A 56,261-nucleotide genomic window follows, 5' to 3' on the forward strand; every position below is an offset into this window, starting at 1 on the left:
ACCTCGACCTCACGGTCGCGGTGTTCCGCCGCCTCCTCGAGCAGCCGGGGATGCAGCAGCTCGAGGCGGGCATCGTCCTGCAGGCGTACCTGCCCGACGCCCTCGGCGTGCTGATGTCGCTGACGGAGTGGGCGACCGAGCGGCGGCGGCTCGGCGGCGCTCCGATCAAGGTCCGCGTCGTGAAGGGCGCGAACCTCGCGATGGAGCGGGTGGACGCGGCGCTCCACGACTGGCCGCTCGCGACGGTCGGCAGCAAGGCCGAGGCCGACACCAACTACAAGCGGCTGCTGGACTACGCGCTGCGCCCCGAGCGCGCGGACGCGGTGCGGATCGGCGTGGCCGGCCACAACCTCTTCGACATCGCCTGGGCGTGGATCACCGCGAACGAGCGCGGCGTCGCCGACGCGGTGGACTTCGAGATGCTGCTCGGCATGGCGACCGGGCAGGCGCGCGCCGTCCGCGAGGACGTGGGCCGGCTCCTGCTCTACACGCCGGTCGTGCACCCGCACGAGTTCGACGTCGCGATCTCGTACCTGATCCGCCGGCTGGAGGAGAACTCGAGCCCCGAGAACTTCCTCTCGGCCGTCTTCGAGCTCGAGGACGAGAGCGTGCTCCAGCGCGAGCTCGGCCGGTTCCGCGCGTCGCTCGAGGCGCTCGACGACGCGGTGCCGACCCCGAACCGCACGCAGGACCGCCTGCGCGAGTGGGCGTCGGGCTCGGGCCTGCGTCTCGTGCGGGAGCACGCCGGCGCGGGCGCCCGGGTGCAGGACCCGGCCGCCGAGGGCCTCACCGAGGCGGTGCTGGGCCTGCGCCGCGGCTCCGGAGCGACGGCGGCGACGAGCGCGTTCCGCAACGAGCCCGACACCGACCCCGCACTGCCGGGCAACCGCCGCTGGGCGCGGCTGATCACCGACCGCATCGCGCGGTCGACCATCGGCGCCCTCGCGGCCGACCGCGCCCGGATCACCGACGCGGCCGAGCTGCAGGAGCTGCTGCGCAGAGTCGCCCTCCGGGCGGAGCGCTGGGGCGAGCGCCTCGGCTACGACCGCGCCGCGATCCTCGACCGGGCGGGGCTCGCGCTCGCCGCCAACCGCGACCGGCTGATCGAGGTGATGGCGTCGGAGACCGGCAAGACGGTCGCCGAGGCCGACCCCGAGGTGTCCGAGGCGATCGACTTCGCCCACTACTACGCCACCCGCGCCCGCGAGCTGGACGCCGTCGGCGGCGCCACCTTCGTGCCCGAGCGCGTCACCGTGGTCGCGCCGCCGTGGAACTTCCCGGTCGCCATCCCGGCCGGCTCGATCCTCGCGGCGCTCGCCGCGGGGTCGGGAGTCGTCGTCAAGCCGGCACCGCAGGCCCGGCGCTCGGCGGCGGTGCTCGTCGAGGCGCTCTGGGACGCCGGGATCCCGCAGGACCTCGTCGCGCTCGTCGACCTCGACGAGGAGACGCTCGGCCGCGCCCTGATCACCGACCCGCTGGTCGACAGGGTGCTGCTCACCGGCTCCTACGAGACCGCGAAGCTCTTCCGCTCCTGGCGGCCCGACCTGCCGCTGCTCGCCGAGACCAGCGGCAAGAACGCGATCGTCGTCACCCCGCACGCGGACTACGACCTCGCCGTCGCCGACATCGTGCGGAGCGCGTTCGGGCACGCCGGGCAGAAGTGCTCGGCCGCCTCGCTCGTGATCCTCGTCGGCTCGGTCGCCCGCTCGAAGCGGTTCCGCGCGCAGCTGGTCGACGCCGTCACCTCGCTCCGGGTCGGCTGGCCGAGCGACCCCGCCGCCGCGATGGGCCCGCTGATCGAGAAGCCGACCGGCAAGCTCGCGCACGCGCTGACCACCCTCGGCGCCGGGGAGTCCTGGCTCGTCGAGCCGAAGAGCCTCGACGACACCGGCCGGCTGTGGTCGCCGGGTGTGCGCGAGGGCGTGACCGAGGACAGCTACGCCCACCTGACCGAGTTCTTCGGCCCGGTGCTCGGGATCATGCACGCGGCGACCCTCGAGGACGCGATCCGCCTGCAGAACGCCACCGACTACGGGCTCACCGCCGGGCTGCACTCGCTGCACTCGGACGAGCTCGCCCTCTGGCTCGACTCGGTCGAGGCCGGCAACCTCTACGTCAACCGCGGCATCACCGGGGCGATCGTGCGCCGCCAGCCGTTCGGCGGCTGGAAGCGCTCGTCGGTCGGCGGCGGGGCGAAGGCCGGCGGCCCGAACCACCTGATCGGGCTCGGCTCGTGGAAGCCCTCGCCGGCCCGACCGTCGACGACGCTGCACCTGCGCGGGCTGGACGACCGCGCCCGGCAGTTCATCGAGGCCGCGCAGTCCTCGCTGCAGTTCGAGCAGTTCGACCTGCTGCGCCGCTCGGCGCTCTCGGACCAGCTCGCCTGGGCGACCGAGTTCGGCGTCGTCACCGACATCTCGAAGGTCGGCGTCGAGCGCAACCTGTTCCGCTACCTGCGCGTGCCGGTCGCCGTGCGGCTCGCCGACGGCGGCGACCTCGGCGAGCTCCTGCGCGTCATCGCCGCGGGGCTGCTCGTGCGGGCGCGGCTCGACGTCTCGACGTCGATCCCGCTGCCGCCCAAGGTGGCCGGGATGCTCGCCGGAGACGAGCTGCTCGAGATGGCGGGCCTGGCGCCGAAGGTGGTCGTGGAGTCGGATGCGCAGTGGCTCGCCCGCGCCGCGGCCGGCCGGATCACCGCGTCGCGCATCCGGATCGTCGGCGACATCGTCTCGGACCGGGTGGACGCCTTCGGCGGACCGCAGGGCGGCACCGCGCCCTCCCTCGGCCCGGACGCCTCGGCCGAGGTGCTGCAGGTCGCCCGCGACTCCACCCGCTCGTTCACCGACGTGGTCAGCGGGATGACCCGCGGCAGCACCGGCAAGCCCGTCCCGCTGGTGCGGGCGGACGGCTCGCGGGTGCCGCTCGCGACGGCGCTCGCCGAGGCGCTCGGCGGCTCGCCGGACGTGGCGATCTACGCCGACCCCGTCACTCCGGCCGGCCGGGTCGAGCTGCTGCCGTTCCTCCGCGAGCAGTCCATCTCGATCACGAACCACCGCTTCGGCGCGCCGATCGACCTCTCCGACGACGTGCTGTGACGTCTTCCGAGCCGCCCCCTGTGCGGCTCGGCGCGGTCGGCTCGCGGAGTGGGCGCGTTCCGCAGAGCGGGGTGCGTGCGGCTTCGTCGATTCGCTGGCACGCGAATCCGCGGATCGCCTCGTGAGTGGGCGCCGATTCGGAGGCGGGACGTCGCAAGGTCCTGCTCGCTTGCTTACTTGTCGCGGCAACAAAGGGCTAGGCTGGGGGGATGGACGCCGGGGGAGTGGAAGCAGCGGGTGCTGACGGCACGCGCTGGCTCACGCAGGAGCAGCTCTCCGCGTGGCTGCGGTTCGTCGCGGTGGTCGAGCTGCTGCCCGGCGCGCTCGACACGCAGCTGCAGCGCGACGCGGGCCTGACCCACTTCGAGTACATGACCCTCGCGATGCTCTCCGAGGCGCCCGAGCGCGCGCTGCGGATGACGACGCTGGCCGCCCGCACGAACGCGACCCTCCCGCGGCTCTCGCACGTCGTCACCCGGCTGGCCGCCCGCGGCTACCTCGAGCGCCGGCCGTGCCCGACCGACGGGCGCGCGACCAACGCCGTCCTCACCGACGCCGGCCTGCAGAAGATCGTCGACACGGCGCCCGGCCACGTCGCCACGGTGCTCGCCGACGTGATCGACCCGCTCGACGCCGAGCAGATCCCGCAGCTCGCGGACATCATGACGCGGATGCTGACGCGCCTCGATCCGGAGGGCCGGATGACCGTCGACGCCGTCCGCTCGGCCCTCGGCGATCCCGCCCGGCCCGATCGCGACGACCCCGCCGACCGCGACTGCTGAGCCTCTGGTGGGCGGAACCGCCGCGTGCCATCCTCGACCCGTGCGCTACGCGACGACGCTCCTTCAGATCGGGAACAACACCGGCATCGAGGTGCCGCCCGAAGTGCTCGACGCCCTCGGCGGCGGCAAGCGGCCGGCGGTGAGCGTCGTCGTCAGCGGCTACGCGTTCCGGGGCACGGTCGGCGCGATGGGCGGCCGCGCGCTGATCTCCTTCTCGTCCGACAAGCGCGCCGCGACGGGCCTCGCCGGCGGCGACCCGATCGAGGTCGACCTCGAGCTCGACACCGCCCCGCGCACCGTCGCCGTCCCGGAGGACCTCGCCGCCGCCCTCGACGCGGCCGGGGCCACCGCCGCCTTCGACGCGCTCTCGCCGAGCGCGCGGAAGGCCCACGTCAGCGCCGTCGAGGGCGCCAAGGCCGCCGAGACGCGCGCCCGCCGCGTCGCCGCGGTGGTGGCGAAGCTCGGCGGCTGACACCGGCGGATCTCGATACGCCCGCTGCGCGGGCTCCTCGATCAGCAGGACGGCGGGGCGTATCGAGACTCGCCCCCGGAGTAGTCACAGCGGCTGACGCGCGGCCCGGCGACTGCTCGATAGGCTGCCGAGCGGTGCGCCACGGGGGAGTGCCGCGGGCGCACGAGCGCCGGAGTCGGGGGACAGACATGGGTGCGGTTCGACGATGGGTGTTCCCGATCCTGTGGCTGGTGGTGATCGGCGCGGTCGCGGTCGCGCTGGTGAAGATCGCCTTCTTCCCGGACGGGTCCGCCGAGGCCGATCCGACCGTTCCCACGGGTGAGCTGACGGAGCCGACCGTCGTCGTCGGCCGGGGCACCGTCACCAATGACCTCACCCTGCAGGGCACCGTCGCCGCCGACCCGGCCGTGCCCGTCAAGGCGACCGCCGTCGGCACCGTCGACGACGTGTACATCACCCAGGGCGCCACCGTCGCCTCGGGCGACCTGATCTACGACATCCGCGTCGAGACCGTGCGCGAGCCGGTCGAGACCACCGGCCCCGACGGCCTCGTCACCGTCACCCAGCCGCCGCCCTCGGTCCGCTTCGAGCGCGTCTACGCCCCGGCGGCCGGCGTGCTCAGCGCCCTCGGCGTCATCCACGACCAGGCCGTCGCGGTCGGCGAGGTCACCGGCCAGGTCGCCCCGCCGACCTACGCCGTCACCGGCTCGATCGACGCCGAGCAGCTGTACCGGATCCAGAACCGGCCGACCGAGGCGCAGATCGCCGTCACCGGCGGCCCGGCCGCCTTCACCTGCACCGGGCTCACCATCACCACGCCGCTCGCGGGCGAGGGCGAGACGCCGACGGGCGAGACCGGCGGCACGGGCGCGACCGGCGGCTCCGGCACCAGCTTCCGCTGCCAGGTCCCCGGCGAGGTGACCGTGTTCCCCGGCCTCGCCGCCACTGTCACCCTCGCGGGCGGCCTCGCCGAGAACGTGCTCGTCGTGCCGACCACGGCGGTCGAGGGCACCGCCGAGTCGGGCGTCGTCTACCGCCTCGCCGAGGACGGCTCGACCGAGGAGGTCCCCGTGACCCTCGGTCTCACCGACGGCGTCAGCATCGAGGTCACCGGAGGCGTCGACGAGGGCGCCGAGCTGCTGCAGTTCGTCCCCGGCGCGGCCGCGGGCGAGGGCGAGCAGCTCGAGGGGAACTGCGTGCAGAACGCCGACGGCTCGGTCTACTGCTCGTGACGGACGGACTCGCGACGGACGGGAAGCGCACGATCCTGCGGCTCGAGGGGATCCGCAAGGTCGTCCCGCTGCCCGACGCGCCTCCGCTGACCATCCTCGACGGCGTCGATCTCGAGGTCGGCGAGGGCGATCACGTCTCGGTCGTCGGGCGCAGCGGCTCCGGCAAGTCGACGCTCCTCAACATCCTCGGCCTGATCGACGAGCCGACCGAGGGGCGCATGCTGCTCGAGGGGAAGCCGACCGAGACGCTCTCCTCTCGGGCCCGGGCGCGGATCCGCGGCGGCAGCATCGGCTTCATCTTCCAGCAGTTCAATCTGCTCGAGGGCCGGACGGCCCGCGAGAACGTGATGACGCCGCTGCTCTACGCCACCGGCAGCGAGTTCTGGCGCCGCGCGGCGCTGGCCGCCGAGATGCTGGAGCGGGTCGGGCTCGGGCACCGGGTCGACTCGATGCCCGGCCGGATGTCCGGCGGCGAGCAGCAGCGGATCGCGATCGCGCGCGCCCTGGTGCGCCGCCCGCGGCTGATCCTCGCCGACGAGCCGACCGGCGCGCTCGACACCGACACGGGGGAGAGCGTGATGAGCCTGCTCGACGAGATCGCCCAGGAGTCCGGCTCGGCCCTGGTCACGATCACCCACGACCCGGCCATCGCGGCCAGGGCCGAGCGGCACTACCGGCTCGACCACGGCAGGCTCAGCGCCTCGACGTCCGCGACCGCCGCCCCCGCGACGAGCTCGGGGCGGCACTGATGGGCGGCCTCACCGGCGTCGTCGGCGCCATCGTCGAGGCGTGGACCGAGCTGCGCATCCACCGCGGCCGCGTGCTGCTCTCGCTGATCGGCGTGGCGGTGGCCGTCGCGGCCCTCACCGGCGTCGTCGCCGCGGGCGGGATCGCGCGCCAGGCGAACATCGAGGTGTCGGAGCGCAGCAGCGGCCGACCCGCCAGCCTCTTCCTCAGCGCGTACACCACCGGGCCCGAGGGCGTCGTCGACCCCGTCGTGATGCAGGCCGCGTGGGAGAAGGTGCTCGAGCGCTACCGCATCGACTACGCGAGCCGCACGACCTACGGCGGCACCCGCGTGCAGTTCGCGGACGGCGCCGTCGACGTCGGGATCACCGCCGTCGACCAGCCCTACGCCGAGATGCACCGGGTGGAGCTGGCGAGCGGCACCTGGTTCGCCGAGGGCGACGAGCGCCGTCTCGCTCCCGCGCTCGTGATCAACGAGGTCTTCTGGGAGCGCCTCGGGCGCCCGGATCTGCGCACCCACCCGACGGCGACGCTCCTCGGCGGGGAGCACGACACCACTGCCGTCGTGATCGGGGTGACGCCGTCCAACCAGTACGACACGACTCCGAGCGCGATGATGCTCGTCGACGCCTACTCGGCCGTCGCGCCCGAGGCGGACCCCGCGTTCGGCGGCCCGCAGCTGCCGAACTACGAGATGTGGGTGCCGCTCGAGATCGCGGACCCGCTGATCGAGGCCGTCAAGCGCGACGTCACGGCGGCGCTCGGCCCGGGCTTCGAGGCCGACGTCTACCGGCAGGACTACCTGAGCTACGACTCCGACCCCTTCGCGGTGCTCACCTGGGTGATCGGCGGTGTCGCCGGGCTCGTGCTGGCGCTCGGTGCGCTCGGGCTGCTCAACATCGCGCTCGTCACCGTGCGGCAGCGGATCCGCGAGATCGGCATCCGGCGCAGCTTCGGCGCCTCCTCGGGGCGGATCTTCTTCTCGATCATGATGGAGAGCGTCGTGGCGACGGTCGTCGCGGGCGTGGTCGGCGTGACGATCGCGGTGATCCTGGTGACGAACCCGTGGACCGTCGCCTTCGTCGAGGAGAACGGGATCAGCGACATCCCGCCGTTCCCGGTCGAGGCGGCGCTGCTCGGGCTCGGCGCGGCGACGCTGGTCGGCGCGCTCGCCGGGCTCGTGCCGGCGATCGTCGCGGTCCGGGTCAAGGTGATCGACGCGATCCGGTACTGAGGGCGCGGCTCAGGGCAGAGTCAGCACGAGCTCGTCGCCGTCGACGTCGACGCTCGCGTCGGAGTAGTGCGGGATGCGCGGCAGCCCGCGGGTGGTCTCGGACTCGTGCGCTCCGACGACGACGACGCGCATGCCGGCGGCGAGGCCCGCGAGGATCCCGGCCTCCGCGTCCTCGAAGACGACCGCGTCGGCCGGGTCGACGCCGAGGAGCCCGGCGGCCGCGAGATAGCCGTCGGGCGCGGGCTTGCCGTGCACGACGTCGTCGGCGGTGACGACGGCAGCGGGGGAGGGGACGCCCGCGGCGGCGAGGCGACCGGCGGCCAGCGCCGGACTCGCGGAGGTGACCAGCGCCACGCGGTCGCGGGGGATCGCCGCCAGGAAGTCGACGGCGCCCGGGATCTCGACGGTGCCCTCCGTGTGCTCGAGCTCGTAGGCGTTCAGCTCGCCGACGATCCCCGCCACGTCGCTGCCCGCGGGGGCGAAGCGGCGCACGCTGTCCTCCGCGCGGACCCCGTGCACGGCGCCGAGGACCAGGCTCGCGTCGAGTCCGAAGCGCTCGGCGAAGGAGCGCCAGATCGTCTCCACCACCGCGGTCGAGTCGACGAGGGTGCCGTCCATGTCGAAGAGCAGGGCGCGGGCGCGGAGGGTGTGCGGCATGCGTCCATCCTGGCGGAGGCCCGTGCACGGCGTCCGCTCAGGCGGAGGAGAGGTCGCGGCAAGGCCGCGCCCAGGTGCGACCGGGGATCGCGGCGATACGCTCGACTCCGATGGCGGGCAGAGCGCCCGAAGGGGAGCGGAGGACGCGATGACGGACGACCAGGCCGGCAACGAGCACGGCGGCGACGACCGGAACGGCGAGCAGGAGCGGGGCACGTCCTCGGGTCCGCGCGCGGGCTGGTACCCGGACCCCGCCGGCTCGCCGCGACAGCGCTGGTGGGACGGCCAGGGCTGGACCGACTCGCTGCGCGACGCCCCGCAGAGCGCGGCCCCACAGGCTCCCGCCGCCCCGACCGCTCCCGCCGCGCAGAGCACCCCGCAGCCTCCCGCGGCGCCGCAGCCGCCGATCGTGCCGCCCGTCTCCGGCCCCGCCTACGGCGAGACCTCGAGCGGCCAGGCCACGAGCTACGGCCAGTCCGCGTCCGGGCAGTCCGCTCCCGAGCGCGAGATCCCGCAGCAGCCGCGGTACGGCGAGCAGACGTCGCAGCAGCCGTACGCTCAGCAGCCCCCGTACAGCGGACAGCCGCAGTACAGCCAGCAGCCGCAGCAGGAGTACAGCCAGCAGTACCCGCAGCAGTACGGCCAGCAGTACGGCCAGCAGCCCGCCTCCGCCGGCCGCCCCGCGGCGCAGCCGCGCGACCCGAGCATCGTCACCAGCACCCCGTGGATCTGGGTCGTCGTGCTCCTGCCGCTCCTGTCCGCGCTGTCGATCTTCCTGCTCCCGCCGGACGCGATCGCCGCCTCGGCCGTCTCGTCGACCTACGGTCCGCGCGCCACGATGGGCATGTCGACCGCCTACCTCGTCGGCCTCGGCGCCGTGCAGGTCGTCGGCTTCCTGATCTACGCCGCCGAGGTCGTCTTCGCGTTCCTCGACTACCGCCAGCTGAAGAAGGCCGGCGTGCAGCGCCCGTTCCACTGGGCCTGGGCGTTCCTCGCCGCTCCCTACGTCTACGTGATCGGGCGCAGCGTCGTCGTGAAGCGCGTGACCGGCGGCGGCCTGCTCCCGCTGTGGATCTTCCTCGGCGTCGTGGCGGTGTCCTTCATCATCGCGATCGGCTGGACCGCCACGCTGTTCTCGGAGATGATGCAGACGTTCCCGTCCGCGGGACTCTGATCCGCCGAGAGCCCCGAGCCGACCGAGGGAGCCCCACTGTGATCAACGGCGACGTGTCGTTCTGGTGGGCCTCCCTCGGTCGTTCCACGCCCCGTCCGGCGCTTCCCGGCCCGCTCGACGTCGACGTCTGCATCGTCGGCGCCGGCTACACCGGGCTGTGGACCGCGTACTCGCTCGCGAAGACCGACCCGTCGCTGCGGATCGCGATCCTCGAGCAGCGCTTCGCCGGCTTCGGCGCCTCGGGCCGCAACGGCGGCTGGCTGACGAACGAGATCACCGGAGGCGTCGCCTCCTACGCCCGGACGCACGGGGCCGAGGCGGTCGACCGCTTCCAGCTCGCGATGAATCAGACGGTCGACGAGGTGATCGCGGTCGCCGCGGCCGAGGGGATCGACGCGGACATCGTCAAGGGCGGCGAGTTCCAGGTGGCGCGCGGCGAGGCGCAGCGGGCCCGCCTCCTGGCCGCCGCGGCGGCGGCCCGCGCCCGGGCGCACACCGATGTCGAGCTGCTCGATGCGCGGGAGACCGCGGCCCGGATCGCGGTCGACGGCGCCTCGGCCGGCCTCTGGCATCCGCACTGCGCGCGCCTGCACCCGGCCAAGCTCGCCGACGGACTCGCCCGCACGGTCGAGGCGCTCGGCGTGCGGATCTTCGAGGATACCCGGGTCGACGAGATCCGGCCCGGTGCGGCCGTCACGGCCCGCGGCGTCGTCCGCGCGCCGATCGTGCTGCGCGCGACCGAGGGCTTCACCGCCGCGCTCGCCGGGCACTACCGGGAGTGGCTGCCGATGAACTCGTCGCTGATCGCGACCGAGCGGCTCGCTCCGGAGGTCTGGGACGAGATCGGCTGGGCGGGCCGCGAGACGCTCGGCGACGCGGCGCACGCCTACATGTACGCGCAGCGCACGGCCGACGACCGGATCGCGATCGGCGGGCGGGGCGTGCCCTACCGCTTCGGCTCCCGGATCGACCGCGACGGGGCGACCGATCCGCGGACGGTCGGCCGGCTGCGCGAGATCCTCGAGCGGTTCTTCCCGGTGCTGCGGGGCGTCGGCATCGAGCACGTGTGGTCCGGCGTGCTCGGCGTCCCGCGCGACTGGCACGCGACCGTCGGACTCGACCGCGCCACCGGCCTCGGCTGGGCGGGCGGCTTCGTCGGCACCGGGGTCACGGCGACGAACCTGGCCGGCCGCACCCTCCGCGATCTGGTGTTCGGCGAGAGCACGCCGCTCACCGAGCTGCCGTGGGTCGGCCACCGGGTGCGCCCGTGGGAGCCGGAGCCGCTGCGCTGGCTCGCGGTCACCTCGCTCTACCGCGCCTACGGCCTGGCCGACGCGGCGGAGGCGCGGGGCCGGGCGACGACGTCACCGCTCGCGAGCCTCGCCGACGTGGTTGCCGGACGCTCGCACTGAGCGGGAGCGATCCCGCTACGCCTCGCCGCGCTGGATCAGGCGGGAGAGCACGATCGCGGAGCGGGTGTGGTCGACGTTCGGCGCGATGCGGACCTTCTCGAGGGCGAGCTCGAGGCTCGGGATGTCGCGCGAGCGGATGTGCACGATGGCGTCGGCCGAGCCGGTGACCGTGCCGGCGTCGACGACCTCGGGGACGGCCGAGAGAATGCGGCGCAGCTCGTCGGGGGCGACGGTGCCGCGGCAGAACAGCTCGACATAGGCCTCCGTCGCCATGCCGTCGACCGCCGGGTCGACCTTGATCGTGAAGCCGCGGATGACGCCGTCGGCCACGAGCCGGTCGACGCGGCGCTTCACGGCGGACGCGGACAGCCCCACGACACCGCCGATGTCGCCGTAGCCCGCGCGGGCGTTCTGGCGCAGCAGATCGAGGATCTTCCGATCGATGTTGTCCATGCGTCGAGCCTAGGGGCGGGGTCGGAGCCGGTCGGGCACCCGCGCGATCACGGCGGGTCCGCGCCTGAGGGCGGGTGTCTCGAGACGCGCTGCGCGCTACTCGATCAGCAGGAGGCGCGGGGGAGGGAAGGGTAGCCTTGCCTTCTACCGAGCGAGGAGAGGGAGGCGCCGCATGCCCGCCTTCCTGGACGAGCTGGGGTTCGTGGAGCTGCTCGCGGCGCTGTTCGTGATCGTGCTGCTGCGGGCGCAGGCGACGTACTGGCTCGCGCGGGCGGTCGTCACCGGGGCGGCCTCGCGCCGGTGGGGGCGGTGGCTGGAGTCGCCGGCTCTGAAGCGCGCGTCGGCACTGCTCGCCCGCTACGGGGCGCCCGCGGTCACCGTGAGCTTCCTCACCGTCGGACTCCAGACCATGATCAACGCGGCGGCCGGAGCGGCCCGGATGCGGTTCGGCGTCTATCTGCTCGCGATGCTGCCGGGCTGCGCGGCCTGGGCGCTGATCTACGCGACCGTCGGCTTCGCCGTGCTCTGGGCGGTGATCGGCGCCGCGGCCGGCTCGCCGCTGGGCGTCGCGGTCCTCGTCGCGCTCGCGGCCGCGGTCGTGATGGCGGCAGTGCTGCTGCGCCGGCGCGGCATCGCCCGCTGACCGCCCCGCGGAGGGATGCGGATCACCACTGGCGGAAACACCTCGCTCGGCTATATAGTTGCACTCGGTCAATAGTTGACCGCCGTCAACTAGTACCGCCGCATCGCCACCGGTGCCGCATCGTGAACAAGGAGCCGTATGTCCCGCGCAGAGCGCACGCGCACTCGAGAAGAGCGCACCACCCCCACCGGCCCCGACGGGGCCATGTCGCACCGCCAGGTGCTCGAATCCCTCAGCGGACTGCTGCTGGGCATGTTCGTCTCGATCCTCGCGGGCACGGTCGTGTCGACCTCGCTGCCGCTGATCATCTCGGACCTCAAGGGCGACCAGAACGCCTACACCTGGGTCGTCACCGCGACGCTCCTCGCGACCACCGTCTCCACCCCGCTCTGGGGCAAGTTCGCCGATCTCTTCAACCGCAAGCTGCTCATCCAGCTCGCGCTCGCGCTGTTCGTGATCGGATCGGCCGCGGCCGGCTTCTCGCAGGACACGAACATGCTGATCGTGTTCCGCGTCTTCCAGGGCCTCGGGGCCGGCGGCCTCGCGGCGCTGAGCCAGATCATCATGGCCGACATCATCAGCCCCCGGGAGCGCGGCAAGTACGCCGGTCTCTTCGGCGGCGTGATGGCGATCGGCACGGTCGGCGGCCCGCTGCTCGGCGGCGTCGTCACCGACGCGTTCGGCTGGCGCTGGAACTTCTTCATCGCGCTGCCGGTCGCGATCGTCGCGATCATCCTGCTCCAGGTGACGCTGCGCCTCCCCGCGCACCCCAAGCGCACGGTCAAGATCGACTACCTCGGTGCGGTCCTCATCGCGGGCGGCGTCTCGCTGCTGCTGATCTGGGTCTCGCTGGCCGGCAAGAACTTCGACTGGGCCTCCTGGGAGACCGCGGTCATGGTCGGCGGCTCCGTCGTGCTGCTGGTCGCCGCGGTGATCACCGAGCTCACGGTCGCCGAGCCGATCATCCCGATGGGGATGTTCAAGAACCGCACCTTCAGCCTCGCCGTCGTGGCGAGCATCTCGGTCGGCGTCTCGATGTTCGGCGTCGCGGTGTTCCTCGCGCAGTACATGCAGCTCTCGCGCGGCGCCACGCCGACCCAGTCGGGTCTGCTGACGATTCCGATGATGGCGGGCCTGCTGATCGCGTCCACCATCTTCGGCGGGATCATCTCGCGCACCGGCAAGTGGAAGGCGATCATGGTCTCGGGCGGCGTGCTCGCGGTCGTCGGCACCTTCCTCCTCAGCACCCTGCGCTACGACACGAACCTCGTGCTGGTGGGCGTCTTCATGGCGATCCTCGGCGCGGGCCTGGGCATGCTGATGCAGAACCTGGTGCTCGTCGTGCAGAACTCGATCGACATCAAGAACCTCGGCGTCGCGACCAGCGCGGTCACCTTCTTCCGCAGCCTCGGCGGCACGGTGGGCGTCTCGGTGCTGGGCTCGATGCTCGGCACGGTGATCGCCGACCACATCAAGACCGGCATCGCCGGACTCGCGCCGGCCGACCAGGCGATCGCCGCCCAGGCGCTCGGCAGCGGCACGATCCCGCAGGTCAACACGCTCCCGGACGCCGTGCGCGTCGTGGTCGAGAGCGCCTACGGCATCGGCGTCGGCGACGTCTTCCTCTACAGCATCCCGCTCGCGGTCATCACGCTGATCGCGGTCCTGCTGCTGCCGAACGCGCCGCTGGGCACGATGAACGCCGTGCAGCGCAAGACGGAGCCTTCGGGCGTCGTCGCCGGTGCGGAGGACGCGCTGATCGCGGCCTCCGACGGCCAGGCCGCCCTGCGCCCGGTGGGTCAGACCACCCGGAGCGACGACGCCGTGCACGCCGAGGACGAGGTGCACGGCCGCCACGCCGCTCCCGTCGCCCACGCCCGGCACGCCGCGACCACCACCGGCAGCCCCGCCACCACCGGCGCGATCGACGTGGCCGAGCGCCCCTGATGACCGCCGCACCGGCCGTCCCGACCCTCGCACCGGCGAGCGCGCTGCTCCAGGTCGAGGAGCAGATCACCGCGCTCGCCGTGCAGGTCCGGACGGCCGTCCGCGACGCGGCGGCGAGCATCGACCCCGGGCTGCCGCCGTTCGGGCTGCGGCTGCTGCGGATGCTGGAGCGCTGCGGTCCCGTGCACTCCAGCGTCGCGGCCGAGCGCCTCGGCGTCGACCGCAGCGTGATCAGCCGTCAGATCCGCCAGCTCTGCGCGCTGGAGCTGGTGGAGACCGCCGCCGATCCGGCCGACGGCCGCGCCCGCTTCCTCACGCTGACCGCCGTCGGCCGCGAGCGGATGGGCGACCTCGGCGGGCAGCAGCGCCAGCGGATGCAGGAGGCGCTGAGCAGCTGGCCCGAGGCCGACCTGCTCGCCTTCGCCGGCTACCTCGAGCGGCTCACGACGGCGGGCTGACGGCCGTCGGCCCGGCGGCGGGCGATCCCACCAGCGTCGCCACGTGCACGACGAAGGCGCGGCGGCGCTCGCGAGTGCCGTCGCCCCCGCGCTGGGCGAACGGCGTCAGGTGCCAGATCTCGCAGAGCCCGAGCAGGGCGATGAAGAGGTCCTCCGCCGACCAGCTCGCGTCGACGATCCCCGCCCGCTGCCACTCGAGCACACGCGCCTCCGGCGCGGGGCGGCTGCCGAGCCGCTCGCCCGCCTCCTCCCAGACTCCGCCGCCCTCGAGCCGCGCCCAGGTGAGCAGGCGGAGGAACTCGGGGCGGTCCCAGACGTGGTCGAACATCCGGCCGGCGAGATCCGGCAGGTCGGCCGCCTCGGCGAGCAGCGTCGCGTCGAGGGCCTCGAGCGCCCCGACCACGGTCGAGACGAACAGTCCGCGCTTGCCGCCGTAGTAGGCGTAGAGCCGCTCCTTGTTGAGGCCGGCCGCCGCGGCGACCCGGTCGACGCGGGCGCCGGCGAAGCCGTGCTCGGCGAACTCGGCGGTCGCGGCGCGGAGGATGCGCTCGCGGGCGGGCATCACCGCATCCGTCTCGAGATCTTCTGCAGCCACGCTTACCTCCTCGGCGCTCGAACTGTACACTCGTCGATGCCCAACCAACCAGTTGGGGTGGTCTAGCCTCACTGCCGCGGCTCGGATCCGGACCCGCCGGTCCCGCTCCCTCCGCTTCGAAAGGCTCAGCAATGCCCGCGCCCTCCTCCTCCCGCCGCTGGTGGGTCCTCGTGATCCTCGCGATGACCCAGCTCGTCGTCGTCCTCGACGGCACGATCGTCACCATCGCCCTCCCCGCCGCGCAGGCCGACCTCGGCCTCACCGACGTCGAGCGCCAGTGGGTCGTCACCGCCTACGCGCTCGCCTTCGGCGCGCTCCTCCTGCTCGGCGGCCGCATCGCCGACTACACCGGCCGCAAGCGCACCTACCTGATCGGCATGGTCGGCTTCGGCGCGGCCTCCGCCTGGGGCGGCGTCGCCTCCTCCGGCACCGAGCTGATCGCCGCCCGCGGTCTGCAGGGCGCCTTCGCCGCACTGCTCGCCCCCGCCGCCCTCGCGCTGCTCACCGTGTCCTTCCCCGGCGGGCGCGAGCGCAACACGGCCTTCGCCGTCTTCGGCGCGGTCGCCGGAGCGGGCGCCGCGGTCGGCCTCGTCCTCGGCGGTCTGCTCACCGAGTTCGCCGACTGGCGCTGGTGCCTCCTGGTCAACGTCCCCGTCGTGCTGGTCGGCGTCGTCGCCGGCGCGCTGCTGGTGACCGAGAGCCGCGCCGAGGGCCGCAACCGCTTCGACATCGCCGGCACGATCACCGTCGCGCTCGGCCTCGCGAGCCTCGTCTACGGCTTCACGCTCGCCGAGCAGGGCTGGCTCCGCGTCGACACTCTCGGCTTCCTGATCGCCGGCGTCCTGCTGCTCGCGGTCTTCGTCCGCATCCAGGCGCGCTCCGACCACCCCCTGCTGCCCCTGCGCATCGTCACCGACCGGATCCGCGGCGGCGCGTTCCTGATCCAGGCGATCGTCGGCAGCGTCATGATCGGCTCGACCCTCTACCTCACGCTGCACCTGCAGCTCGTGCTCGGCCTCGCGCCGCTCGAGGCGGGCCTCGCGAACCTGCCGATGACCGTCACGATCATGATCGTCGCGGGCATCGCCACCAAGCTGCTGCCGACCGTCGGCCCGCGCCTGCTGATGATCGTCGGCCCGCTGATCGCGGCCGCCGGCCTGCTCTCCCTCAGCCGCATCACCGCGGACGGCTCCTACCTCGTGCAGGTGCTGCCCGGCCTGATCCTGCTCGGCGTCGGCATGGCGATGATCTTCGTGCCGGTGCAGAACGTGGCGCTGACCGGGATCGCCGGCCACGACGCCGGTGCCGCCGGCGCGACCGCCAACGCCGCGATGCAGATCGGCGGCTCGATCGGCCTCTCCGTCTTCACCACGATCTACGCCGGAGTCGCGGGGGAGCAGTCCTCGCCGGTCGCCTTCGTCGACGGCTACTCCGCAGTGTTCGTCGCGGCGGCCGTCGGGCTAGTGCTCGCCGCGGTCATCGCGTTCACGATGATCCGGATCAAGAAGGAGCAGTTCCTCGCGCAGGCGCCGCGGGAGGCCGTCGCGCACCTGGGCTGACCCCCCCCCGGCCGGCCCGCTCGGCTGATTAGGCTGGAGAGGACATGCGCGCCCTCACCGACCAGCAGATCCGCGACTCCTTCGTGAACGCCTCCCGCAAGGAGGTCGCGGATCTCTCGCTCCCCGCCGGCTTCGACGACCTCGACTGGGAGTCGTTCGACCATCTCGGCTGGCGCGACAGGAAGATCGGCCGCCGCGCCTACGTCGTCGTGCCGCTCGAGGACCGGCTCGTCGGCGTCCTGCTCCGCCAGGCCGACGCGAACCCGCGCTCGCGGGCGCAGTGCTCCTGGTGCCGCGACATCCGGCTGCCCAACGACGTGGTCTTCTTCGGCGCGAAGAAGGCCGGCCCGGCCGGGCGCGCGGGCGACACCCTCGGCACGCTGGTCTGCGCGGACTTCCAGTGCTCGGCCAACGTCCGCACCCGGCCCTCGGTCGCCTACGTCGGCTTCGACGTCGAGGCGGCGAAGGCCGAGCGGATCGCGACGCTGCGCGTGAAGACGACCGGCTTCGTCCGCGAGGTGCTCGGCGAGAGCTGAGCCGCCCCGCCCTCTCAGTGCCGCCGTCTCAGCGCCGCGTCGAGGCGCGGACGTGCATCCGCTCGCCCTGGCGCCCGAACAGGCTGAGGAACTCGACCTGCTGCTCGTCGGCCCGGCCGAACCAGTGCGGCACCCGGGTGTCGAACTCCGCGGCCTCGCCCGCCGGCAGGACGATGTCGTGCTCGCCGAGCCGCAGCCGGAGCCGCCCGCTGAGGACGTAGAGCCACTCGAAGCCCTCGTGCGTGCGCTGCTGCTCCGGCGCGGGGATCGGTCCGGCGGGGATCGTGGTCTTGAAGGCCTGCAGGGCGCCCGCGTCGCGGCTGAGCGGCTGGATCCGCATCCCGTGCCGGGTGAACGGCCGCCCGTGCACGCGCGGGTCCTCGGGCGCGGCGCCGACCAGCTCGTCGAGCGGCGTGCCGAGCGCGCGGGCGATCGGGAGCAGCAGCTCGAGCGTCGCGCGCCGGCCGCCGCTCTCCAGCCGCGAGAGCGTGCTCGCGGAGATGCCGGTCTCGGCGGCGAGCGAGGCGATCGTGCGGTCGCGGCGGAGGCGGAGGCGCCTCAGCCGCGGTCCGACGGCGGCGACGATCTCGTCGTCGGAAGGAGGGTCGTGCTCGGAGTGCTCGGGCATGCCCCGATCCTGGCACCCGGGCCGCGCGGTCGTGCCGGAACGGCACGGATCCTCGACGGACCGCGGCCGCCATCGGATGCTCGGGACATGACCGCTTCAGACCTCCCCGACGTCCTCGTCGCCGGTGCCTCCTTCGCCGGACTCGCCGCCGCCACCGCCCTCGGCCGCAGCCTCCGCGACGTGCTCGTCGTCGACGGCGGGCCGCCCCGCAACGCGCCCTCGCCCGGCGCCCACAACGTGCTCACCCGCGACGGCACCGCGCCCGTCGAGCTCGCCCGCCTCGCCCGGATCGAGGCCGAGGGCTACGGCGCACGCGTCGTCCCGGGGCGGATCGTCAGCGCCTCGGCCGCCGACGGCGGCGTCACGGCCACCCTCGCCGACGGCACCGTGCTGCGCGCCCGCCGCCTGCTTCTCGCCAGCGGCTCCACCGACCGGCTGCCCGAGATCCCCGGGCTCGCCGAGCGCTGGGGCCGCGACGTGCTGCACTGCCCGTACTGCCACGGCTTCGAGGTGCGCGGGCGCCGGATCGCCGTGCTCGGCAGCGGCTTCTCGGGCCACCAGGCGCAGATGTTCCGGCAGCTGAGCGACCGGGTGTCGATCCTCACGAACGGCGTCTTCGCGCCGGGAGCGGAGGAGGCCGAGGGGCTCGCCGCCCGCGGCATCGAGCTGATCGACGGCGCCGTCACCGAGGTCCTCGTCGAGGACGACCGCCTGGTCGGCGTCGTCGTCGACGGCCGCCGGCTCGAGCTCGACGCGCTGGTCGTCGGCCCGCGCGTCGAGGGCAACCTGCCCGACGGCCTCGGCCTCGAGCTCGTCGACCACCCCTCCGGCGCCGCCCGGCACCTCACCGTCGACCCGATGGGCCGCACCACCGCGCCGCGGGTGTTCGCCGCCGGCTCGCTCGTCGAGCCGATGTCGCAGGTGATGGCGGCCGCCGCCGACGGCCTCCGCGTCGCAGCGGCGATCAACTTCGACCTGATCGAGGAGGAGATCGCCTCCGCGGTCGGCGCCACGAGGGGCTGACCGGCTCTGGGGGTCGTCGGCCGGTGAATACTGGACCGATGACCCCGCCGCGCCCCCTCGAGCAGTCCTCCAAGCTCCGCAACGTCCTCTACGAGATCCGCGGCAAGGCGCTCGTGGAGGCGTCGCGGCTGGAGAGCGAGGGTCACCGCATCCTCAAGCTGAACACCGGCAACCCGGCCGGCTTCGACTTCGAGGCGCCGCACCAGATCGTCCGCGACATGATCGCCGCGATGCCCAGCGCGCACGGCTACAGCGACAGCCGGGGCATCCTCTCGGCCCGCCTCGCGGTGACCTACCGCTACGAGGAGGTCCCCGGCTTCCCACCGGTGGACCCCGAGTGGGTGTTCCTCGGCAACGGGGTGTCCGAGCTGATCACGATGACGCTCCAGGCGCTGCTCGACGACGGCGACGAGGTGCTGATCCCGGCGCCCGACTACCCGCTCTGGACGGCGATGACGAGTCTCGCCGGCGGCACCGCGGTGCACTACCGCTGCGCGGAGGACGACGGCTGGCAGCCCGACCTCGAGGACATCCGCTCGAAGGTCACGACGCGCACCAAGGCCATCGTCGTCATCAACCCGAACAACCCCACCGGCGCCGTCTACACCCGCGAGGTGCTCGAGGGGATCGTGGCGCTCGCCGAGGAGCACTCGCTGCTGCTGCTCGCCGACGAGATCTACGACCGGATCCTCTACGACGACGCCCAGCACATCCCGCTGGCGTCGCTCGCGCCGGACCAGCTCTGCCTCACCTTCAACGGGCTGTCCAAGACCTACCGCGTCGCCGGCTACCGCTCCGGCTGGCTCGCGATCACCGGGCCGCGCGAGCACGCGGCGGGGTTCCTCGAGGGGATCACCCTGCTCGCGTCGACCCGGCTCTGCCCGAACGTGCCGGGGCAGTACGCGGTGCAGGCGGCGCTCTCGGGCGTGCAGTCGATCGAGGCGCTGATCGCGCCGGGCGGGCGGCTGCGGCGCCAGCGCGACGCCGCGTGGAGCGGGCTGCAGGCGATCCCCGGCGTCTCCTGCGAGCTGCCGAGGGGCGCGCTCTACGCGTTCCCGCGGCTCGACCCCGAGGTGCACGAGATCCGCGACGACGGTCGGCTCGTCTACGACCTGCTGCTCGCGGAGCACATCCTGCTGGTGCCCGGCACCGGCTTCAACTGGCCGACGCCCGACCATCTGCGGATCGTGACGCTGCCGGAGGAGCGGGTCATCGCGGAGGCGATCGAGCGGCTGGGGAACTTCCTCTCGTCGTACACGCAGTAGCCGCTCAGACCCGGCGGTACTCCAGCTCCGGCCGTCCCGGCGAGCCGTAGCGCGGGGCGCGCTCGGCGACTCCCGAGTCGGCGAGGTGCTCGAGGTAGCGCCGCGCGGTGACCCGCGAGACGTCGAGCCGGGCGGCGAGCTCGCCCGCGGAGAGGCCGACCGGGCCCAGCAGCGCGGTCACCGCGTCGAGCGTCTCGGCGGAGAGTCCCTTCGCCAGTCCCGGAGCGTTGGAGGTCCGCAGCGCGGCGAAGGCGCCGTCCACCTCGTGCTGGCTGGCGACGTCGGCCCCGTGCATCCGCTCGCGGTAGGAGCGGTAGCTGGCGAGCTTCGCCGCGAAGACGCTGAAGACGAACGGCTTGATCAGGTACTGCACGATCCCGGCGGCGACGCTGGCGCGGACCACGGCCGCGTCGCGCACCGCGGTGATCGCGATCACGTCGACGTCCAGGCCCGCCGCGCGGACGGCCCGGCAGAGATCGAGCCCGCCCATGTCGGGCAGGTTCATGTCGAGGAGGATCAGCGCGATCGCGGGGTCGGCGCGCAGGGCGCGGATCGCCTCCGCTCCGCTGCCGGCCACGGCCGCGACCTCGAAGCCGGCGACGCGCCGCACGTAGTCGGCGTGGGCGCTCGCGGTGAGCGGCTCGTCCTCGACGACGAGGACGCGGATCAGCGCGGTCACGACTGCGCCCTCGACGGCGTCCGCAGCGGCAGCTGCACTGTGAACACCGCGCCGACGTGCCGCGACACCTCGATGCTCCCGCCGAGCCGCTGCACCACCTGCTGCACCAGCGCGAGGCCGATGCCGCGGCCGAACGCGTCCGACTCCTTCGTCGAGTAGCCGCGGGCGAAGACGTCGGCCGCCTCGGCGACGCCGGGTCCGCTGTCGGAGACCTGCAGCACCAGCTCGGCGCCCTCGGCACCGGCGTCCTCGGCGAGGCCGAGGTAGACCTCGACCCACGGCTCGCGGTCGGCGGTGGAGGAGGCGGCGGCGTCGAGCGCGTTGTCGATCAGGTTGCCGAGCACGGTCACCAGGTCGCCCGGTTCGAAGCCCTGGGCGCCCGGCTCGAGGTGCGTCTCGAGGTGCAGCTCGACCCCGCGCTCGCGGGCCTGCGCGGCCTTGCCGAGCAGCAGCGCGGCGATCACCGGCTCCTGCACCGAGCCGAGCACCCGGTCGGCGAGCCGCTGGCTGAGGTTCAGCTCGCCGGCCGCGAAGGCGAGCGCCTCCTCCGCCCGGCCGAGCTCGATCAGCGAGGCGATGGTGTGCAGCCGGTTGGAGAACTCGTGGGTCTGCGAGCGCAGAGCGTCCGAGAGGGTGCGCATCGACTCCAGCTCGCCCGACACCCGCTGCAGCTCGGTGCGGTCGCGGAGCGTCGTCACCGTGCCGAGCGGGTGCGCGCCGGGGGAGGCGGCCGGCCGCTCGTTGACCACGAGGATCCGCTCGTGCGCCACGACCAGGCGGTCGGCGACCGGCTCGTCGGCCAGCAGCACCGTGCGCAGGGCGTCGGGGAGGTCGAGCTCGTCGACGGGCACCGGGATCGACACGCCCTCGAGCCCGAGCAGCTGGAGCGCGTGGTCGTTGGCGAGCACCAGCCGCCCGCGGTCGTCGACGAGGAGCAGCCCCTCGCGCACCGAGTGCAGCACCGACTCGTAGTACGCGAAGACCTGGCTCATCTGCTCCGGACCGCGGCCGCCCGTGACCCGGCGGAGGTAGCGGGCGAGCAGCCAGGAGCCGACGCCGCCGAGCGCCACCGCGCCGAGCACGCCGCCGGCCACGACCTGCAGGCGGGGGAGGAAGGAGGCGTCCACCCGGCTCACGGTCACGCCGGCCGAGACCAGCGCGACGACGGTGCCGTCGGCGCTCTCGATCGGCGCGACGGCGCGCACGGAGGGCCCGAGCGTGCCGGTGTAGGTCTCGGTGAAGGTGCGGCCCTCGAGTGCCGGAGCGATGGTGCCGATGAACGGCAGGCCGATCTGGGCGCGGTCGCGATGGGTGTAGCGGGTGCGGTCGGGGTTCATGATCGTGAGGAAGTCGACGCCGGTGTCGGCCATGATCTCCTCCGCGTAGGGCTGGAGCGAGGCCGACGGGTCCGCGCCCTCCGCCGCGTCGAGGACGAACGGGTTGTCGGCGACGGTGCGCGCGACCACCAGGCTCCGCGCGGCCGCGTCGTCGCCGGCGCGCCCGCGGGCGTCGAAGGCGAGGACCAGCACCGCGATCGCGCCGATCACGAGGATGCAGATCAGCTGGGCGGCGAACAGCCGGGCGGCGATGCTGCCGCGGGGGCTCGTTCCGGGCATCCGACCTCCTCGTCCGTGCGCGTTCGTGAACAGTATGAACGCAACCTCCGGCGGGCGGCCTGCGGGGTCGAGCATCGTCGTACCCCCTCCCAGCTCGATGAAGAGACAGGACACGCTCATGGCGAAGACGCCCGGCACCGATCGGCTCGACCCCCCGGCCACCCCCGCGAAGACCCGCCGGCGGATCGACCGCAACCACTGGCTCTACATCGCCGTGATCATCGCGGTCGTCGCCGGCGTGATCGTCGGCCTGGTCGCCCCCGCGTTCGCCGCGACGCTCGAGCCCGTGGGCAAGGCGTTCGTCGGACTGATCAAGATGATGATCGCGCCGATCATCTTCTGCACCATCGTGATCGGCATCGGCTCGATCGCCAAGGCCGCGACCGTCGGCAAGGTCGGCGGCCTCGCCCTCGGCTACTTCATCGTGATGTCGACCTTCGCGCTGGCCATCGGCCTGGTCGTCGGCAACATCCTGCACCCGGGCGAGGGCCTCGACATCTCGAGCGCCACCTACGACACCAGCGACCTCAAGGCGGAGTCGACCAGCGACTTCATCCTCGGCATCATCCCGGTCTCGCTGTTCTCCTCCCTCGTGGACGGCAGCATCCTGCAGACGCTCTTCGTCGCCCTCCTGGTCGGCTTCGCGCTGCAGAAGATGGGCGCCAAGGGCCAGCCGATCCTCGGCGCGATCAAGCAGCTGCAGGTCCTCGTCTTCCGCATCCTCTCGATGGTGCTCTGGGTCGCCCCGATCGGCGCGTTCGGCGCGATCGCCGCGGTCGTCGGCAAGACCGGCTGGGGCGCGGTCGTCGCCCTCGCCACCCTCATGATCGGCTTCTACCTCACCTGCGCGATCTTCGTGGTCGTCATCCTCGGCCTGCTGCTGCGCCTGGTCACCGGCGTCAACATCTTCTCGCTGATGAAGTACCTGGCCCGCGAGTACCTGCTCATCGTCGGCACTTCCTCCTCCGAGGCCGCTCTGCCCCGCCTGATCGCCAAGATGGAGCACCTCGGCGTCTCCAAGCCCGTCGTCGGCATCACCGTCCCGACCGGCTACTCGTTCAACCTCGACGGCACCGCGATCTACCTCACGATGGCGTCGCTCTTCATCGCCTCGGCGACCGGCGCCCCGATGTCGATCCCGGAGCAGATCGGGCTGCTGCTCTTCATGATGGTCGCCTCCAAGGGCGCCGCGGGCGTCACCGGCGCCGGCCTCGCCACCCTGGCCGGCGGTCTGCAGTCCTTCCGTCCCGACCTGGTCAACGGCGTCGGCGTCATCGTCGGCATCGACCGCTTCATGTCGGAGGCCCGCGCGGTCACCAACTTCACCGGCAACGCGGTCGCCACTCTGCTCGTCGGCACCTGGACCAAGCAGATCGACATGGTCCAGGTCCGCGAGGTGCTCGGCGGCCGCGCCCCCTTCGACGAGGCCACGCTCGGCGCGGACGAGCACGAGGCCCCGGCCTCCGGCACCTCGATCACCGAGGGCATCGCCTCGATCCAGGACTCGGACGAGGCCGAGCGCACCCGCGCCGAGCTGAGCGCGAAGCGCTAGGAAGCGCCGCATTCTGGTCGAGCAGCCGCGGAGCGGCCACCTCATGCTGGTCGAGTAGCCCCGGAGGGGCGTATCGAGACCCACCGTCTGCACCACGGTGGATCTCGATACGCCCGCTTCGCGGGCTACTCGATCAGCAAGAAGGGGGGCCCGCTGTGCGGGCTACTCGATCAGCATGGAGGCGCAGGCCGCGCGATCAGCACGTGCCGTCAGCTGCGGCGGACGCCCAGCAACGGCAGCGTCACCGCGCAGAGGGGGCCGATCAGCAGGGCGAAGGCGAGCGTGCCGAGGCCGACGTCGCCGCCGAGGGCCCAGCCGATCAGGAGCACGGTGAGCTCGACGCCGCCGCGGGCCGCCCAGATCGGGAGGCCGAAGCGCGCGTGCAGTCCGGTCATCAGCCCGTCGCGCGGGCCGGCGCCGAGGCGGGCGCCGATGTAGATCCCGCTCGCGACAGCCAGCAGCACCAGGCCGCCGGCGAACAGCAGCGCCTTCCCCCACCACTCGGCGGGCACGGCGAGCAGCTCGATCCCGACGCCGATCGTGGTGCCGACGACCAGCACGTTCAGCACGGTGCCGAGGCCGGGCCGCTGCCGCAGCGGGATCCACAGCAGCAGGACGAGCAGTCCGATCACGTTGGTGAGCAGTCCGATCCCCAGTCCGGTCTGGCGGGCGACGCCGAGGGCGAAGACGGTCCACGGGTCCACTCCGATCGACGCGCGGATCATCATCGCGTCGGCGAAGCCGTAGAGCACGAGCCCGACCAGCAGCCGTGGCACCGGACGGATCCGCCACTGGCTCGCCGGGGGAGCGGGGACGGCGAGGGGCGCGGTGATCGTCATGCCGAGCATCCCATCGCAGGAGTGGCCTTCTCCGCGCGGTCCAATCCGGCTATCTTGGACGCATGGCTGATGTCCACTTCGGCGTTCGCGCCCTGCAGAACCTCCTCGGCGACTGGCGCGAGCAGCGCGGCACCCGGCCCGCGTACCTCGCGCTCGCCGACCGGATCCGCCTGCTCAGCATCGACGGCCGCATCCCGACCGACAGCCGTCTGCCCGCCGAGCGCGAGCTGTCGGCGCGGCTCGGCGTCAGCCGCACGACCGTCGCGGCGGCCTACCGCGAGCTGCGCGAGAGCGGCTACCTGGTCAGCGTCCGCGGCTCCGGCAGCGCGACCCGCCTCCCGGGCGCCGCGGTGCACGCCGTGCCGACCCTCGCCCCCGACTTCGTCGACTTCACCAAGGCGGCGCTGCCCGCGGTGCCCGAGCTCGCCGAGGCCTACGCGCGCGCCGCCCGCCTCGCGCCGGAGTACTTCGAGGACGGCTCGTACGACACCGTCGGCCTGCCGCTGCTGCGCCGCGCGATCGCCGAGCGCTACACCCGGCGCGGCCTCCGCACGGAGCCCGGCCAGATCATGGTGACCATCGGCGCCCAGCACGCGATCGCGCTCGTCGCCCGCACCCTGCTCGCCCGCGGCGACCGCGCCCTGATCGAGGCGCCGACCTACCCGCACGCCTACGAAGCGCTGCGGCTCGCCGGCGCGCGGCTGGTGCCGGTCAACGTCGACGGCGCCGACGGCTGGGACGGCGAGGGCCTGATCGCGGCGATCCGCGGCACCAGTCCGACGCTCGCCTACCTGATGCCCGACTTCCACAACCCGACCGGCCGGTCGATGGCGGTGGACCTGCGCGAGCGGGCGATCGCCGCCGCGGCCCGCCAGGGCACGCTGATCATCGCCGACGAGACGACCGCCGAGCTCGACATCGACCGGCGGATGTCGCCGCTGCCGTTCGCCTCGTACGGACCCGAGGGCACCGTGATCTCGATCGGCTCGGTCGGCAAGACGCTCTGGGGCGGCATCCGGATCGGCTGGATCCGCGCGGAGCGGAGCGTCATCCGGAAGCTGGTCGCCGCGCGCTCGGCCGGCGACCTCGGCAGCCCGATCGTCGAGCAGCTCCTGGTCGCCGACATGCTCGGCCGGATGGACGGCGTGCTGGAGCTGCGCCGCGAGCAGCTGCGCGCCGGCCGCGATCACCTCGAGGCGGCGCTCGCCCGCGCGATCCCGGAGTGGAGCGTGCCGCGGGTCTCCGGCGGGCTCTCCACCTGGGTCGGCCTGGGCCGCCCGGCCAGCTCGCAGCTCGCCCTCGCCGCCCGCACCTCGGGCCTGCTGATCACCGCCGGTCCGCGCTTCGGGATCGACGGCGCCTTCGAGCGCTTCCTGCGCATCCCGATCGGCTACTCGCCGGAGACCACCGACCGAGCCGTGGAGGCGCTCGCCGTCGCCTGGAGCCAGATCGCGCGCCACCCGGCGGCCGACACCGGCTACCTCGCCGACGTCGTCTGATCCTCCAGGTCCTCCCGGAGGGGGACGAATACTCAGCCAGCTGATGGAAGACTCACGGCGTGCATCTCCTCGCGGTCCTCAGCATGAAGAACCGGGCGCTCATCGCGCTCGTCACCGTCGTCATCGCCGTCTTCGGCGGCGTCGCCCTCACCGGGCTGAAGCAGGAGCTCGCGCCGTCGATCTCCTTCCCGCAGCTGGCGGTGATCTCGAGCTACCCGGGTGCCGCTCCGGAGGTGGTCAACGACGACGTCTCGACGCCGATCGAGACCGCGATCCAGGGCGTGCCCGGGCTCGAGGCGACCAGTGCGACGTCGTCGACGAACTCCTCGCTGATCTCGGCCTCCTTCGCCTACGGCACCGACCTGGCGACCGCCGAGCAGAAGATCCTGCAGGCGATCAACCGGATCGCGAGCACGCTGCCCGACGGCGTCGACCCGCAGGTCGTGACCGGCTCGTTCGACGACCTGCCGGTGCTCCAGCTGGCCGTCTCGAGCGACGGCGACGCGAAGGCGCTCGCCGACCGGCTGCGCACGAGCGTCATCCCGGACCTGGAGAAGGTGGAGGGCGTCCGCGAGGTCGCCCTGGTCGGCGAGAGCGCCCAGCGCGTCACGATCACCCCGGACGACGCGGCGCTCGCCGCCGCCGGCCTGTCGACCGCGGACATCCGCACCGCACTGCAGCAGAACGGAGTGCTCGTCGCCGGCGGCGAGATCACCCAGGACGGCAGCACCTTCTCGGTCCAGTCCGGCGTCAAGCTGGACTCGACCGATGCGATCGCGGCGCTGCCGCTGATCCCGTCCGCGAGCGCCGCGGCGCTCGCTCCCACGGCGCCCACCACCGCCCCCACCCTCGGGTCCGTCGCCACCGTCGCCGTCACCGACGCCCCGATCACCTCGATCTCGCGGGTCAACGGCCAGCCCGCGCTGACCCTCTCCATCACGAAGCTCCCCGCGGCGAACACGGTCGAGGTCTCGACCGGTGTCACCGCGCTGCTGCCGGACCTCGAGGCGTCGCTCGGCGAGAACGCGACCTTCACCTCGGTCTTCGACCAGGCCCCCTACATCCAGGACTCGATCGAGTCGCTCGCGCAGGAGGGGGCGCTCGGCCTCGTCTTCGCGGTGCTCGTGATCCTGCTGTTCCTGCTCTCGGTGCGCTCGACGCTCGTCACGGCCATCTCGATCCCGACCTCCGTGCTGATCACCTTCATCGGCCTCCAGACCGCGGGCTACACGCTGAACATCCTCACCCTGGGCGCGCTGACCATCGCGATCGGCCGCGTGGTGGACGACTCCATCGTCGTGATCGAGAACATCAAGCGGCACCTCGACGCGGGGGAGGAGCGCGCGGCGACCATCGCGGTCGCGGTGCGCGAGGTCGCGGGCGCGATCACCGCGTCCACGATCACCACGGTCGCCGTGTTCCTGCCGATCTCGTTCGTCGGCGGCACGACCGGCGAGCTGTTCCGGCCGTTCGCGCTGACGGTGTCGATCGCGCTGCTCGCCTCGCTGATCGTCGCGCTGACGATCGTGCCGGTGCTGGCGTACTGGTTCCTCCGGCCCTCGAAGCGTGCCGGCGTCCGCGAGGCGGCGCAGGCGGCGCTCGCCGAGGAGCGCGGCGCGGCGGGCGAGACGGTCGTGCCGGCTGCCGGAGCCGAGCCCGAGCACGCCCGCCACAGCGCGCGCGCGACTCCCCGCCGAGCCTCCGGCCTGCAGCGGGTCTACGGCCCCGTGATCGCCTGGACCCTGAAGCACTCCGTCGCGACCGTCCTGCTCGCGCTGCTGGTGCTCGTGGGCACCGGCGCGCTCTACCCGCTGATGAAGACGAACTTCCTCGGCGCGAGCGGCCAGAACACCTTCACCGTCACCCAGACCGTGCCCGACGGGCAGAGCCTGGACGCGCAGGACGCGACCGCGCAGCAGGCCAGCACGGCGATCCTCGGGGTCGGCGGAGTCGAGACGGTGCAGCTCTCGATCGGCTCCGCGAGCGGCGGGCTGCAGAGCGCGTTCGGCGGCGGAGGCGGCGGCACCTCGATCCGCTACTCCGTCACCACCGCCGAGTCGGCCGACCAGGAGACCGTGCAGGCCGACGTCCGCACGGCGCTCGGCTCGATCGCCGAGGCGGACGACATCAGTGTCGCCGCGTCGTCGGGCTTCGGCGCCTCCTCGAACATCGAGGTCGACCTCTCGACCGCCTCGCAGAGCGACCTGCAGAGCGCGAACGACGCGCTCCTCGAGGCGCTGCGCGGCACCGACGGAATCAGTCAGGCCGAGAGCAACCTCTCCTCCTCGCTGCCCTACATCGCGGTCCGGGTCGACCGCGCCGCGGCCGCCGACGCCGGGCTGACCGAGGTCGCGGTCGGCACTCTGGTCAGCCAGGCGCTGCAGCCGACGCAGACCGGCAGCGTCGTGATCGACGACCGCACGCTCTCCGTCTACCTCGCCGACGCGCAGCCGCCGGCCACCCTCGCCGAGCTGTCCGCGCTCGAGATCCCGACGCGCACCGGAGCGGTCCCGCTCTCCTCGCTCGCGGTCGTCGAGCAGACCGACGGTCCCGCGAGCATCACCACCGAGCGCGGGCAGCGCACCGCCACGATCACGGTGACGCCGGAGGGCGACGACCTCGCCTCGGCGAACGTCGCGGTGCAGAGCGCGATCGACGACACGGAGTTGCCGGCCGGCGTCTCCGCGGCGCTCGGCGGCGTCACGGCCGACCAGAGCGACGCGTTCTCGCAGCTCGGGATCGCGCTGCTGGTGGCGATCCTGATCGTCTACGTCGTGATGGTCGCGACGTTCCGCTCGCTCCTGCAGCCGCTGCTGCTGCTGGTGTCGGTGCCGTTCGCGGCGACCGGCGCGATCCTGCTGCAGGTGCTCACCGGGGTGCCGCTGGGTGTGCCCTCGCTGATCGGCGTGCTGATGCTGATCGGCATCGTGGTCACCAACGCGATCGTGCTGATCGACCTGGTGAACCAGTACCGCGAGCGGGGGATGCCCGTGCGCGAGGCGCTGCTGCACGGCACCGAGCGGCGGCTCCGGCCGATCCTGATGACGGCGCTCGCGACGATCTTCGCGCTGCTGCCGATGGCGCTCGGCATCACCGGTCACGGCGGGTTCATCTCGCAGCCGCTCGCGATCGTCGTGATCGGCGGCCTGGTGTCCTCGACGGTGCTCACGCTGGTCGTGCTGCCGGTCGTCTACAACCTGGTCGAGGGGTATCGTGAGCGGCGGCGTGCCGCCCGCGCCGGAGAGGTGTCGGCATGAGCGACACAGCACGCGAGACCACCGGATCCGAGACCGCGACCGCCGCGGAGGTCGCCGCGGCGGCCCCCGAGACGATCGGCTCCCGCTGGCTGAGCGGCCCCGATCGCGCAGCCCGCGCGATCGCCGAGGTCGGCCCCGAGCGCTTCGTCGCCGCGGACCACCGGCCCGGGATCATTCGACACATCGTGCTGTTCCGCTTCCGCCCGACGGCGCTCGTCGCCGAGGTGGACGGCGTGATCGCGGCCTTCCTCGCGCTCGGCGACGAGTGCGTCCGCGACGGCCGCCCGTACATCGTCTCGATCGAGAACGGGCCGCAGCTCAGCACCGAGGGCGCGGGCGAGGGCTTCGACCGCGCGTTCCTGCTGACCTTCGCGTCCGAGGGCGACCTCAACTACTACATCGGCCGCCCGGCGGTCGACGGGCCCGGCCTGTTCGATCCGGCGCACGACGCCTTCAAGGGCCTCGTCGGCCCGCTGCTCGACACGGCCGGGGTGGTCGCCTTCGATTTCCGTCCCGAGCCGTAGCTCGACCAGATGACGACCCCCGACTTCGTCCTCCGGCTCCGCGAGCAGGTGGGCACCGAGCTGCTCTGGCTCACCGGTGTCACCGCCGTGATCGTCCGCGAGGACCCGGTCCGCCAGGTCCTCCTGGTCCGCCGCGCCGATACCGGTGCATGGACGGCCGTCACCGGCATCATCGATCCCGGCGAGACGGTGGCCGGCACCGCGCGGCGCGAGGCGCTGGAGGAGGCGGGCGTCGAGATCGAGGTCGAGCGCGTCGTCTGGCTGCACACCCTGCCGCCGATGGAGTACCCGAACGGTGACCGCGCGCAGTACCTCGACCACGTGCTGCGGGCGCGCTACGTCTCGGGCGAGGCGCACGTCGCCGACGACGAGTCGAGCGAAGTCGGCTGGTTCGCCCCCGACGCGCTGCCGCCGATGAGCGCGGAGCACCGCGAGCGCATCAGCCGCGCGCTGTCGGACGAGACGGCCTGCGCCTTCGACTGACGAGCGGTGCCGGCTAGACGTGCTCCGACACCAGCACCGCGCTCGTCCCCGGCTCGAGGGCGTCGAAGACGTGCGGCTCATCACCCGGGTAGGACAGGCAGTCGCCGGGTGCGAGCTCGACCGGGTCGTCGGCCGGGCCGGCCAGGGCGCGGCCGGAGGAGAGGATCAGGTGCTCGACGGTGCCGCGAGCGTGCGCGTCCGAGTTCCGCGCCGCTCCGGGCTCGGCGGTGATGCGGTAGACGTCGCGGCGGGCGCCGGGCGGGCAGGCGCTGAGCAGGGTGGCGGCGTAGTCGGCGGTGGCCGAGGCGATCCGCGGGCCCTCGCCGGCGCGGATCAGCTGCACGGACCGCCGGGGCGGCTCGACCAGGTGCGAGAACGGCACCCCGAGCGCGCCGCCGAGCGCCCAGAGCGTCTCGAGACTCGGGTTGCCCTCGCCGGCCTCGAGCTGCGAGAGCGTCGACTTGGCGATCCCGGCGCGGCGGGCGATCTCGGAGATGCTCAGGCCGAGGCGCCCGCGCTCGCGGCGCAGGGCGGAGGCGACCAGGTCGCGGGGTGAGAGGGCGTCGGTCATCGCACCGAGCGCGCGAAGCAGACGCCCGAGTCGTCGCCCACGTGCGCGCCGAAGCCGTCGATCTCGGTGAAGCCGAGCGAGCGGGCGGCGGCGAGGGCCGCCTCCGCCTGGACCGGCACGCGGAAGCGGAGCGTGCGGATGCGCTGCACGCTCGCGTAGGAGAGCGCCGCGGCGACGAGCCGGCGGGCGACCCCGCTCCGCCGCGACTCCGGCGCGACCTCGAGCGCGAGCAGCTCGGCGAAGTCGTCGGGTCCGGGGGTCAGCGCCAGCACGCCGATCGGCTGCTGCGTCGCGCCGTCGCGGGCGACGAGCAGCCGGGCGTGCGGCGGAAGGTCGGTGGCGAGCAGCGGGACGAGCGCCGCCGTCGCGGGCCGCTCGAGCCGGACGACGACCCCGGTGCTCACGACGCGGGCGCCGCCGCCGGCTCGGCGGGCTCGAGCGAGAGGGTCTGCACGTCCGGAGTGGCGAGCTGCGCGTGCAGGAACTCGACGACGGTGCGGCGGAGCGAGTCGTCGAGCATCGCGATCGAGTGCCGGGTGCCGGGCACGACGACGAAGTCGACGCTCGCGCCCGCCGCGTCGAGCGCCTCGGCGAAGTCCTGCGACTGGCTCAGCGCGACGCGCTCGCCGGCCGAGTGGGCGATGAGGAAGGGCGGCTCGGAGCCGTCGACGTGCGCGATCGGGGACGCCTCGCCGGCGACGGCGCAGTCGTCGAGGTCGGCGCAGTCCAGGTATCCGCGGACCGCGGCGCCGACGCCGACGATCGGGTCGTCGTCGGCGAGGCCCGCTGCGGTGAGATCCGCGGGGCCGCTGAGGTCGACGACCGCGGCGAGGCGCGAGGTGCCGGTGCCGTCGGCGGTCAGCGCGTCGTCCGTGCCGAGCATCGAGACGAGGTTGCCGCCGGCTGAGCCGCCGAACGCGGCGACGCGGGACGGATCGATGCCGAAGCGCGCGGTCTGCGCCGGCGCGAGGATCCAGTCGAGCGCGGCCGAGACGTCCTGGATCTGCGCGGGGAAGACGTCTGCCGGGGCGAGGCGGTAGTTCACCGAGACGGCGACGAAGCCCTCGGAGGCGAGCCATTGGCAGAGCGGGCGCCAGTTGGGGTCGGCCTTGTCGCCGCGGGTCCAGCTGCCGCCGTGCACGACGAGCACCGCGGGGAGGGCGGCTCCGCTGGCCGCGTCGACCGGTGAGCAGACGTCGAGCGCCTGGCCGGTCGCCTCGTCGTAGACGAGTCCGGCGGTGACGGGGACGTCGTCGTAGGCGGTGACGGCGGCGACGCCGGCCGCCTGGGCGATCGGCTGCGAGACCGGGGCGCTCGAGCAGCCGGCGAGGCCTCCCGCGAGCAGTGCCAGGGTCGCCGCGACGAGGGCGATCGATCGCGTGGGTCGGGTGGGCTCGCGCATGGGTGAGGCGAGCATAAGGGAGAAGACGCCGCCCGCCTAGAGCGACCCCGCGATCAGGGGGTGGACAGCGGGACCGGAGGCCGGCCGTCGCTCTCCTGCCGCTCCTCCGCCACCGCGCCGGGCGCCTCCGCCTGCAGCCGCACGAGCACCACTCCGGCCAGGATGAGCGCCCCGCCGCCGAACTGGATCGGCGCCGGCAGCTCGCCGAGCAGGGCCCAGGCGGCGACGATCGAGAACAGCACCTCGGTCAGCCCGACGAAGGACGCGATGCGGGTGCCGAGCCGCGAGCCGCCCTCGATCCCGAGCAGATAGGCGAGCACCGTGGACATGCCGAGGATGACCGCCGCGGGCAGGAACCACGGCACGTCGTTCCCGACGAAGACGACGTCGCCGAAGGTCGCCCGCAGCGGGACGAGCCCGGTGACGCCGAGGACGAGCAGGAGCCCGGCGCCGACCGTCATCGCTCCGGCGGTGAGCGCGATCGGCGGCAGCTCCGGGTCGATCCGGCCGGCGATCACGTAGTAGACGCAGAGGCCGAGCGAGGCGGTCAGCGCCCAGGCGACGCCGACCAGCTCCGGAGTGGACTCGCCCGAGAGGTCGAGCACGAGCACGAGACCGGCCAGCGCCAGCGCAGAGCCGGCGAGGGTGAAGCGACCGGGGTGGCGGCGGGTGCGCGCCCAGGCGAAGAGGACGAGGAACACGGGTGCGAGGTACTCGATCAGGAGCGCGACGCCGACCGACATGTGCTCGATCGCACTGTAGAAGCAGAGCTGCGCGGCGATCACGGCGAAGACCCCGTAGAGGCCGACCGTGCCGAGGTTGCGGCGCAGCACGTGCCAGCGGCCGCGCAGCGACAGCACGGCCGGGATCGCGAGGATCAGCGCCGCGCCGCCGGCCCGCCAGAGCACGGCCGCCGAAGGGCTCCAGCCCGCCTCGAGCAGCGGCTTGACGAAGGGCCCGCCCAGGCCGAACGCAGCGGCAGCGGCGAGGGCCAGGAGCAGGCCGGAGCCGAGCTGCCGCGGTGGCGCAGTGGGAGTCACGTCAGCCTCTTTCAGGAGTCAAAGTCGTTATGCTCGTGACAGTACTGATCGAACGTGTCAGGAGTCAACATGGTCTTCGCTTATGACGTGGAAGCGGCCCTCACCTCGACGGCGGTGCTCGTCAACACCCTCCCCGAGCTGTCGCAGTCCGGCGAGGACGAGATGGCGTCCGTCGAGCAGCTCGACGAGTTCCTGCTCGAGAACCGCTACACCGGCAGCCGCGAGCACAGCACCGCTGAGCTGGAGGCGGTCCGGGCCGTGCGCGCCCCGCTCCGCTCGCTCTGGCGCAGCCGCGCGGAGGAGGACCTGGTCGCCGTCGTCAACGGCATGCTCGAGGACGGCCGCGCCCTGCCGCAGCTGGTGCGTCACGGCATCTTCGGCTGGCACCTGCACGCGACCCGCGACGAGAGCCCGCTCGCGACCCGCATCGTGGTGGAGGCGGCGATGGCCTTCGTCGACGTCATCCGCGGCGACGAGCGCGACCGCATCCGGATCTGCGCGGCGGACGACTGCGAGGCGGTGCTCGTCGACTTCTCGCGCAACCGCTCGAAGCGCTACTGCGACACCGGCAACTGCGGCAACCGAGCGAACGTCGCGGCGTACCGGGCGCGGCGCGCGTCGAGCTGACGCGGCACTCGCGCCGGCGCACTCGAGCGCGCGCACTCTAGCCAGCGCCCGGGCTCGCGTGTAAACTCTCGTGGTCGGCTCTTGACTCCGTGCGTCGCCGCGCGGATGGGTTTGTCAGTCAAGCGGGCCGGATCTCCGACAGTCGTCGCGAGATGAATCACATGTGTGAATCGGCCCCGGTCAGCGTCTCAGAGCAGCGACTCACCCGGGTTCCCGCAGCGCCCTGTCCGTTCGCACCCCACGAGGGTGATCGATCGGCGTGTGCCTGCTCGCGCAAGACCTGAACCCAGGAAGCAGCCATGCCCAAGAACAAGAAGCCCGCCGGCGGACGCCCCGCCAAGAACTTCGAGCCGAACCGCTTCGGCGCCTCGAGCGGCAAGTCCCAGCTCGGCGGACGCGCGCGGTTCGCCGCGCCCAAGTCCGGCTCGCGCAGCGAGGGCCACCGCGGCTACCGCCCCGTCGACGAGAACGCGCCCAAGAAGGCGCGCTGGAACGCCGAGGAGCGCGCCGCCAAGCTGACGGAGCGGGGAGAGTCCCGCAGCAGCGACCGCGGTGCAGACCGCCCGGCCCGCTCCTACGACCGGACCGACCGCCCCGCGCGCAGCTTCGATCGCGACGCGCGTCCCGCGCGCTCGAACGACCGCGACGACCGTCCCGCCCGCTCGTACGACCGCGGCACCGACCGCCCGGCGCGCAGCTTCGACCGCGACGCACGCCCGGCCCGTTCCTACGACCGGTCCGACCGTCCGGCCCGTCCGAACGACCGCGACGACCGTCCGGCCCGTTCCTACGACCGCAGCGACCGTCCCGCGCGCAGCTTCGACCGCACGGATCGCCCGGCGCGCTCCTTCGACCGCACCGATCGCCCCGCCCGCTCCTCCGATCGCGACGACCGCCCGGCCCGCTCGTACGACCGTGACGCCCGTCCGGCCCGCACGAACGACCGCGACGCCCGTCCCGCGCGCAGCTTCGACCGCACCGATCGCCCCGCCCGCTCCTCCGACCGCACCGAGCGCCCGGCGCGCGGCTTCGACCGCGGGACCGAGCGCCCCGCCCGCGGCGGCTACGACCGCGCCGACCGCGGCCCGCGCCGCGACTCCGGCTCGGACTTCTACCCCAAGCGCGACGGCCGCGCCTCGCACCAGGCCGACGACGTCGTGCTCGAGCGCCTCGAGGCGACCGCCACGCTCGCCGTCGACGTCGAGGGCGTCAGCTTCGGCGACCTCGGTCTCGGCGCGAACATCGTCCGCCAGCTGACCCAGATGGGCGCGGCCTCGCCGTTCCCGATCCAGGCGGCGACGATCCCCGAGGTCCTCGCCGGCAAGGACGTCCTCGGCCGCGGCAAGACGGGCTCGGGCAAGACGATCGCGTTCGGCGCCCCCGTCGTCGAGCGCCTGATGGAGAACGACGGAGCGAAGGGCCGCAAGCCCGGCCGTGCGCCGCGCGCCCTCATCCTCGCGCCGACCCGCGAGCTGGCGATGCAGATCGACCGCACCATCCAGCCGATCGCACGCTCCGTCGGCCTGTTCACCGCGACGATCTTCGGCGGCGTGCCGCAGTACAAGCAGGTCGGCGCCCTGCAGCGCGGCGTGGACATCATCATCGCCACCCCGGGCCGCCTCGAGGACCTGATCGAGCAGGGTCGCCTCGACCTCTCGACCATCACCGTGACCGTCCTCGACGAGGCCGACCACATGTGCGACCTCGGCTTCCTCGAGCCGGTGCAGCGGATCCTCCGCCAGACCAAGCGCGGCGGCCAGCGCCTGCTCTTCTCGGCCACCCTCGACAAGGGCGTCGCGACGCTCGTCGACGAGTTCCTCGTCGAGCCGAGCGTGCACGAGGTCGCAGGCGAGGACCAGGCGTCCTCGAGCATCGACCACCGCGTCCTCCTGATCGAGCACCGCGACAAGGGCGCGATCATCGAGGAGCTCGCGGCGCGCGCCGGCAAGACGCTGATCTTCGCCCGCACCCGCGCGTTCGCCGAGCAGCTCGCCGAGCAGCTCGAGCACGCCGACATCCCGGCGACCAGCCTGCACGGCGACCTCAACCAGTCGCGCCGCACCCGCAACCTCGCGCTGCTGACCAGCGGCCGGGTCGACGTCCTCGTCGCGACCGACGTCGCCGCGCGCGGCATCCACGTCGACGACATCGACCTGGTCATCCAGGCCGACGCCCCCGACGAGTACAAGACCTACCTGCACCGCTCCGGCCGCACCGGCCGCGCGGGCAAGAAGGGCACGGTCGTCACGCTGATCACGCGCAACCGCCGCCACCGCATGGAGGAGCTGCTCGAGCGCGCCGAGATCCGCGCCGACATGATCCAGGCCTACCCGGGCGACCGGGTGCTGGCGGAGATCAGCGCCGGCGAGTAGCGCGTCTGCGCGCGAGCGCAGCAACGCCGAAGGGCGGACACCCGGTGGGTGCCCGCCCTTCGGCGTTTCGTGGTGCTTGCTGCTTACGCAGCGGGCATGAGGACCGTGTCGATGAGGTACACGGTCGCGTTGGCGGTCTGGACGCCGCCGCAGATGACCGACGCGTCGTTCACCTTGATGTCGTCGCCGGAGCCGGTGACGGTGACGTCGGTGCCCTGGACGGTGGTGTGGGTGCCGTCGATGTCGTCAGGGGCGATCTGGCCGGGGACGACGTGGTAGGTCAGGACCGACGAGAGCGTCGCAGCGCCCTCGGGGGTGGCCAGCGTGGCGAGCGTCGCGGCGTCGAGCTTGGCGAACGCGTCGTCGACGGGGGCGAAGACGGTGAACTCGCTGCCGTTCAGCGTGTCGACGAGGTTGACGTCGGGGTTGAGCTGACCGGAGACCGCAGCGGTCAGGGTCTTGAGCAGCGGGTTGTTCGACGCGGCGGTGGCCACCGGGTCGAGGGCCATTCCGCCGACCGAGCCGGCGCCGTCCGGGACCTGCTCGGCGTACGCGGCGCAGCCGGAGCCGACGAGGTTGGCGGCCGGGTCCATGGTCGCCATGGGGGTGGCGGACTCGGTCATCATCGGGGTCGACATCTCGGACGCGGTGTCGCTGGCGGCGTCGGTGGTGCCGGCGCCGGACGAGCAGGCGGTGAGGCCGAGGGCGGCGGTGCCGAGCAGGGCGAACGCGGCGAGAGTGGTGCGCTTGGTGGATCGCATGGGGATGCTCCTTCGTGATACGGCCCCCACGGGATGCGGAGGACCTGGCTGTGTGTGGACCGTTTCGCGGCCGTTGAAGAGTCTTCGGAGCCCTCCCCGAGGGGGTTTGGAATCGATCGGAGCAATCGGGTCACGGGTTCATAACGGCGGAGGCAGGGCGATTACCCTGGATGTCGGTCCGCGCGCGCTGCGCGGCACGAGAGACCAGGAGTCGAGCGGATGCAGACGCGAGGGGCACGGACATCGCGCGGCGTCGTCGCCGCCGTCGCCGCGACCGCGACCGCCGCCGCCTCGCACACCCTCGCCGGTGCCGAGGCCCCCGCCCCGGCGATCCTCGCGCTCGCCACCGCCTTCGCGGCCGTCGTCTGCGTCCTCCTGGCCGGCCGCACGCTCTCGCTCGCGCGCCTCGCGGTGGCCGTGCTGCTCAGCCAGCTGGCGTACCACTCCCTCTTCCTGGTGACTGGCGGCGGTGGCGACGTCAGCGTCGCCGGCACGACTGCGGGCGGCCACTTCCACGGCGGCGGCACGGTCGAGCTGATCGCGGGGACGTCGGGTCACGCCGCGCACACCCCCCTGATGCTCCTCTCCCACCTGATCGCCGCCGTCGTCACGGTCGCGGCCCTCCGCCACGGTGAGCGCGTCTTCTGGACCCTCGGCACCGCCGTGCTGCGCGTCGTCGTGCGCCTGGTCGCGCGGGCGTCCGCTCTGCTGGAGCCGCTCGGCGCCTCGGTGGCCGTCCTCGGCTCCGTGGAGCCGAGCGCCCCCCGAGCCCTCGACGCGGTCCTGCGGGTCCTGCGGCACCGCGGCCCGCCCGCGCGCGCCCTGCCCACCGTCTGACGTCCTCCCGCCCGCTCGCCCGTTCGGCACGCGGAGGCCTCGGCCGGTGAGCCCGCGCGCACCGCGATCCCGCGCTGCGCCCTCACCCTTCTCTGCACCGCCTTCCCGGCAGTGCCGACTCCCGCTAGGACTCCTCACGATCATGACCACCACCCGAACCTCCACCTCCTCCTTCTCCTCCCGCGTCCGCCTCGTCGGCGGCGGTGCGCTCGTCGCCGCGGGCTCCGTCGCCCTCGCGCTGGCCGCGCCGACCGCCGCGAGCGCGCACGTCACCGCCGCGGCGTCGAGCACGGCCGCCGGCTCGTACACCGTCGTCACCTTCTCGCTCGCCCACGGCTGCGAGGGCTCGCCGACGACCGGCCTCAGCATCACGATCCCCGAGGGGATCAACTCGGTCAGCCCGACCGTGAACCCCAACTGGGACGTCGTGAAGAACGAGGTCGCGATCGCCGACCCGGTGACCGACTCGCACGGCAACACCGCGACCGAGCGCGTCTCCGACGTCGTCTACACCGCCAAGACCCCGCTCGCGGACGGCTACCGCGACACCGTCTCGCTGCAGCTGCAGCTCCCCGAGGACGCGGCCGGCTCGACCCTCGAGTTCCCGGTGCTGCAGACCTGCGAGACCGGCTCGACCGCCTGGGACCAGCCGACCGTCGAGGGCGAGGCGGAGCCGGAGCTCCCCGCGCCGACCGTGGCGGTGACCGCCGCGATGGAGGGCTCCGGCCACCACGACGACGACGGCGACGGTGACGACGCGGTCGCGACGACCGCCTCCGCCACCACCGCCACCGGCCAGGGCGACGACGTGCTCGCGCGCGTCCTCGGTGTCGGCGGACTCGTCCTCGGTGCCGTCGGCGTCGCCTTCGGGCTCGCCTCGCGTCGCCGCAGCCCGAAGGCGTCCGCGTGACGGTCGCTCTCCGGAGGGGCGGACGGCTCGTCCTGGCCGCCGCCGCGATCGGGCTGATCGGCTCGGTCGCGGCGGCGGCGCCCGCCAGTGCGCACAACTACCTCGTGTCGACGACGCCCGCCGCCGACTCGACGGTGACCGAGCAGCCCGGCACCCTCGCACTGACGACGAACGACGACCTGCTGGTCCTCGGCAACGACGGAGCCGCCGCGGCGCTGCGCGTCGTCGGGCCGGACGGCCTCTACTACGGCGACGGCTGCGTCAGCGTCGTCGGACCGGAGGCGTCCATGCCGCTCGAGCTGGGCGCGGCCGGCGCCTACGAGGTGACCTGGCAGGTCGTCTCGACCGACGGGCACCCGGTCTCCGGGCAGTACGGCTTCGACTGGCAGCCGGGAGCGGGCGTCGCGCTGGCCGAGGGCTCCGAGTCGATCCCGGACTGCAACGGCACCGTCGCGGTGTCCGACGCCTCGGCGCCGTCCGCCGACGAGGCCGAGGCGGCGACCGGGTCCGACCCGGCGCTGCTCGGTGACGTGCTGTGGATCGGCGGCGCGCTGGTCGCCGTCGTCGCGGCGATCGGGATCACCCTGCTCGTGCTGCGGAGGCGACCGCAGAGCTGACCGCGGGCCGGGCCTCCTGCCCTACCCCCGGGATCAGCGCAGGAGGCTCGCCAGCGGTCCGCCCTCGAGGTCCGCGAGGATCGCCGCGGCGTCCTCGTAGACCGCGACGGCGCCGGCCTCGCGCAGCTCGTGCTCGCCGGTGCCGCCGGACTGCACCGCGATCGTCGCCAGGCCGGCCCGCTCGGCGGCGAGGACGTCCCAGGTCGCGTCGCCGACCATGATCGCGTGGTCGGTCGTGACGCCGGCCCGCTCGAGGGCGATGCTGATGAGGTCGGGCGACGGCTTCGCGGTGTCGACGTCCTCGCCGCTCGTCACCGCGTGCACGGTGTCGCCGAGGTCGAGGACGTCGAGCAGGATCTCCAGCTCGTTCTGCGGCGCGGAGGTCGCGAGCACGACGCGGACCCCGCGTCCGGCGAGCGCCCGGATCAGCTCGCGCGCCCCGGGCAGCAGCGCGATCCGGGCGGACGCCTCCGCGTAGTTCTTCGCGTGCAGGCCCTTCACCAGGGTCCGCGTCGCGTCGTCGACCTCGTCGTCCAGGAGCAGAGCGAGCAGCTCCGACGAGTCCGCGCCGATCGCCCGCTGGATCCGCCAGGTCGCGACGTCGAGGTCCGCCTGCCAGAACGCGCGCGACCAGGCCTCGACGTGCAGGAAGTTCGTGTCGGCGAGGGTGCCGTCGATGTCGAAGAGCGCGGCGGTCGGAGTCGTGGGCATGTGATTCGTCCTCTGCTGGTCGTGGAAGCCGAGTGCGGGAGCCGAGTGTCTCACCAGGCCGAAGTGGGAACCCTACGCCTGCGCGCGGGCATCAGCAGGACCCCTTGACTCGTGATCGGCGGGTCCTGACGGACGACTCCGCGGGCCACCTCGTCGGCGATCACCTCGAGCCGAGCGACGCCGTCGAGGTCGCCGGGCAGGATCACGCGGTCGTAGCCGAGGTTCACCACGAGGTGCTCGGGCCCGAGCGCCCAGTGCAGTTCGCCGGCGCCCACGGTGTGCGGGACGATGCTCGCCTTCCTGCCGCGGTCGGCGGACCGGATGCCGATCCGGCCGCGCCACGCGTCGTGGAGGCGGACGAGCAGCGCGTGCAGAGCGGCGACGACCTCCGGGTCCGGCGTCCGAGTGTCGGGGGTGGACTGCGGCGGCTCGCACGGCGGCGGGAGCTCGGCGTCCGCGTCGATCTCGAGGGTGACGCGGAGGGTCGCGCCGCCGGTGGAGCGGTCCCAGGACGCGAGTCGCCGCAGCCTCCGCTGGGAGGGGTCGGGGACGAGGACGCCGCCCTCGCCGATCGCCGGGACCGCGCCGAGCACGGTCTCGTCGACGATCCCGCGCACGACCCCGGACACCGTGAGTGCGTCGGGCAGAGCCTGGTGGTGCTCCTCCGCGTAGCGGGCCGGACCCGTCGGTCGGGCCGGAGAGGCGAGAAGCGACCAGGCGACCCGATCCCCGACCGCGAACGGCGCGCCGCAGCAGTCCATCTCCCAGCCCTCGCGGACGACCTCGATCAGGCGCGTCGAACAAGCGATCACCGATGACCCCCGATTCCGTTCTCTCGCTGAAGACGTCCCCCTTCCGATCCTCGCATCGACACCCTCCCGACCTCAGAACGGCGGTGACTCGTTCTTCACGGCGTCCGGTTCTCTGTCCGGTGCCGCGCGGCCTCTCGGCGGCCCGGTGCGCGCGGGGTGGGTGACGTGCCGCCTGCCGGTCGGGCTCGTCCAGTGCAGAACTCCGGCGGGCCGGTGCTCGACCTGCCAGGTGCTGGTGTGCCGGAGCCTGTGGTGGTGGCGGCAGAGGTGGGCGAGGTTGTCGGCGTCGGTGAGGCCGCCGTGCTGCCACTCGACGCCGTGGTCGACGTCGCTCGCGGAGGCCGCGCGCGTGCAGCCGGGGAAGCGGCAGGTCTCGTCGCGGTGCAGCAGGTAGCGCCGCAGATCGGCGGGCACCCGGTACGAGGTGCGTCCCACGGAGAGCACCGCGCCGGTCTCCGGATGGGTGAGGATCCGCGTGAAGGAGGGCGCATCGGCCGCGAGCCGGCGCGCGGTCTCGGGGTCGATCGGCCCGTAGCCCTCGAGGGTGCCGGGCTCGTCGGAGCGGCCCAGGAGCGTGAGGACGGGGACGGTGACCGCGACCCGCGGACGGATCCCGACCGGAACGGCGGTTCCCGTCGCTCGTCGCTCCGCGCCGGCGGTCTCGCCGTCGATGAGGAGCGCTGCCCCGACGTCGGCCCGCAGCTGCCCGATCGTCCGCTTCTCGCCGGGCAGCTCGCGCAGGGAGCGCGCTACGCGGTCGATGCGGTCGAAGGCGCCGTGCGCCTCGGGGGCGGGGAGGTGCAGGAGCAGGGTGGCCATGCCGTCGCTGTCGCCGTCGAGCCAGACGCCACGCCGCGCGGCGCAGCGGCGGTGGCGCTCGGTCGTCGACTCGGGATGCAGTCGCTCCCGCAGAGTCCGGAGGCGACGCTGCAGCTGCGGGGGAGTGCGGTCGGCCGCGACCACGGCGGCCTCCTCATCGAGGCGCCCGCGCACCTCGGGCGGCAGCTCGGCGGCGGCGCGGAGGATCACCCGCGCGTGCTCGGGCGAGATCCGACCCTCACGGAGTGCGGCGAGGGTGAGCGGGAGCTCGTTGACGAGCAGCCGGCTCTCCTCGATCAGCCCGGAGACGTGCGCTTCCGACATCCGCAGCGCGGTGGCGAGTTCTGCGACGAGCGCCCGCTGCGCCGCCTCCCGCCGTTCCACGCGGTTGCGCACCAGCGGATCGACGAGCACCTCGTACGAGGCCGCCGCCGCGAGCCGGGCGCGCTCGACCAGCTCGGCACGCTGCGCCTCCGCTCGCGCCCGGAGCGGATCGACGGCGCACACCGCCTCGACCGCGGAGGCGAGCGCAGCATCTGCGCCCCTGCGCCCCTCGCGGGGTCGCTCCCCGTCCTCGTTCTGAACCATACGAGAATGGTTCCAGAGACCACCGACGCGCGGTCGCCTCCTCCGACGGATCGTCGGAGAACTCGCCGAAGTCGTCCCTGTGGAGGAGTGCCCACCCGCTCCTCGCTCTGCCGAGGCGACCTAGGGAGTCACGGCCTCAGAGCACGAACGTCCTGTCACACCCGCCGCGGCACCGTGAACACCGTCTCGACGCCCGGGGAGTACAGCACCGAGTCCGGCGCCCGCGTCGCCAGCCCCGGGAAGCCCGCGACCTCGAGCAGCCCGTCGTCGAGCGCGAGCAGCTCCGCGCGCTGCAGCGGCCACGGCCGATGCAAGTTGCGGCCGTACCAGGTCGAGCCCAGGTGGCGCTCGTGGTAAGCCCAGCGCGAGGTGAGGAAGCCGGCGATCGGATCCTCGGACGCGTCGGTGCCCGGGGTCGGCCGCACCACGATCCGCGAGCGGGCGGCGGGGTCGCTGATCCGCTCGGTCGTGTAGATGACCGCTCCGTGGCGGTGCTCGATCCCCATCCGCGCCCAGCGGTACGGCAGGCCGAAGACGGCCTGTGCCGTGAGCACGGGCAGCAGGTGCGACGCCTCGAGCGAGACGAAGACGACTCCGCGGCGCCCGTGCCGGTCGATCGAGTACAGCCGCACGTTCACCTCGGGGAAGGTCCCCAGCCACGGCACGCGCGGCCCGCCGAGGAACGCCGTCCGCGACAGCCGGAACGGGATGAGGCCCACCCAGGAGGCGCCGTCGTGCTCGTCCGGACGCACGCCGGGCGGCAGGTGCGGCGCGACCAGCGCCGGGTCGACGCGCCAGTGCAGGAAGGCCGCCTCGGTCCAGCGCTGGCGGAGGATGCGCGGCCCGCCGAGCGCGGGCGCGGAACGGGTCACGGATTCGACGGAGGTCACGCCGCCATCGTGCTCCCCGCTGCTGCGAACCGGCCTGTGCAGAGCAGTATCGGCGCGCCCCGCGGCAACCGCGGCGCGATTCACCGCCCGGAGCCGGCTCCCGCGAGCTCCACCAGCGCCGCGACCGCGACGCGCACCGGCGCGGACGACGCCACCGACCCGCGCACCACGGCGTGGATCGACCGCAGCGGGCGCGGCCGCACCAGCGGCACCGCCACGAGCCCCGCCGGGAGCGGCTGCGCAGCGAGCGCCGGCAGCACGGTCAGCCCCATCCCCGCCGCCACGAAGGCGACCGCCGTCACGTGGTCGTTCGCCTGCACGTGGAAGCGCGGCGTGAAGCCCGCCGCCGCGCAGGCGTCGACGAGGGTCCGGCGGCACCAGCCGGTCGGCAGGTCGTTGTCGATCCAGCGGTCGCCCGCGATCTCCGCCAGCTCGATCTCGGCGCGCTCGGCGAGCGGATGCGACCGGTCCAGGACGGCGAGGTACGGGTCGTCGATCAGGTGGTGGGCCGTGAAGCCGGGGGAGTCGGCCGTCCGGCCCGGCTCGGCGACCAGCAGCTGGACGTCGGGCCGCTCGGCCGGGTCCTCCGCCACCTCCTCGCCCAGGCGCAGATCGAGCGCCAGCTGCGGGAACCCGGCGATCAGCCGCCGCGCCACCTCGGGCATCCAGGCGCTGCCGACGGAGGCGAAGTAGGTCATCGAGAGCCGGCCGGCCCGGCCCGCGCGCAGGTCGGCGACGACCGCCTCCGCCTCGCCGAGCCGCTCCAGCACCCGGTCGGCCTGCTCGGCGAGGGTGCGGCCCGCGGCGGTCGGCCGGACGCCGCGGCCGACCCGCTCGAGCAGGGTCAGCCCGGTCTCGCGCTGCAGGGCGGCGAGGTGCTGGCTGATCGCCGACGGCGTGTAGCCGAGCGATGCTGCGGCGCCGACGATCGAGCCGGCCGCGACGACGGCGCGGAGGACCCGGAGGCGCTGGACGTCGAGCATGCGCCGACCCTAGCGAGGATGAAGCCGCACTGCACGATCCGGTAGAACCGTGGACTGGTGCTGATGCCCGCCGTCCCGCCACGATGAGTCCATGACCAGCACCGCACCCTCCAGCACCACCGCCGCTCCGAGCCGCCGCGACGCGGCGCTGCTCTGGTCGGCGATCGCGGTGACGGTGCTGCTCTGGGCGTCGGCCTTCGTCGGCATCCGCTTCGCCGCGGACGACTTCGGCCCGGGCGCCCTCACCCTCGGCCGCATCCTGGTCGGCTCGATCGCGCTGACGGTGGTGCGCGTCGTGATCACGGCACGCCGGGGCCCCGAGCGGCCGGAGCGCAGCCGGGTGCCGCGCGGCCGGATCCTCCTGCTCGTGCTCGTCTGGGGTGTCGCCTGGTTCGGCGTCTACAACCTCGCGCTCAACGCGGCCGAGCGGCACGTCGACGCCGGCACCGCGGCGCTCCTGGTCAACATCGCGCCGATGATCACCGCGGTCCTCGCGGGCCTCCTCCTCGGCGAGGGCTTCCCGCGGCGCCTGCTCGGCGGCATGGCGGTGGCGCTCGCCGGAGTCGCGGTCATCGCCTTCTCGACCTCCTCGGGGCAGTTCGACGTGATCGGCGTCGTCCTCGGCCTCGCCGCCGCGGTCCTCTACGGCGGTGCCGCGACGCTGCAGAAGCGCCTGCTCGGGCACGTCGACGCGATGACGATGACCTGGATCGGCTGCCTCGCCGCGACCGTCGCCTGCCTGCCGTTCGCGCCGGACCTGGTCGCCTCGCTCCAGGCCGCACCCGCCTCCTCGATCGCCGCCGTCGTCTACCTGGGCGTCTTCCCGACGGCCGTCGCCTTCACCACCTGGGGCTACGTCCTCTCGCGCTCCAGCGCCGGCCGCACGGCCGCCACCACCTACGCGGTCCCGGCCGTCGTGGTGCTGCTGTCCTGGCTCCTGCTCGCCGAGACGCCGCCGGCCGCCGCGCTGATCGGCGGCGCGATCGCGCTGGGCGGAGTCGCGGTCGCCACGCTCCGGCGGCGGCCCGCCGGAGTCTGAGGGAGCGCTCACTCCCCGGCGATATGCTGGGGCCACGTTCGTCCAGTCGGCGCCGAGCGCCGGTCACGGTGCGCGCCCGTTACGGTGAGGATCCCCCGATGACCGAGGCCCTGCAGCCGCCCCAGAACGCCCTCTCGCTCACGCCGCCCGAGCCCGTCGCCGCGGTCGCGACCACGTCGGCGCCGTCGATCGCGCCGAAGGTTCCCGAGCAGGCGCTGCCCGGCCTCGAGGCGAAGGTCGACGGCTATCTCGCGTCGCTGATGTCGGCCGAGGCCCGCAGCCCCGAGTTCGCGGCGAAGGCCAACGACATCCGCACGATGGGCGACGCCGACATCCGCTCGGCCGCCGACTCCTCGAACCGCCTGCTGAAGACGCCCGTGCGGGCGCTGCAGGAGGGCGGGCTCTCCGAGGGCTCGACCATCGGCAAGACGCTGCTGGAGCTGCGCCGCACGGTCGAGGACCTCGACCCCTCCGAGGACAACATCCAGAAGAAGATCCTCGGCTTCATCCCCTTCGGCAACAAGATCACCGACTACTTCCGCCGCTACGAGAGCGCGCAGTCGCACCTCAACGCGATCATCCAGGCGCTCTACGACGGCCAGGACGAGCTGCGGAAGGACAACGCGGCGCTCAACCTGGAGAAGCAGAACCTCTGGGACACGATGACGCGCCTCAACGAGTACATCTACGTCGCGGAGCGCCTCGACGTGAAGCTGTCGGCGAAGATCGCCGAGCTCGACGCGACCGACCCGGACCGCGCCCGGGCGCTGCGCGAGGACGTCCTCTTCTACGCGCGGCAGAAGCACCAGGACCTGCTGACCCAGCTGGCCGTCTCGATCCAGGGCTACCTCGCGATCGACGTCGTGATCAAGAACAACGTCGAGCTGATCAAGGGCGTCGACCGCGCGACCACGACGACCGTGTCGGCGCTGCGCACGGCGGTCATCGTCGCGCAGGCGCTCGCCAACCAGCGCCTGGTGCTCGACCAGATCACCGCGCTCAACACCACGACCTCGAACATGATCGAGGCCACCTCGCGGATGCTCGCCGAGCAGTCCGCGAGCATCCAGTCGCAGGCGGCGTCGGCCACGGTCGGGCTGCCGCAGCTGCAGGCCGCGTTCGCGAACATCTACCAGACCATGGACTCGATCTCGGACTTCAAGATCAAGGCGCTCGACAGCATGGCGCAGACCGTCGGGGTGCTGCAGGTCGAGACCGCGAAGGCCGGCGAGTACGTCGAGCGGGCCCGGCGCAGCAACTCCGACATCGACGCGGCCTCCTCGCTCGATCTCGGCCGCTAGCCGATGGGCTGGCTCTCCCGCCTGTTCGGCGGCACCGACCCGGTGCCGGAGGAGACCGCGCCCGCACTCCCGCGCGTGCCGTCCAGCGACGACATCCTCGCGGCGCTCGACCGGGTCGCGGCGGAGACCGCGGGCAAGGTCCCGGCGATCGTCGCGGCCCGCATCCGCCGGGTCGACGAGACCGTGCGCGAGATGGTGCCGCGCCTGGACCGCCTCGGCGGGATGAGCCGGCAGGGCCACACCGTCGTCGCCACCGCCACCAGCTACCTGCCCGAGGCGGTCGAGGGCTACCTGCGCCTGCCGCGCGACTTCGCCGACCGCCGCGCCGTCTACAAGGGGAAGACCTCGCTGATGATCCTCTGCGACCAGCTCGACCTGCTCGGGGGCACCCTCGACCGGATCTCCGACGCCGTCTCGCGGCAGGACGCCTCGGCGCTGATCGCGCACGGGCAGTTCCTCGCCGAGAAGTTCACGGAGTCGTCGCTGTCGAGCGGACTGGACGCGCCGCCCGCATCGTCCACGCCCACCACTCCGGGCTCGCTGACCCCGCCGAGCGCCTCGTGAGCACGCTCGCGGCGTCGCTCGACGCGCTCGTCCTGGTCGGATCCGCGGCCGGACTCGACGCTGCCGCCGTGCGCGCCGAGGGCGCTCGCCTCGCGGCCGCGGTCGCGGAGTCGATCACCGGGGCCGGCCAGGACTGGCTCGCCGAGACCGGGACGACCGGCGGTCTCGAGGCGTTCTTCACTGCCGCGTCGAGCGCGCGGCGCTGGCGCAGCTCGCCGACCGACCTGCTCGCCGGGCTGGTCGCGGCCCGGTCGGAGCAGGCCGGTGCGTACGCGCGGGCGCTGACCGAGGTCGTGTCCGCGGCGAGCGCGCTGGGGGAGCCGGGGATCGGCGGGATCGCGGCGGCGTCGGCGACGGCGGCGGCGCAGCTGGGGGCGGTGCAGGCTCCTTCGACGTCGGCGCCTGCCGCTCGGCGCGATCTTCCCGCCGGCGTTCCCGGTGTCGACGAGATCCTCGCGCGGCTGCGGCGGACCGAGCACGACGGGCCGCAGGACGAGCCGGGACCGGTCGCCGCCGCGCCGCCCGCCTCTCCCGCGCCGGAAGCCGAGCCCGAGCCGCTCGAGCCGCCTGAGGCGATCGAGGACCTGCTCGCCGAGCTCGACGCGCTGATCGGCCTCGACCGGGTGAAGGGCGAGATCAAGCGGCAGACCCAGCTGCTCCGGATCGACACCCTGCGCCAGGCCGCGGGTCTCACCACGCCGACGCTCACCCGGCACCTCGTCTTCACCGGCAACCCGGGCACCGGCAAGACCACGGTCGCCCGCCTCGTCTCGCGGATCTACCGCTCGCTCGGCATCCTCTCGAAGGGCGTGCTCGTCGAGGTCGACCGCTCGGAGCTGGTGGCCGGCTACCTCGGCCAGACCTCGATGAAGACGGCCGAGGTGATCGCCTCGGCCCGCGGCGGCGTGCTCTTCATCGACGAGGCCTACGCGCTCGCGCTCGACCAGTACGGCGCGGAGGCGGTGACCACCCTGGTCAAGGACATGGAGGACCACCGCGGCGACCTGGTCGTCATCGTGGCGGGCTACTCCGGGCCGATGCAGGGCTTCCTCGACACCAATCCCGGCCTCGCGAGCCGCTTCTCCACCACCATCGACTTCGCCGACTACAGCGACGAGGAGCTGTCCGCGATCTTCGCGCGCCTCGCCGCGGCCGCCGATTTCACGCCGACGGAGGAGGCGGTCGCCGCCTTCGCCGACGTCGCCGCCGCTCAGGAGCGCACCGAGGCGTTCGGCAACGGGCGCTGGGTGCGCAACGTGCTCGACGCGGCCATCGCCCGGCACGCCTGGCGCCTGCGCGACACCGAGGAGCCGACGCTCGACGAGCTGCGGACCCTGGAGGCGGAGGACGTCGTGGAGGCGGAGCTGCCGGAGGCGGAGTCCGAGACCGACGCATCGACCGAGGAGATCGCATGAGCACCGCCACCGCCGCCCCTCCGGCGCAGGCCGCACCGCCGCCGCCCGCCCCCGCGCCGGGCGCTCCCGCCGCCAAGCGCCCGACGCTCCTCGCCCGCGCGACCTCGACCACCCCGCGCGCCCTCCGCCTGATGCTGGTGCTGACGGCGCTCGCGGCCGTGCTGTTCGGCGTCTTCGCGCAGCAGGCCGCGTCCCTCCAGGCGCGCGCCGCGGAGGAGGCGCGCCAGCAGGCGGCGCAGCTCGTCGGTGTGCAGGACGTGCGGAACCTCCTCGTCGACGCCAACGCGATCGCCGCGAACACGTTCCTCGTCGGCGGTCTCGAGCCCGCGGAGCAGCGCACGACCTACGTCGGCAACCTCGCCGAAGCGTCCTCCCGGCTCACGGAGCTGGCGTCGACCCAGTCCGAGGACGCGGAGACCCTCGCCACGATCGCGACCAAGCTGACCACCTACAGCGGACTGATCGAGCAGGCCCGCGCCAACAACCGGCAGGGCTTCCCCGTCGGCTCGGCCTACCTCGACCAGGCCTCAGCGCAGCTCACCGACCCCGACGAGGGGATCCTCACGGACCTCAACGGGCTCGTCACCCGCGGGGCTGACCGCGTCGCCGCGTCCTACGACACGGTGCGCTTCAGCGTGCTCCTGCTGATCGGCTCGCTGGCGATGCTGGTCCTGCTGATCGGCGCGCAGATCTGGCTCGCCCGCCGGACCCACCGCTACCTCAACCGCCCGCTGGCCACCGCCACCGCCCTGCTGCTGCTGGTCGGGATCGGCGGCGCGGTCGTGCTCGGCTCGATCGGCGGGCGCGCGGCGGCAGTGCGGGCCGACCCCTACCAGGCGACGCTCGTCGTCTCTCAGGCGCTCACCGCGGCGAGCGACGCCAAGTCGCTGGAGAGCTTCACGCTGATCAAGCGCGGCTCGGGAGCGGCCCTCGAGGCGGAGTTCCAGGCGGCGGCGACCGACGCCCGCGACCGGCTGCAGGGCGGGGTCGAGGCGGGCGTCGTCGACGGGGCGCTGGTGACCGAGCTGAACGCGTGGCTGGACCTGCACGCGGCGATCCGCGCCGAGGACGACGGCGGGAACTGGGACCGGGCGGTCCTGCTCGCCACCTCGACCGAGCCCGACTCCGCCAACGTCGCGTTCGACGCCTTCGCCGACGACGCCCGCGCCGCGATCCTCGCCGACGCGACGACGACCCGGACCGAGCTCGACGAGGGGAGCGCGATCTCCTCGATCGCCTCCTGGATCCTGCTCGCTGCCGGCCTGGTGGGCGCCCTGCTCGCCTGGCGCGGCGTCGCGCAGCGACTGGAGGAGTACCGATGACCCGCCTCAGCACCCTGCGCACGGGCGCCGTCGCGCTCCTGCTCGGCACCGTGCTCGCCGTCTCCGGCTGCACCAGCGGCGCGAGCGACCTCGGAACGATCACCGAGGCGACGACCACGCCGACCCCCACGGCGTCCGCGCCGTCGACCGCCGCTCCGGCCACTGCGGAGTGCTCGCCCTCGGCGGTCACCTCCTACGCGCCCACCGGCGTCACCGACAGCCCCCGCCTCGCGCAGATCCGGGACGACGGGAAGCTCCGCGTCGGCGTCTCGGCCGACACCCTGCTGATGAGCTCGCGCAACCCGCTGACCGGCGCGATCGAGGGCTTCGACATCGACATCGCCCGCGAGATCGCCGGCGCGATCCTCGGCGACCCGACCGCGATCGAGTTCGTGGTGATCACCTCGGCGCAGCGCCTGCCCGCCCTCAGCGGCGACGCCGCGACCCCGCAGGTCGACCTGGTCGCCCGCACGCTGACGATGACCTGCGACCGCTGGGACAGCATCGCGTTCTCCTCCGAGTACTACGCCGCGGGGCTGAAGGTACTCGTCTCGAAGAGCAACGAGGCCGACGGCATCGACAAGCTCGCCGGCGCGAGGGTCTGCGCGCCGCGGAGCACCACCACGCTCAGCCGGCTCGAGAGCGACTACCCGGACGTGGAGGCGGTCGCCGCCGACACGCACACCCAGTGCCTCGCGGAGTTCCAGGAGGGCTCCGTCGATGCGATCGCCGGCGACGACACGATCCTCGCGGGCTTCGTCGCACAGGACCCGTACGCCAAGGTGATCGGCGACCCGCTCAGCGATGAGCCCTACGGCCTCGGGATGCCGGCCGGCGACACCGACTACGTGCGCTTCGTCAACGCGGCGCTCGAGAGCATCCGCGCCGACGGCCGCTGGCAGAGCATCTACGACCGCTGGCTCGGCGATCTCGGCACGGCGACGCCGCCCACCGCCGTGTACGGGCGCTGATGGCGGCCGGGACGAGCGCCCCGGGCGTCTCAGGGGCGGGGGTCTCGGAGGGGACGCCCGTCGCTCCGGGGCGCCTGGGCGAGGCGATCCCGCAGCGCGCGCTCTTCGACTACCTCGCGCAGCTCGGCCGCTGGCTGGAGCGGACGACCCGCGAGCTCTCGCAGCTCGACGCCGCCGCGCTCGCCTCGCCGCAGGCCGACAGCTACACCGCCGACGTCGTCCTCGCGCAGTCGCTGCGCGAGTCGGTCACCCGGCGCCTGGCCGAGCTCGAGCTCGTCTGGGACTCCGGCCGCGTGGACACCGTGGCCCGCGAGCGGATGTCGCAGCTGATCTGGGGGCGGCTGGACTCCTCCGGCTCGGGCGGGAGTGCCGCCGTCTCGCTGGTCGAGGCCGTCCGGCTCTGCGACGCCGTCATCGGCCAGCTGAAGTCGCGCCTCGAGCTCGACCCGAGCGGCACCGACGTCGCCGGCCGGATCGTCGGGGTGCGCGCCGAGATCGAGCGCTGCCGCGACCTCACCCGCGATTCGCGCGGCACCGTCGACCAGGCCGCCGCCCAGCGCGTCGCCGTGCTCCGCTCGCGACTGGACGCCCTCGCCGAGAAGGCCGGCCGCGGCGCCGACGTCTCCGGCCCGCTCGGTCAGCTCGAGAGCGACTCCGCCCGGCTCGAGCGCGACCTGATCATCGCCGCCTCCGAGCGCCGCGGTCTCGAGCACGACCGGGTCCGCGCCCGCGAGCTGGCCGCCGCCGCGGAGCTGCGCGAGGCGCCGCTGCGCGAGCTCGTCGCCCGCTGCCGCCGCGAGATCGCGGATCCGCCCCGCCTCGCGGTGCCCGACGTCTCGCGCCTCGGCGAGCCGCCGAGCGGGCGGGAGGATCTCGACGCGCACCTCGCCCGCCTCACCGCCGTCGGCCGGGCGTTCGACGCTGTCGAGGCCGCGTACACCTCGCCGCGCGCGAGCGGGCGGCGCTCGGCTTCCGGCTGCGGGCCCTGCGCGAGCGCGCCGCCGCCAACGGCCGGGCCGCGTCGCCCGTCGGCGTCGCGGCCGAGGCCGAGGTGCGCGCCGCGCTCGACGCGGTGCCCTGCTCGGTGCCGCTCGCCCGCCATCTGGTCGAGCAGTACGACGTGGTCACCCGCGACCTGCCCACCGCCCCGTCTCCCTCGCTCCCTCGGAAGGCCCGCTCATGAACGGCGACCCCTGCACCTCCACCCCGGGCTGCACCGGCGTGATCGAGGACGGCTACTGCAACGTCTGCGGGCTGCCGGCGGAGGCGCCTGCGGCCGCGGTGTCGGCTCCCACCGCGCGGCGCTCCGCGCCCGGCGCCCCCGCGCCCGCCACCGCCTCCGCCGCCTTCGGCACCGGCTTCGCCGAGGGCGCGCCGAACGCGCAGGCCCCCGTCGGATCGAGCACCGAGGAGGCGGCCACCGCCCGCAGCGGCCGCACCTCCTCCGCCCGCCTGGCGACCGCCGCGCTCGGCTCGGCCCGCACGGCGCAGACCGGCTCGAAGACCACCCGCCGCGTCGGCACCACCTCGACCCGCCTGCGCGGACCGCGGCTCGGCGCCGGGCTGACGACCGTCCCCTCCCGCCCCGCTGCCGATCCGATGGCCGCGCTGATGAAGGAGGCGGTGCTCCCCGAGCGCAAGCGCTTCTGCTCCAACTGCGGCACCGCGGTCGGCCGCGGTCGCGACGGCAAGCCCGGCCGCACCGAGGGCTTCTGCCCCAACTGCCGCACGCCGTTCAGCTTCACGCCGCAGCTCGCGAAGGGCGACGTCGTCGGCGGGCAGTACGAGGTCGTCGGCTGCCTCGCCTACGGCGGGCTCGGCTGGATCTACCTCGCCCGCGACCGCAACGTCTCCGGCCGCTGGGTCGTGCTCAAGGGCCTGCTCAACTCGGGCGACCCGGACGCCTACGCAGCGGCGGTGACGGAGCGGCAGTACCTCGCCGAGGTCGAGCACCCGCTGATCGTCGAGATCTACAACTTCGTCCTGCACGAGGGCGCCGGCTACATCGTGATGGAGTACGTCGGCGGGCCCAGCCTCAAGCAGATCCTCCAGGAGCGCCGCGACGCGAACGGCGGCTCCGCGGACCCGCTGCCCGTCGATCAGGCGCTCGCCTTCGTGCTCGAGGTGATGCCCGCCTTCGCCTACCTGCACGACCACGGCCTGCTCTACTGCGACTTCAAGCCCGACAACATGATCCAGGTCGGCGACCAGGTCAAGCTGATCGACCTGGGCGGCGTGCGCCGGGCCGACGACGAGGAGTCGGCGATCTACGGCACGGTCGGCTACCAGGCGCCCGAGGTGCCCGAGCTCGGGCCGTCGATCGCCTCCGACGTCTACACGATCGGACGGACGATCGCCTCGCTCGTCCTCGACTTCCGCGGCAACCAGACCACCTACGTCGCGTCGCTGCCGCCGGTGTCCGAGACGCCGCTCTTCCAGAAGTACGACTCCTTCTACCGGCTGGTCGCGAAGGCCTGCGCGCCCGACCCGCAGGACCGGTTCGCCACCGTCGACGAGATGCGCGGGCAGCTGCTCGGCGTGCTGCGCGAGGTCGTCGCGACCGACCGCGGACCGGGTCACCCCGCGTTGCACTCGACCGAGTCGGCGCTGTTCGAGGCGCCCGTCGCCGACGTGGTCGACCGGCCGCTGCCCTGGGACGCGCTGCCCGGGCTCAAGACCGACGAGTCCGACCCGGCCCGCGCCTGGCTCGCGGGCGTCAACGTCGCCGACCCGATCGTCCGGCTGAGGGCCCTCGCGCTCGCGCCGACCGTCACCGTCGAGGTGCGGCTCGCCCGCGCCCGCGCGGCGATCGAGGCCGAGCGCTGGGAGGACGTCGCCCGGGCGACCGGCGAGATCCTCACCGAGGACCCGTGGGAGTGGCGCGCGGTCTGGATGAGCGGGCTGGCCCAGCTCGCTCGCCACGACGACATCGGCGCCCGCGCCTCGTTCAACACCGTCTACGGCCAGGTGCCGGGTGAGCTCGCGCCGAAGCTCGCGCTCGCCGCGGCCTGCGAGTCGAGCGGCGAGCCCGAGGTGGCGGAGTCGCTCTACGTGATCTGCGCCCGCGCCGACGCCAACTACACCGCGCCCGCCGCCTTCGGCCTGGCCCGGGTCCGGCAGCACCGGGCCGATCTGGACGGCGCGCTCGACGCGCTCGACATCGTCACGCCGACCCGCTCCTCCTACGTCGACGCCCGCCGCCGCCGGGCCGAGCTGCTGGCCGGCTCGGGGCGCGGACTGCCGGCGCTGTCCGCGGCGCTCGCCAGTGTCGACACCGTCGCGATCGACGCGCGCACCCGGCTCGAGCTGACGACGGGGGTGCTGGAGTCGGCGCTCGAGCTGGTCCAGCGCGACGGGCCCGCCGAGGGAGCGACCATCGGCGGGATCGACGCCACCGAGCCCGCCCTCCGCGACGGTCTCGAGACCTCCTACCGCTCGCTCGCGGCCGCCACCCGCGAGAAGCAGGAGCGCCTGCGCCTCGTCGACCGGGCGAACGCCGTGCGCCGCTGGACGCTGACGTGAGCGAGGCGAGCGACGTGAGCGGGGAGAGTTCCGTGAGTGCCGCGCTGTCCACGCCCTGCCCGAACTGCGGCGAGCCGGTCTCGACCGGCGACGCCTTCTGCGAGGCCTGCGGGACGACGCTGATCGTCCCGGCCGCCGCGGCCGCCCCGCCCGCCGCCGGATCCGAGGGCCCGACCGCCTGCCTGCACTGCGGGGGAGCGATCGCCGACGACGGCTACTGCGAGCAGTGCGGTCAGCGCGCCCCGACCGAGCGCGAGCACTGGGCGGAGGCGCCGCACCCGCTGGTCGGCGGCGTCTGCGACCGCGGGATCCGCCACGCGGCCAACGAGGACGCGATGGCGATCGGCGCGACCGCCGGCGAGGACGGCGGGCTGCGGACCGCGCTGCTGGTGGTCTGCGACGGCGTCTCCTCGACCCCCGACTCCGACGCCGCCTCGCTCGCCGCGGCCCGCGCCGCACTGAGTGCGCTGCGCAGCGAGGTCGGCGGCGAGGTGCACGGCGCCGAGCGCTGGGGCGCGCTGCTGCAGATGGCGGTCGCGCGCGCCTCCGGAGCGATCGACGCCGCGGTGCCGGAGAAGCGCGACAACCCGCCCTCCTGCACCTTCACCGCGGCGATCCTCGACGGCGCGCTGCTGGTCACCGGCAACGTCGGCGACAGCCGCAGCTACTGGATCCCCGACGCGGGCCCCGCCCGGCAGCTGACCGTCGACGACTCCTGGGCGCAGGAGCAGATCGCCTCGGGCGTGCCCCGCGCCGAGGCCGAGTCCGCGCCCGACGCGCACGCCATCACCAAGTGGCTGGGCGCCGACGCGCACGACGAGTCGCCGACCCTGGGCTCCACGGTGCTCGACGAGCCGGGCTGGGTGCTCGTCTGCTCCGACGGCCTGTGGAACTACGCCTCGCCCGCCGAGGAGCTCGCGGCCGTCCTGCACGACGCGGTCGCCCGCGTCGGCGACGACCCGGTCGCGCTGGCGGAGGCCCTCGTCGCCTGGGCGAACGAGCGCGGCGGCCAGGACAACATCACGGCGGCCCTGGCGCGCTTCGCCCCGGGCGGGGACCAGACGCCCCACGCGGACGAGTAGGCCGCCTGCGGCTGCCTGCATGCTGATCGAGTAGGCCGCTCGCGGCCGTATCGAGATCCACCCGTGCCGCTCCGTCCACCCGGGATCCCTTTCGCTGGACAGATCCGCGCCTCGCGTCCGCCCGCTCGCCACCTACCCTCGACCCCATGAGCATCGCCGAGTCGCCCGCCACCTCGCTGTCCACCGTCGGCCACTGGATCGACGGCGCCCCCTCGCCGTCGTCGTCCGGCCGCACCGCGCCCGTGTACGACCCGGCGCTCGGCGTCGCGACCAAGGAGGTCGCGCTGGCCGACGCCGCCGAGATCGACGCGGCCGTCGCCTCCGCCAAGGCCGCGTTCCCCGCCTGGCGCGACACCTCGCTGGCCAAGCGCCAGCAGATCGTGTTCAAGTTCCGCGAGCTGCTCGAGGCGAAGAAGGGCGAGCTCGCCGAGATCATCACCTCCGAGCACGGCAAGGTCCTCTCCGATGCGATGGGCGAGATCACCCGCGGCCAGGAGGTCGTCGAGTTCGCGACCGGGCTCGCGCACCACCTCAAGGGCGAGTACTCGGAGCAGGTCTCCACCGGCGTCGACGTGTACTCGACGAAGCAGCCGCTGGGCGTCGTCGGCATCATCTCGCCGTTCAACTTCCCCGCGATGGTGCCGATGTGGTTCTTCCCGATCGCCATCGCCGCGGGCAACACCGTCGTCGTGAAGCCGTCCGAGAAGGACCCGTCGGCGGCGATCTGGCTCGGTGCGCTCTGGA

53 protein-coding genes (2 of these 53 cut by a window edge) are annotated in these 56,261 nt (G+C 73.7%); 35 read left to right on the forward strand and 18 right to left on the reverse strand.

Going from position 1 to position 56,261, the window contains the following annotated elements:
- The 6 genes from GTU73_RS04420 to GTU73_RS04445 form a co-directional block, all read left to right on the forward strand.
- On the forward strand, positions 1–3,095 hold the 3' portion of the coding sequence (locus tag GTU73_RS04420; protein WP_160087332.1) for a bifunctional proline dehydrogenase/L-glutamate gamma-semialdehyde dehydrogenase. 844 nt of this gene lie to the left of the window's left edge; 3,095 of the gene's 3,939 nt are visible here — the last part of the coding sequence; the start codon falls outside the window, past its left edge; its stop codon occupies positions 3,093–3,095.
- Positions 3,096–3,304: 209 nt separating this feature from the next.
- Positions 3,305–3,877, forward strand: a complete 573-nt coding sequence (locus GTU73_RS04425) for a MarR family transcriptional regulator (protein WP_160087334.1) — start codon at positions 3,305–3,307, stop codon at positions 3,875–3,877.
- Between the two features lie 40 nt (positions 3,878–3,917).
- A complete protein-coding gene (locus tag GTU73_RS04430) occupies positions 3,918–4,349 on the forward strand; it encodes a DUF1905 domain-containing protein (RefSeq protein WP_160087336.1) in 432 nt (143 codons plus the stop codon).
- A gap of 209 nt (positions 4,350–4,558) precedes the next feature.
- Positions 4,559–5,581, forward strand: coding sequence for an efflux RND transporter periplasmic adaptor subunit (locus GTU73_RS04435; RefSeq protein WP_160087337.1), 1,023 nt, complete (start codon positions 4,559–4,561; stop codon positions 5,579–5,581).
- Positions 5,578–6,330, forward strand: a complete 753-nt coding sequence (locus tag GTU73_RS04440) for an ABC transporter ATP-binding protein (protein WP_160087338.1) — start codon at positions 5,578–5,580, stop codon at positions 6,328–6,330. Before GTU73_RS04435 ends, GTU73_RS04440 begins: the two co-directional genes overlap by 4 nt.
- A complete protein-coding gene (locus GTU73_RS04445; protein ID WP_160087339.1) occupies positions 6,330–7,562 on the forward strand; it encodes an ABC transporter permease in 1,233 nt (410 codons plus the stop codon). The genes GTU73_RS04440 and GTU73_RS04445 overlap by 1 nt, the downstream gene beginning before the upstream one ends.
- Before the next feature lie 9 nt (positions 7,563–7,571).
- Here the strand turns inward: GTU73_RS04445 and GTU73_RS04450 are convergent, their stop codons facing one another.
- Positions 7,572–8,219, reverse strand: a complete 648-nt coding sequence (locus GTU73_RS04450; RefSeq protein WP_160087340.1) for an HAD-IA family hydrolase — start codon at positions 8,217–8,219, stop codon at positions 7,572–7,574.
- Between the two features lie 148 nt (positions 8,220–8,367).
- Between GTU73_RS04450 and GTU73_RS04455 the strand changes: the two genes are divergently transcribed.
- Entirely contained in the window at positions 8,368–9,393 is a 1,026-nt protein-coding gene (locus GTU73_RS04455) for a DUF2510 domain-containing protein (protein ID WP_160087341.1), read from the forward strand.
- 38 nt (positions 9,394–9,431) lie between these two features.
- A complete protein-coding gene (locus GTU73_RS04460) occupies positions 9,432–10,805 on the forward strand; it encodes an FAD-dependent oxidoreductase (protein WP_160087342.1) in 1,374 nt (457 codons plus the stop codon).
- Between the two features lie 15 nt (positions 10,806–10,820).
- Here GTU73_RS04460 and GTU73_RS04465 read toward each other — a convergent pair whose 3' ends face one another.
- Positions 10,821–11,258, reverse strand: a complete 438-nt coding sequence (locus GTU73_RS04465) for an Lrp/AsnC family transcriptional regulator (protein WP_055786568.1) — start codon at positions 11,256–11,258, stop codon at positions 10,821–10,823.
- Between the two features lie 172 nt (positions 11,259–11,430).
- On the opposite strand from GTU73_RS04465, the gene GTU73_RS04470 reads away from it, so the two are divergent.
- The 3 genes from GTU73_RS04470 (at position 11,431) to GTU73_RS04480 (ending at position 14,306) form a co-directional block, all read left to right on the forward strand.
- Complete coding sequence (locus GTU73_RS04470) at positions 11,431–11,901, forward strand: VTT domain-containing protein (RefSeq protein WP_160087343.1); 471 nt, start codon at positions 11,431–11,433, stop codon at positions 11,899–11,901.
- A 204-nt stretch (positions 11,902–12,105) separates the two neighbouring features.
- Entirely contained in the window at positions 12,106–13,848 is a 1,743-nt protein-coding gene (locus tag GTU73_RS04475; protein ID WP_160091217.1) for an MDR family MFS transporter, read from the forward strand.
- Positions 13,848–14,306 (forward strand): MarR family winged helix-turn-helix transcriptional regulator, encoded by a 459-nt coding sequence (locus GTU73_RS04480; protein ID WP_160087344.1) that lies wholly within the window; start codon positions 13,848–13,850, stop codon positions 14,304–14,306. The genes GTU73_RS04475 and GTU73_RS04480 overlap by 1 nt, the downstream gene beginning before the upstream one ends.
- On the opposite strand, the gene GTU73_RS04485 is transcribed toward GTU73_RS04480, so the two are convergent.
- Positions 14,290–14,901: a TetR family transcriptional regulator gene (locus tag GTU73_RS04485; protein ID WP_160087345.1), complete on the reverse strand. Its 612-nt coding sequence runs from the start codon at positions 14,899–14,901 to the stop codon at positions 14,290–14,292. The two genes, GTU73_RS04480 and GTU73_RS04485, sit on opposite strands and share 17 nt — an antisense overlap.
- Positions 14,902–15,032: 131 nt before the next feature.
- Between GTU73_RS04485 and GTU73_RS04490 the strand changes: the two genes are divergently transcribed.
- Positions 15,033–16,460 (forward strand): MFS transporter, encoded by a 1,428-nt coding sequence (locus GTU73_RS04490; protein WP_173250710.1) that lies wholly within the window; start codon positions 15,033–15,035, stop codon positions 16,458–16,460.
- A gap of 44 nt (positions 16,461–16,504) precedes the next feature.
- Positions 16,505–16,996 (forward strand): FBP domain-containing protein, encoded by a 492-nt coding sequence (locus tag GTU73_RS04495; protein WP_160087347.1) that lies wholly within the window; start codon positions 16,505–16,507, stop codon positions 16,994–16,996.
- Between the two features lie 28 nt (positions 16,997–17,024).
- Here the strand turns inward: GTU73_RS04495 and GTU73_RS04500 are convergent, their stop codons facing one another.
- Entirely contained in the window at positions 17,025–17,624 is a 600-nt protein-coding gene (locus GTU73_RS04500; RefSeq protein ID WP_160087349.1) for an XRE family transcriptional regulator, read from the reverse strand.
- Between the two features lie 87 nt (positions 17,625–17,711).
- Between GTU73_RS04500 and GTU73_RS04505 the strand changes: the two genes are divergently transcribed.
- A complete protein-coding gene (locus GTU73_RS04505; protein WP_160087351.1) occupies positions 17,712–18,647 on the forward strand; it encodes an NAD(P)/FAD-dependent oxidoreductase in 936 nt (311 codons plus the stop codon).
- 38 nt (positions 18,648–18,685) lie between these two features.
- Positions 18,686–19,912: a pyridoxal phosphate-dependent aminotransferase gene (locus GTU73_RS04510; RefSeq protein WP_160087353.1), complete on the forward strand. Its 1,227-nt coding sequence runs from the start codon at positions 18,686–18,688 to the stop codon at positions 19,910–19,912.
- A 4-nt stretch (positions 19,913–19,916) separates the two neighbouring features.
- Here the strand turns inward: GTU73_RS04510 and GTU73_RS04515 are convergent, their stop codons facing one another.
- Both GTU73_RS04515 and GTU73_RS04520 read right to left on the reverse strand, forming a co-directional pair.
- Positions 19,917–20,582 carry a response regulator gene (locus tag GTU73_RS04515; RefSeq protein WP_160091219.1) on the reverse strand — a complete coding sequence of 222 codons (666 nt, stop codon included), beginning with the start codon at positions 20,580–20,582 and terminating at the stop codon, positions 19,917–19,919.
- A 5-nt stretch (positions 20,583–20,587) separates the two neighbouring features.
- Positions 20,588–22,207, reverse strand: coding sequence for a sensor histidine kinase (locus GTU73_RS04520; protein ID WP_160087355.1), 1,620 nt, complete (start codon positions 22,205–22,207; stop codon positions 20,588–20,590).
- 118 nt (positions 22,208–22,325) lie between these two features.
- Here GTU73_RS04520 and GTU73_RS04525 point away from each other — a divergent pair, with 118 nt between their 5' ends.
- A complete protein-coding gene (locus GTU73_RS04525; RefSeq protein WP_160087357.1) occupies positions 22,326–23,759 on the forward strand; it encodes a cation:dicarboxylase symporter family transporter in 1,434 nt (477 codons plus the stop codon).
- Positions 23,760–23,968: 209 nt separating this feature from the next.
- On the opposite strand, the gene GTU73_RS04530 is transcribed toward GTU73_RS04525, so the two are convergent.
- Entirely contained in the window at positions 23,969–24,598 is a 630-nt protein-coding gene (locus GTU73_RS04530) for a hypothetical protein (RefSeq protein WP_244231771.1), read from the reverse strand.
- A 62-nt stretch (positions 24,599–24,660) separates the two neighbouring features.
- On the opposite strand from GTU73_RS04530, the gene GTU73_RS04535 reads away from it, so the two are divergent.
- Genes GTU73_RS04535 through GTU73_RS04550 form a run of 4 tightly spaced genes read left to right on the forward strand, consistent with a single transcriptional unit; the run spans position 24,661 to position 30,361 of the window.
- Positions 24,661–26,097 (forward strand): PLP-dependent aminotransferase family protein, encoded by a 1,437-nt coding sequence (locus GTU73_RS04535; RefSeq protein WP_160087359.1) that lies wholly within the window; start codon positions 24,661–24,663, stop codon positions 26,095–26,097.
- A gap of 59 nt (positions 26,098–26,156) precedes the next feature.
- Positions 26,157–29,354, forward strand: a complete 3,198-nt coding sequence (locus GTU73_RS04540; RefSeq protein ID WP_160087361.1) for an efflux RND transporter permease subunit — start codon at positions 26,157–26,159, stop codon at positions 29,352–29,354.
- Complete coding sequence (locus tag GTU73_RS04545; protein ID WP_160087363.1) at positions 29,351–29,878, forward strand: Dabb family protein; 528 nt, start codon at positions 29,351–29,353, stop codon at positions 29,876–29,878. The genes GTU73_RS04540 and GTU73_RS04545 overlap by 4 nt, the downstream gene beginning before the upstream one ends.
- A gap of 9 nt (positions 29,879–29,887) precedes the next feature.
- Entirely contained in the window at positions 29,888–30,361 is a 474-nt protein-coding gene (locus tag GTU73_RS04550; protein ID WP_160087365.1) for an NUDIX domain-containing protein, read from the forward strand.
- A 13-nt stretch (positions 30,362–30,374) separates the two neighbouring features.
- On the opposite strand, the gene GTU73_RS04555 is transcribed toward GTU73_RS04550, so the two are convergent.
- From GTU73_RS04555 to GTU73_RS04570, 4 genes are read right to left on the reverse strand one after another with little or no spacing between them, the layout of a single operon-like run.
- Positions 30,375–30,932: an XRE family transcriptional regulator gene (locus GTU73_RS04555; protein WP_160087367.1), complete on the reverse strand. Its 558-nt coding sequence runs from the start codon at positions 30,930–30,932 to the stop codon at positions 30,375–30,377.
- On the reverse strand, positions 30,929–31,336 hold the full coding sequence (locus GTU73_RS04560; protein WP_160087369.1) for a GNAT family N-acetyltransferase: 408 nt from the start codon (positions 31,334–31,336) through the stop codon (positions 30,929–30,931). The genes GTU73_RS04555 and GTU73_RS04560 overlap by 4 nt, the downstream gene beginning before the upstream one ends.
- Positions 31,333–32,334, reverse strand: a complete 1,002-nt coding sequence (locus GTU73_RS04565; protein ID WP_160087371.1) for an alpha/beta hydrolase — start codon at positions 32,332–32,334, stop codon at positions 31,333–31,335. The genes GTU73_RS04560 and GTU73_RS04565 overlap by 4 nt, the downstream gene beginning before the upstream one ends.
- A gap of 53 nt (positions 32,335–32,387) precedes the next feature.
- Positions 32,388–33,374 (reverse strand): DMT family transporter, encoded by a 987-nt coding sequence (locus tag GTU73_RS04570; RefSeq protein WP_160087373.1) that lies wholly within the window; start codon positions 33,372–33,374, stop codon positions 32,388–32,390.
- Positions 33,375–33,443: 69 nt separating this feature from the next.
- Here GTU73_RS04570 and GTU73_RS04575 point away from each other — a divergent pair, with 69 nt between their 5' ends.
- Together GTU73_RS04575 and GTU73_RS04580 are read left to right on the forward strand one after the other, a co-directional pair.
- Positions 33,444–34,001 (forward strand): CGNR zinc finger domain-containing protein, encoded by a 558-nt coding sequence (locus tag GTU73_RS04575; protein WP_160087375.1) that lies wholly within the window; start codon positions 33,444–33,446, stop codon positions 33,999–34,001.
- A gap of 299 nt (positions 34,002–34,300) precedes the next feature.
- Entirely contained in the window at positions 34,301–36,373 is a 2,073-nt protein-coding gene (locus tag GTU73_RS04580; protein WP_160087377.1) for a DEAD/DEAH box helicase, read from the forward strand.
- An 83-nt stretch (positions 36,374–36,456) separates the two neighbouring features.
- On the opposite strand, the gene GTU73_RS04585 is transcribed toward GTU73_RS04580, so the two are convergent.
- Positions 36,457–37,134 (reverse strand): fasciclin domain-containing protein, encoded by a 678-nt coding sequence (locus tag GTU73_RS04585; RefSeq protein ID WP_160087379.1) that lies wholly within the window; start codon positions 37,132–37,134, stop codon positions 36,457–36,459.
- A gap of 219 nt (positions 37,135–37,353) precedes the next feature.
- Here GTU73_RS04585 and GTU73_RS04590 point away from each other — a divergent pair, with 219 nt between their 5' ends.
- The 3 genes from GTU73_RS04590 (at position 37,354) to GTU73_RS04600 (ending at position 39,498) form a co-directional block, all read left to right on the forward strand.
- Positions 37,354–37,971 carry a hypothetical protein gene (locus tag GTU73_RS04590; protein WP_160087381.1) on the forward strand — a complete coding sequence of 206 codons (618 nt, stop codon included), beginning with the start codon at positions 37,354–37,356 and terminating at the stop codon, positions 37,969–37,971.
- A gap of 142 nt (positions 37,972–38,113) precedes the next feature.
- Positions 38,114–38,881 (forward strand): YcnI family protein, encoded by a 768-nt coding sequence (locus tag GTU73_RS04595; RefSeq protein ID WP_160087383.1) that lies wholly within the window; start codon positions 38,114–38,116, stop codon positions 38,879–38,881.
- Positions 38,878–39,498, forward strand: a complete 621-nt coding sequence (locus GTU73_RS04600) for a copper resistance CopC family protein (RefSeq protein ID WP_160087385.1) — start codon at positions 38,878–38,880, stop codon at positions 39,496–39,498. The genes GTU73_RS04595 and GTU73_RS04600 overlap by 4 nt, the downstream gene beginning before the upstream one ends.
- Positions 39,499–39,531: 33 nt before the next feature.
- Here GTU73_RS04600 and GTU73_RS04605 read toward each other — a convergent pair whose 3' ends face one another.
- The 5 genes from GTU73_RS04605 to GTU73_RS04625 form a co-directional block, all read right to left on the reverse strand.
- Entirely contained in the window at positions 39,532–40,209 is a 678-nt protein-coding gene (locus GTU73_RS04605) for an HAD family hydrolase (protein WP_160087387.1), read from the reverse strand.
- 50 nt (positions 40,210–40,259) lie between these two features.
- The gene (locus GTU73_RS04610; RefSeq protein WP_160087389.1) at positions 40,260–41,021 is read right to left on the reverse strand and encodes a DUF6578 domain-containing protein; all 762 of its coding nucleotides are present in this window, start codon (positions 41,019–41,021) and stop codon (positions 40,260–40,262) included.
- Between the two features lie 72 nt (positions 41,022–41,093).
- Positions 41,094–42,428, reverse strand: a complete 1,335-nt coding sequence (locus GTU73_RS04615) for an HNH endonuclease signature motif containing protein (protein ID WP_160087391.1) — start codon at positions 42,426–42,428, stop codon at positions 41,094–41,096.
- A 155-nt stretch (positions 42,429–42,583) separates the two neighbouring features.
- A complete protein-coding gene (locus GTU73_RS04620; protein ID WP_208543738.1) occupies positions 42,584–43,318 on the reverse strand; it encodes a DUF2071 domain-containing protein in 735 nt (244 codons plus the stop codon).
- Positions 43,319–43,398: 80 nt separating this feature from the next.
- Entirely contained in the window at positions 43,399–44,301 is a 903-nt protein-coding gene (locus GTU73_RS04625; protein ID WP_160087393.1) for a LysR family transcriptional regulator, read from the reverse strand.
- Between the two features lie 91 nt (positions 44,302–44,392).
- Between GTU73_RS04625 and GTU73_RS04630 the strand changes: the two genes are divergently transcribed.
- The 6 genes from GTU73_RS04630 (at position 44,393) to GTU73_RS04655 (ending at position 50,913) form a co-directional block, all read left to right on the forward strand.
- Positions 44,393–45,340, forward strand: coding sequence for a DMT family transporter (locus tag GTU73_RS04630; protein ID WP_160087395.1), 948 nt, complete (start codon positions 44,393–44,395; stop codon positions 45,338–45,340).
- A gap of 98 nt (positions 45,341–45,438) precedes the next feature.
- Positions 45,439–46,641 (forward strand): toxic anion resistance protein, encoded by a 1,203-nt coding sequence (locus GTU73_RS04635; RefSeq protein WP_123444926.1) that lies wholly within the window; start codon positions 45,439–45,441, stop codon positions 46,639–46,641.
- A gap of 3 nt (positions 46,642–46,644) precedes the next feature.
- Positions 46,645–47,205 carry a hypothetical protein gene (locus GTU73_RS19035; protein ID WP_173250690.1) on the forward strand — a complete coding sequence of 187 codons (561 nt, stop codon included), beginning with the start codon at positions 46,645–46,647 and terminating at the stop codon, positions 47,203–47,205.
- Complete coding sequence (locus GTU73_RS04645) at positions 47,202–48,620, forward strand: AAA family ATPase (RefSeq protein ID WP_160087397.1); 1,419 nt, start codon at positions 47,202–47,204, stop codon at positions 48,618–48,620. The genes GTU73_RS19035 and GTU73_RS04645 overlap by 4 nt, the downstream gene beginning before the upstream one ends.
- The gene (locus GTU73_RS04650; protein WP_160087399.1) at positions 48,617–49,942 is read left to right on the forward strand and encodes a hypothetical protein; all 1,326 of its coding nucleotides are present in this window, start codon (positions 48,617–48,619) and stop codon (positions 49,940–49,942) included. The genes GTU73_RS04645 and GTU73_RS04650 overlap by 4 nt, the downstream gene beginning before the upstream one ends.
- On the forward strand, positions 49,939–50,913 hold the full coding sequence (locus GTU73_RS04655) for a glutamate ABC transporter substrate-binding protein (protein ID WP_160087401.1): 975 nt from the start codon (positions 49,939–49,941) through the stop codon (positions 50,911–50,913). Before GTU73_RS04650 ends, GTU73_RS04655 begins: the two co-directional genes overlap by 4 nt.
- 29 nt (positions 50,914–50,942) lie before the next feature.
- Here GTU73_RS04655 and GTU73_RS19240 read toward each other — a convergent pair whose 3' ends face one another.
- Positions 50,943–51,797 carry a hypothetical protein gene (locus GTU73_RS19240; protein WP_244231772.1) on the reverse strand — a complete coding sequence of 285 codons (855 nt, stop codon included), beginning with the start codon at positions 51,795–51,797 and terminating at the stop codon, positions 50,943–50,945.
- A gap of 167 nt (positions 51,798–51,964) precedes the next feature.
- On the opposite strand from GTU73_RS19240, the gene GTU73_RS19460 reads away from it, so the two are divergent.
- The 4 genes from GTU73_RS19460 to GTU73_RS04675 form a co-directional block, all read left to right on the forward strand.
- Positions 51,965–52,096 (forward strand): hypothetical protein, encoded by a 132-nt coding sequence (locus GTU73_RS19460; protein WP_279630804.1) that lies wholly within the window; start codon positions 51,965–51,967, stop codon positions 52,094–52,096.
- Complete coding sequence (locus tag GTU73_RS04665) at positions 52,093–54,435, forward strand: serine/threonine-protein kinase (RefSeq protein WP_160087403.1); 2,343 nt, start codon at positions 52,093–52,095, stop codon at positions 54,433–54,435. Before GTU73_RS19460 ends, GTU73_RS04665 begins: the two co-directional genes overlap by 4 nt.
- Before the next feature lie 32 nt (positions 54,436–54,467).
- Positions 54,468–55,517, forward strand: coding sequence for a PP2C family serine/threonine-protein phosphatase (locus GTU73_RS04670; RefSeq protein WP_244231773.1), 1,050 nt, complete (start codon positions 54,468–54,470; stop codon positions 55,515–55,517).
- A 146-nt stretch (positions 55,518–55,663) separates the two neighbouring features.
- A protein-coding gene (locus GTU73_RS04675; RefSeq protein WP_160087415.1) for a CoA-acylating methylmalonate-semialdehyde dehydrogenase crosses the window boundary here: on the forward strand, positions 55,664–56,261 show its 5' end (the start). Its footprint extends 920 nt past the window's final position; 598 of the gene's 1,518 nt are visible here — the first part of the coding sequence; its start codon is at positions 55,664–55,666; its stop codon lies beyond the right edge, outside the window.

This window comes from Rathayibacter sp. VKM Ac-2804 (assembly GCF_009866655.1).
Classification (GTDB): domain Bacteria; phylum Actinomycetota; class Actinomycetes; order Actinomycetales; family Microbacteriaceae; genus Rathayibacter.

Bases quoted from the DNA above. Each gene is read 5' to 3' on its own strand.
- GTU73_RS04520 (WP_160087355.1), bottom strand. From the start codon at position 22,207: ATGCCCGGAACGAGCCCCCGCGGCAGCATCGCCGCCCGGCTGTTCGCC.
- GTU73_RS04650 (WP_160087399.1), top strand. From the start codon at position 48,617: ATGAGCACCGCCACCGCCGCCCCTCCGGCGCAGGCCGCACCGCCGCCG.
- GTU73_RS04535 (WP_160087359.1), top strand. From the start codon at position 24,661: ATGGCTGATGTCCACTTCGGCGTTCGCGCCCTGCAGAACCTCCTCGGC.
- GTU73_RS04425 (WP_160087334.1), top strand. From the start codon at position 3,305: ATGGACGCCGGGGGAGTGGAAGCAGCGGGTGCTGACGGCACGCGCTGG.
- GTU73_RS04550 (WP_160087365.1), top strand. From the start codon at position 29,888: ATGACGACCCCCGACTTCGTCCTCCGGCTCCGCGAGCAGGTGGGCACC.
- GTU73_RS04615 (WP_160087391.1), bottom strand. From the start codon at position 42,428: ATGGTTCAGAACGAGGACGGGGAGCGACCCCGCGAGGGGCGCAGGGGC.
- GTU73_RS04630 (WP_160087395.1), top strand. From the start codon at position 44,393: ATGACCAGCACCGCACCCTCCAGCACCACCGCCGCTCCGAGCCGCCGC.
- GTU73_RS19035 (WP_173250690.1), top strand. From the start codon at position 46,645: ATGGGCTGGCTCTCCCGCCTGTTCGGCGGCACCGACCCGGTGCCGGAG.
- GTU73_RS04625 (WP_160087393.1), bottom strand. From the start codon at position 44,301: ATGCTCGACGTCCAGCGCCTCCGGGTCCTCCGCGCCGTCGTCGCGGCC.
- GTU73_RS04575 (WP_160087375.1), top strand. From the start codon at position 33,444: ATGGTCTTCGCTTATGACGTGGAAGCGGCCCTCACCTCGACGGCGGTG.
- GTU73_RS04455 (WP_160087341.1), top strand. From the start codon at position 8,368: ATGACGGACGACCAGGCCGGCAACGAGCACGGCGGCGACGACCGGAAC.
- GTU73_RS04480 (WP_160087344.1), top strand. From the start codon at position 13,848: ATGACCGCCGCACCGGCCGTCCCGACCCTCGCACCGGCGAGCGCGCTG.
- GTU73_RS04475 (WP_160091217.1), top strand. From the start codon at position 12,106: ATGTCGCACCGCCAGGTGCTCGAATCCCTCAGCGGACTGCTGCTGGGC.
- GTU73_RS04545 (WP_160087363.1), top strand. From the start codon at position 29,351: ATGAGCGACACAGCACGCGAGACCACCGGATCCGAGACCGCGACCGCC.
- GTU73_RS04465 (WP_055786568.1), bottom strand. From the start codon at position 11,258: ATGGACAACATCGATCGGAAGATCCTCGATCTGCTGCGCCAGAACGCC.
- GTU73_RS04565 (WP_160087371.1), bottom strand. From the start codon at position 32,334: ATGCGCGAGCCCACCCGACCCACGCGATCGATCGCCCTCGTCGCGGCG.
- GTU73_RS04510 (WP_160087353.1), top strand. From the start codon at position 18,686: ATGACCCCGCCGCGCCCCCTCGAGCAGTCCTCCAAGCTCCGCAACGTC.
- GTU73_RS04585 (WP_160087379.1), bottom strand. From the start codon at position 37,134: ATGCGATCCACCAAGCGCACCACTCTCGCCGCGTTCGCCCTGCTCGGC.
- GTU73_RS04500 (WP_160087349.1), bottom strand. From the start codon at position 17,624: ATGCCCGAGCACTCCGAGCACGACCCTCCTTCCGACGACGAGATCGTC.
- GTU73_RS04490 (WP_173250710.1), top strand. From the start codon at position 15,033: ATGCCCGCGCCCTCCTCCTCCCGCCGCTGGTGGGTCCTCGTGATCCTC.
- GTU73_RS04635 (WP_123444926.1), top strand. From the start codon at position 45,439: ATGACCGAGGCCCTGCAGCCGCCCCAGAACGCCCTCTCGCTCACGCCG.
- GTU73_RS04595 (WP_160087383.1), top strand. From the start codon at position 38,114: ATGACCACCACCCGAACCTCCACCTCCTCCTTCTCCTCCCGCGTCCGC.
- GTU73_RS04470 (WP_160087343.1), top strand. From the start codon at position 11,431: ATGCCCGCCTTCCTGGACGAGCTGGGGTTCGTGGAGCTGCTCGCGGCG.
- GTU73_RS04445 (WP_160087339.1), top strand. From the start codon at position 6,330: ATGGGCGGCCTCACCGGCGTCGTCGGCGCCATCGTCGAGGCGTGGACC.
- GTU73_RS04495 (WP_160087347.1), top strand. From the start codon at position 16,505: ATGCGCGCCCTCACCGACCAGCAGATCCGCGACTCCTTCGTGAACGCC.
- GTU73_RS04590 (WP_160087381.1), top strand. From the start codon at position 37,354: ATGCAGACGCGAGGGGCACGGACATCGCGCGGCGTCGTCGCCGCCGTC.
- GTU73_RS04605 (WP_160087387.1), bottom strand. From the start codon at position 40,209: ATGCCCACGACTCCGACCGCCGCGCTCTTCGACATCGACGGCACCCTC.
- GTU73_RS04665 (WP_160087403.1), top strand. From the start codon at position 52,093: ATGAACGGCGACCCCTGCACCTCCACCCCGGGCTGCACCGGCGTGATC.
- GTU73_RS04450 (WP_160087340.1), bottom strand. From the start codon at position 8,219: ATGCCGCACACCCTCCGCGCCCGCGCCCTGCTCTTCGACATGGACGGC.
- GTU73_RS04530 (WP_244231771.1), bottom strand. From the start codon at position 24,598: ATGACGATCACCGCGCCCCTCGCCGTCCCCGCTCCCCCGGCGAGCCAG.
- GTU73_RS04505 (WP_160087351.1), top strand. From the start codon at position 17,712: ATGACCGCTTCAGACCTCCCCGACGTCCTCGTCGCCGGTGCCTCCTTC.
- GTU73_RS04555 (WP_160087367.1), bottom strand. From the start codon at position 30,932: ATGACCGACGCCCTCTCACCCCGCGACCTGGTCGCCTCCGCCCTGCGC.
- GTU73_RS04655 (WP_160087401.1), top strand. From the start codon at position 49,939: ATGACCCGCCTCAGCACCCTGCGCACGGGCGCCGTCGCGCTCCTGCTC.
- GTU73_RS04525 (WP_160087357.1), top strand. From the start codon at position 22,326: ATGGCGAAGACGCCCGGCACCGATCGGCTCGACCCCCCGGCCACCCCC.
- GTU73_RS04580 (WP_160087377.1), top strand. From the start codon at position 34,301: ATGCCCAAGAACAAGAAGCCCGCCGGCGGACGCCCCGCCAAGAACTTC.